The sequence below is a fragment of the Erwinia sp. INIA01 genome, assembly GCF_025947915.1.
Lineage (GTDB): Bacteria > Pseudomonadota > Gammaproteobacteria > Enterobacterales > Enterobacteriaceae > Erwinia > Erwinia coffeiphila.
The window spans coordinates 173,015-230,685 of the sequence record NZ_JAPDNC010000006.1; the positions used below are offsets into that span (position 1 = coordinate 173,015).

Sequence of the window (57,671 nt, forward strand, 5' to 3'; positions counted from 1 at the left end):
CAGGTGCTGGCATTTATCGATCGCCATCGTGAACAGCTCCCGGGGATTCGTTTTGCAGTGAACCTGTTTGCCGCAACGCTGTGTCGGCCTCAGCTGGCGGCAGAAATCGCGGCCCGCCTGAAGGCCAGCAATATTGAACCCTGGCAGCTGATCATTGAAGTTGCCGAGTCGCCGATGCTGAGTGATTACAGCTGGGGAAATCGTACGATCTCTCAACTCCGCCAGCTGGGATGCCGGGTGGCAATCGATGATTTTGGTACGGGCTATGCCAGCTACTCACGTCTGAAGCAGGTGCAGGTGGATATGCTGAAAATCGACGGCAGCTTTGTACGCAATATGCTGCAAAGCAGCCTGGATTATCAGATTATTGAGTCAATCTGCGTGGTAGCACGCCTGAAGCGTATGCAGATTGTCGCCGAATATGTTGAGACACAAGAAGTCGCCATGGCGCTGCGCAAGCTGGGTGTGGATTATTTGCAGGGGTTTGTTATCGGCATACCGGAGCCGCTGGCCAATCTGGTCGCGGCTCCAGAATGAAGTGCGGTAATCAGTCTTTTACGCTCGCTTTCTGCGCCAGGATGGTGGCAAAACGCAGCGAAATACGATGGCCGTTTTCGTCGGTTTTATGCAGCTGACCCACGTTTTCGTTGTACTTGATGATGCGCCATTTACGGTAGTAATTGCTCAGCTCACCCGATTTAAAGGCGAATGGAAAACCGAGGGTGCAGGGATAATCAGGCGTGTCCATAGCGGCGACAATCAGGTTAAACCCGTTTCTTGCCGTGCTTGCCTGCATATCGGCAATCAGCTGCGGAATGGTTTCCGGCTGTAGAAACATCATCACCACCGTCGACAGTACCATGTCATAGGAACCGTTAAAGCGCAGGGCATTGAGGTCGTGCTCTGCGGTGTGAATACCGGTCAGATTTTCAGCGGCGATAATCTCATTCAGCCGCGCCAGGCTGGCAGGGTTTTTATCCCACGCCGTGACATCAAAGCCATGATTGTTCAGATAAAGGCTGTTACGGCCGTTGCCGCAGCCAACGTCCAGCGCGGTTCCGCCTGCAAGATAGGGTAGCGCGGCGACGATTTCTGAATGGGGGGCGGTGAGCTGGTACTTTTCCGTAAAGAAATTATCGGGTCTTATCATCTTATTGCTTCTTATATCTGTAAAAAAGGGTTCAGGCCAGCCTGAACCCCACATGAGCATTAACCAACTACGTTATTGCTCTTCCTGTATCGTCAGCTGCCAGCCGGTTACGTCGTTCCAGTAACTTTGCTCGCGCTCCAGATCCAGCTGAACCAGGTTGTTCTGGCTGAAATAATCGCGCGGAAACGTCAGTGTCCAGTGACCGTCGTCGGTCTGCAATTGCAAGTCGCTCGGACGGGTGGTGGCCTGGCGCTGATTGTTCAGCAGCGTTCCCAGGCGCAGCAGGAATACCAGCGGCAGGAACTGCTTGCGTTTGAACAGCGTCAGTCGTGGCATTTCGTCCACTTTAACCGCTTTGCGGTGGAAGCGTACCAGCGTTGCCAGCAGCGATTGTTGATCCTGGTTAAACCCGGGCATATTGGTATTTTGCAATATGTACGCCGAGTGGCGATGCATACCGCTGTGGTTAATGGTCAGCCCCACTTCATGCAGCATCGCGGCCCACTTCAGTAGTGCAGCCAGCTGTGGATTTTCCAGCTTGGGATTCTGCTCGCGCCACTGCTCGAACAGCTGTTCCGTGGTTTCCAGCACCCGGCGGGCCTGATCGCTGTCGATAGCATAGTGATTCGCCAGACTCTGCGCTGTGCGGCTGCGAATATCCTGATGACGGAAGCGGCCTTCCATCTCATACAGTACGCCTTCACGCAGCGCGCCGTCGGAAAGACGCAATTCACGGATCGCCAGCGCATCAAACACGCCGCAGAGGATCGCCAGCCCGGGAACAAAGACTCCTTTACGCTCTTCAGACAGCCCCGGCAGGCTCAGGGCATCGAAAGATTTGTGCTTGATGACCTCGTCATACAGCTTTTCCAGCCGCTCAGGAGTGATCAGCTTGTCTTTCTCGCCCATCGCGACCAGTACTTCGCAGGCGGCTTTGATGGTGCCTGAAGCGCCCAGTGCATACTGCCAGCCCATCAGGCGATACTGCCAGGCCAGGGTTTCCAGCTTCTGCGCCGCCGCCAGCCGTGCGCGACGGAAGGCCTCTTTACTGATATTTCCACCCGGAAAGTAGAGATTAGCGAAGCTGACGCAGCCCATGCGGCGGCTCTCAACCAGTTTTGGCTCAAAGTCTTCGCCGATCACCATTTCGGTCGATCCGCCGCCGATGTCGATCACCAGCTTGCGGCCTTTTTCCGGCTGGGTGTGCTCCACGCCCATAAAGATCAGGCGCGCTTCTTCATGGCCCGAAATCACTTCAATCGGGTAGGGGATCACTTCCGCAGCGCGCTGCAGGAAATCTTCGGCATTCACCGCCTGACGGAGAGTATGCGTTCCAACAATGGTTACGTTGCTTGGGCTGAACCCCTGCAAACGTTCTGCAAACAGCGCCAGGCAGCTCAGGCCACGCTGGATCGCCTCTTCACTCAGTACATTATTACTGTCCAGGCCATCGGCCAAATGGACCCGCTGTTTCAGGCGACCCAGAACCTGCATGGCACCGTCCACTACGCGGGCAATCACCATGTGAAAACTGTTAGAACCGAGGTCTATAGCGGCAAGTTCCTGCGGTTTAGGCGTACTTTTATGGGATATTGGCATAGTTGTGTGTCAGTCAGGTTGCTCAAGAGATTTAATATAATCGTAAATAGCCAGCTGCGCGCGAACCTTGCGGCGGTTGCCGCGTGGAACATAGCGATTGCTCAGTTCTTTATCGACATAACGGGCCTTCAACGTATCACTTAACAGAATGGCAATAATATCCAGCACACGCTGTTTCAGAATAGGATCAAGAATGGAGACGGCCACTTCAATTCGGTAGTCAATATTTCGCGTCATCCAGTCAGCGGAGGAGAGGAAGACCTTTTTATCGCCGCCGTTATCAAAAATATAGACGCGATCGTGTTCCAGGTAGCGGTCAACAATACTGATCACGCGAATATTTTCGCTGATGCCCTCCAGATCGGGGATCAGGGAGCACATTCCGCGCACCAGCAGGTTCACCTTCACCCCAACGCTGGACGCCGTATACAGGCGATCGACCAGGCCTTTATCCACCAGGTTGTTAATCTTAAGGGTGATACCCGCCTGAATGCCGTTCTGCGCGTTGGCGATTTCCGCATCAATCAGCTGATAGAGCATTTTGCGCGAGTTCTGCGGTGACACCATCAGATGTTCAAAACTGACCGGGCGATACGGGTTTTCAATAAAGTTAAAGACACGGCGCACCTCATTGGTGATACGTGCATCAGCGGTCAGCAGCGAGTAGTCGGTATAAATACGGGCGGTTTTTTCGTTAAAGTTACCGGTGCCGATATGAGCGTAGCGAACGATTTCATCGTTTTCGCGGCGTGAAATCAGGAACAGCTTGGCGTGGATCTTCAGACCCGGCGCAGAGAAGATAACGTGTACGCCAGCTTCGGTCAGGCGCTTGGCCCAGTGGATGTTGGCCTCTTCGTCGAAGCGGGCCTGCAGTTCCACCACTACCGTGACTTTCTTACCGTTGTAAGCCGCATGGATCATCGCATCCATAATGCGTGAGTGCTTGGCTACGCGGTAGATGTTGATCTTGATGGCTAACACCGATGGGTCAAACGAGGCCTGGCGCAGCAGCTCCAGTACGTGCTCGAAAGTATGGTACGGGTAGTAGAGCAGCACATCGCGGTTGCGAATGGCATCAAAGCCGTTGCGGAAGCGGTCAAACCAGATGTGGCGCAGCTGCGGCAGCGGTTTATTGACCAGGTTTGCTTTGCCGACATTAGGGAAGCCGATAAAGTCCTTGAAGTTATGATAGCGGCCGCCGGGAACGATCGAATCATAGTTGGAGATGTTCAGCTTTTTACGCAGCAGTTCGACCATCGCATCGGGCATGTCGCGCTGGTAAACAAAGCGCACCGGTTCTGCGGTCAGGCGCTGCTTCAGGCTGGAAGACATCAGCTCCAGCAGGCTGGACTCCATCTCGTTGACCAGGTCATATTCCGCATCGCGGGTCATCTTCATCGAGTAAGCGTTCAGCGCATCGTAATCGAAGAAGCCACGGAAGATATCACCCAGGCAATAGCGCAGGATGTTATCAAGTAAAATCATTGGCTTACGGCGGCGAGGCGTTTCCGGCGGCAGATTGACGAAGCGCGGTACTTTATCGGACGGAATTTCCAGCAGGGCGTAGCGGATCTCTTCGCCGCGAATGATTTCCACCGCCAGGTAGGTGTAGTCATCCTTGAGGAACTCAATCAGATCGGTGTCTTCATTGATCAGGATGGGGGTGATGTGCTGGCGCAGATGGTGTTTGAAGTAGTGTCGCAGCCAGGTTTGCTGATTAGGGGAAAGCTGGCGTTCGTTAATCAGGAAGATCTGATTACGCGCCATTTCCAGCAGCAGGTCGTTATAGAGGCTGTCGAATTCCTGGTCGGCCTTCAGAACGCGTGCCTGAATTTTTTTCAGCAAATGCCTTGGCGTGCTGGGAGACCCCTGTTCCTCACCGATTAGAATGCGACGTTTTAAATCGGCAAAGCGAACTTTATAGAATTCTTCCAGGTTATTGGAATAGATACCCAGAAAACGCATGCGCTCAATCAGCGGGTTAGTTTTATCAGCAGCTTCCTGTAGCACTCGTTCATTAAAGGACAGCCAGCTTAATTCTTTTTCTATGTAAAGCTTTTCCTGACCCATTTTTACTCCGTTCGGCTGATTCAGGATGAAGATATCCATTGTTCTGCAACATTATGGCGAGAGTATGGCAACAATGTCCAACGGCAGATGTATGACGGTTTTGTGACAAAGACAGTGAGGAACCCTTACTGCGGCGGGCATATGTCATTGTATCGCACTGTCTAATTGTCTTATTAACCGCATACGGGCAACATAGCGGCTTTACAGCAAAATGGAAAACAGACCAGGCATGATCGATAACCCGATTCCCGTACACGATAACGCCCGCAGCCGACGATTTGCCGATCGTTTGACCCGGCGCGTGGTGACCGCGTGCGGGGTAGCCATCCTGTTAGTGATGTTATTGCTATTTTTCTGGCTTATTTGGGTGGTTATACCGTTATTTTCCGCTCCGGGATTTCAGAATTTCGGCGAGATAAAACTGGATTCTCACAGCCAGTCGGTAGCGCTGGGGACGGATAAGGTTCAGCGCTGGGGCTGGCGTATTGATCAAGACGGTCGCGGCCAGTTTATTTCTCTGGAAGCGCAAAACGCGACGCTGCCGCAGCCAACGTCGGATCAGCGCTCTCAGCCCCAGTCTGAGCCGACGCTGCAACTTCAGCCCCAGACGCTGCTGGCGGGGCCGGTTCGCGCCACTTCCAGCGCAGATAACCTGACGACGCTGCTGCTGGATAACAACGGCAATATGCTGCTTGTGCGCCCCGACTTCAGCCTGCCGCAGAAACCACAGTGGAGCTTCCCGCTGGGTGATATTCCTGTTGCCTCTGGTGATGCCGGAGCGGGGCAAATCAGCGTGGCCCAAAGTGCCGAGAATCGCTGGGTTGTTGCGCTGGCCGGGACCGATCGTATTACCCTGTGGCAACTCCAGCCGCAGCAGCCCGCACAAAACACAAATTTAACCGTCAGCAATGTGAATCAGCTGCTGCTCTCACCCGACGGTGGACTGCTGTTTACCCTTTCCGGCTCGCAGCTGCGCGTCTGGACGCTGGGGGAGGGGGCTCCCACGCTGCGTGATGCGGTGACGCTGCCGAGACCGGCAAAATCGCTGGCTTTGCTCAGCGGCGGGAGTTCTCTGCTGGTCGCGGATGATCGGGGGATTTCGCAGTGGTTTGACATCGCCAGTGCTGATGGCCCACATCTGCGGCGGATTCGTGACTTCGACGGTGCCCGCTGGCAGCCGCTGCTGTTCGGCGAAGCTCATCGACGTGTCTTTGCCACCCTCAGCCCACAGGGTGAGCTGAAGCTGTACGCCAGTAAACAGCAGGGCGCTATCCTGACCCGGCAGCTGTCGGCAGGTATCCAGCGCGCACAGTTTTCACCGGAAGGGGACGGACTGCTGGTGGAGCGAGAAGGCAACTGGCAGCACTATCGAATGCAGAACCCGTGGCCGGATATCAGCTGGCGCAGCCTGTGGCAAAAGGTCTGGTATGAAAACTATCCTGAACCGGACTATGTCTGGCAGTCGACTTCGGCAAATGACTATTACCAGGGAAAATATAGCCTGGTGCCAATGGTGGTGGGAACGCTGAAAGCGGCGGCGCTGGCGATGCTGTTTGCCACCCCGCTGGCGCTGGCGGCGGCGATGTACACGGCGTGGTTTATGTCACCCCGGCTGCGTCGTTGGGTGAAACCAGCCATCGAAATGATGGGTGCGCTGCCCAGCGTGGTGATTGGACTGATCGCCGGACTGTGGCTGGCCCCAAGGCTGGGTGACAAACTGTCAGGAGTGATGCTACTGCCGCTGATGCTGGCTGCTGTGCTGCTGCTGTGCAGCTGGGGGAGGCAGAAGCTGCCGCCGCGCTGGCGCAGGCGCTGGCTGACCGAAGGGCGCGAAGTGGTGGTTCTTCTGCCGCTGTTACTGCTGACCGGCCTTTTTTGCCTGTGGATTGTACCCATGGTGGAGCAGGCTATCTGGGGACAGGTGTGGGCCGATCGCCTCAGTTCGGGCTATCAGCAACGTAATCTGCTGGTGGCCGGCGTGGCGATGGGCTTTGCGCTGGTGCCGCTGATCTTTACGCTGGCGGAAGATGCAATCTTTAGCGTTCCTGCCTCGCAGGGGCAGGGATCGCTGGCGCTGGGCGCGACGCAGTGGCAAACCCTGACCCGGGTAGTGCTACCCGGGGCATCATCGGGTATTTTTGCCGCGCTGATGATCGGCTTTGGCCGGGCGCTGGGTGAAACGATGATTGTACTCATGGCTACCGGCAATACGCCGGTGACCGACGGCGGCCTGCTACAGGGGCTGCGTTCGCTGGCGGCAAATGTGGCCGTTGAAATGCCCGAAGCGGCGGCGGGCAGTGCGCATTACCGGATACTGTTCCTTTCTGCGCTGGTGCTGCTGGTGTTTACGCTGGTCGTGAATACGATTGCAGAAATAGTCAGACAAAGGCTGCGGCAGCGTTACAGTCAGCAGGAGGTACAGGGATGATGAATGCTGAACGTAACAACCATCGCTGGCGCTGGCTGACCGGCGGTGCCGTCGCCGTCAGCCTGCTGGTCTTTATGCTGCTGATAGCCCTGCTGGGCTGGCAGGGACTGCGCTATTTCTGGCCGCAGCCGGTGGAGCTGTTTACCATCAACACGCCTTCAGGACAGCAGCAGCTGCTGGGTGAAGTCGCCGGACAGCAGCAGGTCTCGCGGCAGCAGCTTGAAGCCAGTGGCCAGCCGCTGCCACCGGATCTTCCGGAGAGTGTCACCCGCTATCTGATTAAAACCGGCAATCGCGATTTCGCCGCACCGGATTTCCGTACCATTCTGTCAGCGGAGATCGTCAACCGCACCACTCCAGGCCCGGTAATTGTGTTACAGCGCCTCAGCGGTGGAAATGCCTACGGCTGGTTTGATGGACTGCAGGAGGGTGGACAGACGCTGATGGCACGCGATCTCAACCAGACGCTGCAACAGCGCCTGGTTCAGGCCCGCCAGCATATTGCCGAAGCGGAAAAACTCCGCCGGGTATCGATGGCACGAGTGAATACCCAGCTGGAAGCGTTGGAAAAGCAGCGCAGTAAGCAGGTCGCCCGCAGGAATTTTGATGCTCAGGCACAGTCGGTGTATGAGGCTGACCGAGCGGAGCTACAGCGGCAGTTTGCGCGCTTCGCATCTCGCCTTTCTGCCCTGCATGTTGAAAGCAACAACACGGTATTGCTACTGCGCGATGCTGCCGGTGTTACCCAGCGTATCCCGCTTGGGCAGATTATTTCCGCCTGGCAGCCGAATACAATGAGTACCTGGCAGAAATGGCAGCACTTCGGCGACCAGCTGTGGCATTTTGTCAGCGACAGCAGCGGTGACGGGCAGCGAGACGGCGGGGTATTTCCGGCGATCTTTGGCACCATACTGATGGTGCTGCTGATGTCCGTGGTGGTCATGCCGCTGGGGGTGATCGCGGCAATCTGGCTGCATGAGTATGCCGGTCGCAATATGCTCACCCGCCTGGTACGTATCGCGGTGGTTAATCTGGCTGGCGTGCCGTCAATCGTTTACGGCGTGTTTGGTCTGGGCTTCTTTGTCTGGCTGATGGGGGGCAGCATCGATCGATTATTCTTCGCCGGTACGCTGCCGAACCCGACCTTTGGTACGCCCGGCTTATTATGGGCCTCACTGACTCTGGCACTGCTGACGCTGCCGGTAGTGATCGTCGCCACCGAGGAAGGGCTGTCGCGTATTCCGCCCGCGCTGCGGCAGGGTTCGCTGGCGCTGGGGGCTACACAGGCCGAAACGCTGTGGCATGTCACGCTGCCGTTGGCGGTTCCGGCGATGCTGACCGGGCTGATCCTCGCCGTGGCGCGTGCCGCAGGCGAAACCGCGCCGTTAATGCTGGTCGGAGTGGTCAAAATGGTGCCTGAACTGCCGATTGATTCGCTGTTCCCCTATCTGCACCTTGACCGTAAGTTTATGCACCTTGGTTTTCAAATTTACGATCTGGCATTCCAGAGCCCCAACGCCGAGGCCGATCGCCCACTGGTGTTCGCCACGGCGCTGTTACTGGTATTGCTGATCCTGGGATTAAATCTGGTGGCGATGATCCTTCGCCATCGTCTGCGCGAGCGCTACCGTGCGCTGATGCACTAATACGGGATGGTTATGGCTGTCATATTTGAAGATGCGGAAACCGCGCTTGAGCTGGATAATCTGAGTTTGTGGTATGGGGCGAAACCGGCACTGAATAACATCAGTCTGCGGATACCGAAAAATCGCATTACCGCGCTGATCGGTCCGTCAGGCTGCGGTAAATCGACCCTGCTGCGCTGCTTTAACCGCATGAACGATCTGATCGACAACTGCCGGGTGGAAGGCGATATTCGTCTGCATCAGCAGTCGATCCTCGGCCCCGATCGCGATCTTTCCCAGCTGCGCCGCCGCGTTGGGATGGTGTTCCAGCGCCCCAACCCTTTCCCCAAGACCATCTATGACAATGTGGTTTACGGCCTGCGCCTGCAGGGCATTCGCGATCGACGGGTGCTGGATGAAACGGTAGAGCGTGCGCTACGCGCTGCGGCGCTGTGGAGCGAGGTGAAGGATAATCTGTGGCAAAATGCGCTGACGCTTTCCAGCGGGCAGCAGCAGCGGCTGGTGATTGCCCGCGCGATTGCTATTGAACCGGAGATCCTGCTGCTGGATGAGCCAACGTCTGCGCTGGACCCGATTTCAACGCTGGTAATTGAAGAGCTGATGAGCACCCTGAAGCAGCACTTTACGCTGGTGCTGGTGACGCACAATATGCAGCAGGCCGCCCGCGTTTCAGACTATACCGCGTTTATGCATCAGGGGAGCGTGGTGGAATTTGGACTGACCGACGATCTGTTCACAGCACCACGGCAGCGTAAGACTGAGGACTACATTACCGGTCGGTTTGGCTAAAAATAAGGGCGGAATATTTTCCGCCCTGTAGCAACTATTCGAACGCGTGCCCTTCGGCAGGCAGCAGCTGGCCATCCAGCCAGGCGCGATCCTCGCGCATTGCCAGCCGGCCTTCAATGAACCAGCTAACCACCAGCGGATAAATCGCGTGTTCCTGATGCTGAACGCGCGCGGTCACTTCCGCTTCGGTGTCTTCACTGAATACCGGAACCTTCGCCTGCAAAATCACCGGACCGCCGTCCAGCTCTTCCGTCACGAAATGAACCGAGGTACCGTGCTCATCATCGCCGTTCTCGATAGCCTGGCGATGGGTGTGCAGCCCCGGGTATTTCGGCAGCAGGGAAGGGTGGATATTCAGCATGCGTCCGGCATATCGCTGCACGAACGCCGGGCTGAGAATGCGCATATAGCCGGCCAGTACCACCAGGTCAGGGGCATAAGCATCGATTTCCAGCATCAGCTGGCGGTCGAACGCTTCGCGGTCAGCAAACTGTGAGGCGGCCAGCGCATGAGCCGGAACGCCTGCTTCACGCGCGCGCTCCAGGCCATAGGCATCGGCCTTGTTGCTGAATACGGCAGCCACGCTGCCGTTAATCCGCCCCTGCTGACAGGCGTCCAGAATTGCCTGTAAGTTGCTTCCATTCCCGGAAACCAGCACGACTATACGTTTCATGGATTGATGACCACACGCTCTTCAGAATCAGAAGCTTTAATGGTACCAATTTTCCAGGCTTTTTCACCCGCGTCATTCATCAGCTGTACCGCTTTATCCGCTTCTGCCGCGCTCAGGGCAATGACCATGCCCACGCCACAGTTAAAGGTGCGGTACATTTCATGACGGCTGACGTTCCCGGCCTGCTGCATCCAGCCGAACACCGCTGGCCATTCCCAGCTTGACTCTTCAAGCACGGCCTGGGTGTTATCCGGCAGTACGCGCGGGATATTTTCCCAGAAGCCGCCGCCGGTCAGGTGGGCAATGGCGTGCACGTCAACCTGTTCGATCAGGCTGAGGATATTTTTCACGTAGATGCGGGTTGGCGCCAGCAGGTGGTCGGAAAGGGATTTGCCTTCCAGCTGGGTGGTTTCCGGGTCGGTTTTGCTGACTTCCAGAATTTTACGCACCAGCGAGTAGCCGTTAGAATGCGGGCCGCTGGAACCCAGCGCGATCAGCACGTCACCGTCGGTCACTTTGCTGCCGTCGATAATCTCAGATTTCTCGACCACGCCGACGCAGAAGCCTGCCACGTCGTAATCTTCACCGTGATACATACCTGGCATTTCAGCGGTTTCACCGCCGACCAGCGCACAGCCAGACTGTGAACAGCCTTCTGCGATGCCGGTGATCACGCTGGCTGCGGTATCCACATCCAGTTTACCGGTTGCGTAGTAGTCGAGGAAAAACAGCGGCTCTGCGCCCTGTACCACCAGATCGTTAACGCACATGGCGACCAGATCGATACCGATCGTATCGTGGCGCTTCAGGTCCATCGCCAGACGCAGCTTGGTGCCAACGCCGTCAGTGCCGGAAACCAGAACAGGTTCACGGTATTTTTGCGGCAGCGCACAAAGGGCACCGAAACCGCCCAGTCCACCCATCACTTCAGGGCGGCGGGTTTTTTTCACTACGCCTTTGATACGGTCGACTAAAGCATTACCAGCATCGATATCTACGCCGGCGTCTTTATAGCTGAGAGAGGTTTTGTCGGTCACTGCGAAATCCCCACGCGTTTGCGGTTGGTGGTGTGGTGGTAAAAATAAAGCGCCGTAATTCTAACAGTGCAGGCAAACGTTTGCGAGTGCCATCTTATCCCGCATGACGGATAGGTGAATTTTAGCTAATCATGACATCTATCGCGGTGATTAACTAAACTATTGCACTAAGTCATATGGCGCTGCGGATAAATGGCGCTATAATCTCGCGATTTTTTTTTGCTGCTTAACACTCCGGGAGTACAACAATGAAGATCGTGGAAGTCAAACACCCGCTGGTCAAACATAAACTGGGTCTGATGCGTGAGAACGACGTAAGCACCAAGCGTTTTCGTGAACTCGCGTCAGAAGTGGGAAGCCTGCTGACCTATGAAGCGACTGCCGATCTGGAAACCGAGACGGTGACCATCGAGGGCTGGAATGGTCCTGTGCAGATCGAACAGATCAAAGGTAAGAAGATTACCGTTGTGCCAATCCTGCGTGCCGGTCTGGGCATGATGGAAGGCGTGCTGGAGCATGTACCCAGCGCGCGTATCAGTGTCGTCGGCGTGTATCGTGATGAAGAGACGCTGGAGCCGGTACCGTATTTCCAGAAGCTGGTTTCTAACATTGAAGAACGTATGGCGCTGGTCGTTGACCCGATGCTGGCCACCGGTGGCTCAATGATCGCCACTATCGATCTGCTGAAAAAAGCCGGCTGTACCAGCATTAAGGTTCTGGTACTGGTTGCAGCACCGGAAGGCATCGCCGCGCTGGAGAAAGCGCACCCGGATGTTGAACTCTATACCGCATCGGTGGACCAGGGGCTGAACGACAAGGGGTATATCATCCCTGGCCTCGGCGACGCTGGCGATAAGATCTTCGGTACTAAATAAATTATCAAGCCGACCGCAGAGTCGGCTTTTTTATGGCAAACATATCAAGGGGTAGTGAAACATGACGCGTCGCGCAATAGGCGTACACGAGCGGCCACCGCTGCTGCAAACCATTCCACTCAGCTTCCAGCACCTGTTCGCGATGTTCGGTGCCACGGTGCTGGTGCCGATTCTGTTCCACATCAACCCGGCCACGGTGCTGCTGTTTAACGGAATCGGTACGCTGCTGTACCTGTTTATCTGTAAAGGCAAAATTCCGGCCTACCTCGGTTCAAGCTTTGCCTTTATATCTCCGGTACTGCTGTTGCTGCCACTGGGATATGAAGTGGCGCTGGGCGGCTTTATTATGTGCGGCGTGCTGTTCTGCCTGGTGGCGCTAATCGTTAAGAAAGCCGGTACCGGCTGGCTGGATGTGATGTTCCCGCCAGCGGCGATGGGCGCGATTGTGGCGGTTATCGGTCTGGAGCTGGCGGGCGTGGCGGCAAATATGGCCGGCCTGCTGCCTGCCGACGGCACCTCTCCCGACAGCAAAACCATCATTATTTCGATGGTGACGCTGGGCGTGACGGTGTTCGGCTCCGTGCTGTTCCGCGGTTTTCTGGCCATTATCCCGATTCTGGTCGGGGTGCTGGTGGGCTACGCGTTATCCTTCTTTATGGGTATCGTTGACTGGACGCCGGTCCGTGAAGCGCACTGGTTTGCGCTGCCAACCTTCTACACTCCGCGTTTCGAGTGGTACGCCATCTTCACCATCCTGCCAGCGGCGCTGGTGGTCATTGCCGAGCACGTTGGGCATCTGGTGGTCACGGCGAATATCGTAAAGAAAGACCTGCTGAAAGATCCTGGCCTGCATCGTTCGATGTTTGCTAACGGCATCTCGACCGTCTTCTCCGGCTTCTTCGGCTCAACGCCGAACACCACCTACGGTGAGAATATCGGCGTGATGGCCATCACCCGCGTCTACAGTACCTGGGTGATCGGCGGCGCGGCAATCCTGGCGATCCTGCTCTCCTGCGTGGGTAAACTGGCGGCGGCAATTCAGGCCGTGCCGGTGCCGGTGATGGGCGGCGTGTCACTGCTGCTGTACGGGGTGATCGGTGCATCAGGTATCCGTGTGCTGATTGAATCGAAAGTCGACTACAACAAAGCGCAGAACCTGATCCTGACTTCGGTGATCCTGATCATCGGCGTCAGCGGCGCAAAAGTGCACATCGGTGCCGCCGAGCTGAAAGGCATGGCGCTGGCGACTATCGTTGGCGTGGGCCTGAGCCTGATCTTCAAAGTCATCAGCCTGATGCGTAAAGAAGAAGAGATTATTGACGTGGCGGATGAGCGTTCCGACGTTAAGTAACGCTGCCGCACAGACTCCGCAGCCCCTTTAACGGATGCCAGCTATCCGCTGCCGTTAAAGGGGCGCTTTTCGTATGACAATTGACAGCCGTTCACTCTGCTCCACAACGATCCCGTTCATCCCGGCATTTGGCGTAACGCCAGCCGCTTTCCGATCGCTGATGCTATTTTTCAACCGTGCCTGAAGGTAGATGTCGGTTTTATTACTGCGGTTGATCCCATCAATGGCTTTACGTTTCATGATCGCGAAGGAGTTGTGTTAGACTTTTCGTGATTTCTGCATGCGTAAACCCTGAGGTGATTCTGAACACGCCGGCACAGCTTTCACTGCCACTTTATCTGCCCGATGACGAGACCTTTGCCAGCTTTTGGCCAGGTGAAAATCCGTCCCTGCTGGCCGCGCTGCAGAGTGCACTTCATCAGGAACACGGTAGTTATTTCTATTTCTGGTCACGCGAGGGGGGAGGGCGAAGCCACCTCCTGCATGCAGCCTGCGCCGAGCTTTCGGCGGCCGGAGAAGCCGTCGGTTACGTTCCGCTGGATAAACGCACCTGGTTTGTCCCTGAAGTCCTCGACGGTATGGAGCAGCTGGCGCTGATCTGCATTGATAACATCGAATGCATTGCCGGAGATGAGCCGTGGGAAATGGCGATTTTTGACCTCTATAACCGTATTCTTGAAACCGGTAAAACCCGCCTGCTGATTACCGGAGATCGTCCCCCTCGCCAGCTCAACCTCAAATTGCCCGATCTGGCGTCACGCCTTGACTGGGGGCAAATTTACAAGCTTCAGCCTTTGTCCGACGAAGATAAGCTCCAGGCGCTACAGCTGCGTGCGCGGCTGCGGGGATTTGAACTGCCGGAAGACGTTTGTCGCTTCCTGCTGAAGCGGCTGGATCGCGAGATGCGAACGCTGTTTCTGACCCTCGATCAGCTCGATCGTGCTTCGATCAGCGCGCAGCGCAAGCTGACCATTCCGTTTGTCAAAGAAGCACTGGATCTCTGATTTTTTTGGCCGAAGCCTGGCTCGCTCGCCTCATTAATGTTCGTAATGAGGCGAGCGATTAAAGGATCTCCAGCCCCTGAATGCACGTAATGGGGCTGGCGATTACAGAATCTCCAGCACCTGCTCAGGCGGCCTGCCAATCCGGGCCTTGCCGTTAGCTACTACGATCGGACGCTCAATCAGCTTCGGCTGAGCGATCATTGCGGCAATCAGCTGATCCTCACCTAGCGCCGGGTTATCCAGCCCTGCGGATTTATACTCATCTTCTTTATGGCGCATCAGCTGACGTGCGCTGCTAAAACCCAGCTGCTTAACCAGCGCTTTCAGCGTTGCCGCATCCGGCGGGGTGTCCAGGTAGCGGATCACCTGCGGCTGGATGCCCCGACCCTCTAACAGTGCCAGCGTTTCGCGGCTCTTGGAACAGCGCGGGTTATGGTAAATCTGTACATCACTCATCTCATTTTCTCCGGCCTCTTCATTTCGGGCCCGTTTTATTATCTCTTTTGATACTGACGGAAGCGTTCCTGCAACTGTCTCAGCTGGTCGATGCGTGCATCGTACCGCGCCTGCTTCAGGCTACCGAGTGGCACTTGAGAACTGGCGCTGCTCAGGCTGCGGATCGCCTGGTCGAGCTGCCCGGCCAGCGCCAGACCTTCGGCCCGTGCGGCCTGTTCTTCATCCGACAGGCCCTGCGCTGCGGAAGCCTGGGCCAGCAAATCCCAACCGTTGGGATCGTCCTTATTGGCCCAGGTATAGCGATACAGCACTTTGCTGGCGTTAGCGGGCTGTTTCGCTTCCACATAGGCATTCGCCAGGTTGAGCTGAAGTACCGGATTGCTGCTGCTGGCTTTAATTGCCACCAGACGATTAATGGCCTGCTGCGGCTGGTTCAGACCGATATCGATATCGGTAATAATATCCAGATACCAGACGTTATCCGGCTGTTTCGCCAGCAGCGGGGCAATGATGTTTTTCGCCCTGGCATAGTTTTTGGCCTCCAGCATTTGTACCGCTTTACCGTACTGCGCGGCGGCCTGTTCGCGGCTGTTCCCCTTCGACAGGGAATCCAGCAAATCTTCGGTTAGCTGGTTCTGCCCGGTGGAGAACATCCCCAGCGCCCTGACTTTAGCCATATAGAAATCCTGAGACGACTGCACCACCACCGGTTTCATCTGATTAGCACGGTTGCGGGCATCGGACAGTCGGCTGTCGGGAAGGGGGTGAGTTAACAGGATTTCCGGCGGCTTGGAGGAAAAACGAGACTCGTCGGCCAGCTTTTGCAGGAATGCAGGCATCGCTTCCGGATCGAATCCCGCCCGCTGCAATACCTGAATACCAATACGGTCGGCTTCCTGCTCATTTTGCTGAGTAAAGCTGATAATCCCCTGCTGGGTGCCTGCAAGCGTTCCGCTCAGCGCCGCCATCCCCGCCTGTGGGCTGGCCATGGCCAGCAGAATCGAACCCAGCGCGCCCACCCAGGTCAGCGGCGCGTTTTTCTGCTGTTCTTCCATCGCTCGGGCGAGGTGGCGCTGGGTAACGTGCGAGATTTCGTGCGCCATCACCGAAGCCAGCTGGCTTTCGTTATCGCTGTAGCGGAACAGGGCGGAATGCAGCACAACGTTGCCGCCAAAGAAGGCAAAGGCGTTAATTTCATCGTTGCGGATCAGGTAGAAATGGAACGGTGTTTTCACCGACCAGGCGTGGGCAACCAGCCGCTGTCCGAGCTGATTGATGTACTGATTCATTAGCGGGTCGTTGATGATTGGCGCGCTGGCACGCAGCTGGCGAACATAAAAATCCCCCATCGCCAGTTCCTGATTGACCGACAGCGTACCACCCGCCGTCGTACCAATATCCGGGAGATTGTCAGACACATCGGCCTGGACTGGCGTAGCACCACCCGCCAACAGGGAGATAACCAGCGAAGTTAGCAGGCTTTTCTTCAATCGGTTGAACATAGGTAAACCCTAACAAGGACGTCCAATTTTTGACCGGCAGGATGCCGAAATGTTCTGCAAAGGGTGAAAACTCCGCACCCATCGACATCTTAACCAGTGGTTGGGGGGAATGAAATGGTAAAACCGAGTGAAGTAGGGGGCAAAGCTCGGAATGACTGGCGGGTCGGCATTTGAGAGGCGCCATCAATAATTAATTCGGACTGTGGACGTTAGAATATTCCCAAAACAGTTGGGAGGTGTACAATCGTAGAGTGCTTTACCAGGGCATATCTCGCACTTTTTAACAAACGCGCATAAAAACTACAAGGCGCTAAAAAAATGAAATTATTCACTATGGTGAATCCATGTTAAGGCAATTACGCCCTAAGACGGATTTGCGCACGCTGATCACGCTGCTGGCCGTGGCAAGTATTGTCATCACGCTGGCGAATTCTCTGTACGCCAGCTGGCGCGTGCAGCGTGATGTGCTGATCGGGAATACGCTGGAGTCTAACCGGGTTTATGCCACCAAGCTGGCGGCAACCTCGGAAGTTTTCTTCCAGCTGGCCCAGTCGCAGCTTTCCTATAGCGCGAAAATGCTGGAAGGAGGGCTGGATAATGAAACGCTGCTGCAAAAAGAAGTCGATCGTCTGCGTGAACAAACCAGCAGCTTTAACTCGGTGGTGATTGTTGATGCCAACGGCTGGGTGAAAGCCATCTCACCGGAGTCGCTGATGTTAAAAGGCATGAAGCTGACCTCTTCCGCTGCCAAACAGGCTCTGACCCAGCGCAAGCCGATGATTAGCGATCCGACGATCTCTGCCGCCAATAACCTGCTGGTGTTTATCTCCTGGCCGGTGTGGTCGAAAACCGGCGGTTATCTTGGCTACGTCGGCGGATCGATTTATCTGAAAAAGAAAAGCATTCTTAATGCCCTGCTGGGGGAACAGTTCTACCGTGATGGCTCCTCGCTTTATGTGGTGGATGCCGGGAATCAGGTGCTCTATCACCAGGATCGTAATCTGATTGGTAAAACTATCCCGCCGATTATTGATGACGAGCAGCGGAAAAAAGAGAGCAATGGTTCGCTTCAACTGGAAGGTGACGGCGGGCAGTCGATGCTGGCGGGCTACGCGATTGTTCCGGCTTCGGGCTGGATGATTGTGGCGATGAAACCGAAAGAAGCGACGCTGGCACCGCTGAACAGCCTGCTACTGCAGGTGCTGAAACACTCCGTGCCTTTTGCGCTGCTGACGCTGATTCTTGCTCTGATACTCGCACAGCGTATTGCACTACCGCTCTGGCAGCTGGCGCGTAAAGCCAGTCAGATGGACACCTCTGAGGCCTCGCGTGAAATTAGCGGCATCCGCTCCTGGTACTATGAAGCTTCGCAGATCAAACGGGCGATGCTGGCCGGTATCGGGCTGATGCAGGACAAGATTGGCAGGCTGAAAAGTGAAGTGCAGACCGATCCGCTGACCGGGCTGCTCAACCGACGCGGTCTGAATGCTGTGCTGGAGTATTTCCTGGCTACCCAGCAGCCTTTTGCCGTGCTGGCGCTGGATATCGACTACTTTAAACGGGTGAACGATACCTTCGGCCATGATGTGGGCGACGATGTGATTGAAAACGTCGCGCGTCAGCTGGAATTCGGCGCGCGGCAGACCGATGTTATCTGTCGCAACGGCGGTGAAGAGTTTCTGATGATCCTGCCTGCGACCGACAGCGAAACGGCACTGGCCATTGCTGAACGTGTGCGCCGGCGTATTGAAATTCAGGTACTGGACAGAGTTGGCAGTATTACTATTTCAATCGGCGTAGCTTTCTGGACGCCAGAGATGAAAACCATGGAACACACGTTTAAACAGGCCGATGAAGCGCTGTATCAGGCCAAAAACGCCGGTCGTAACCGGGTAATGACTCTGCAAAAAGCTGCCGTGCAGCCGGAAGCCGTTCATTCAGCTACGTTCTGATCTTGACTCCCGCCCCGCTCCGCAGCGAGGGCGGTGAGTTTCAGTTACACTCACCTCATCTTTCCAAGGCAAGGACTCCTTCATGCTGGAACTTTTACTGCAGTGGTATCGCCGTCGTTTTAGCGACCCGCAGGCCATTGCTCTGCTGGCGATCCTGCTGGCAACGTTCTGCATTCTGTTTTTCTTTAATGGCCTTCTGGCCCCGCTGCTGGTGGCAATTGTGCTGGCTTATTTACTGGAATGGCCAACGGTACGGCTTGAAAGACTGGGCTGTTCCCGCAGCTGGGCGACCACCCTGGTGCTGATTGTCTTTGCCGCGCTGTTGCTGATTTTACTGCTGGTAGTGGTGCCGGTCGCCTGGCAGCAGGGGATCAATTTGACCCACGAACTGCCCAGCATGCTGACCCGCCTCTACCAGTTTGCTACCCGCCTGCCGGAGCGGTTTCCTACGCTGATGGATGTCGGCATCGTGGATATCGTCGTGGAAAACCTGCGTACCCGGCTGAGCGGTCTGGGCGATCAGGTAGTGAAATATTCGCTGGCCTCGCTGGTCGGGCTGATGACGCTGGCTATCTATCTGGTGCTGGTACCGCTGATGGTCTTCTTCCTGTTGAAAGATAAAGAGCAGTTGCTGAATGCAGTTCGCCGGGTGCTTCCGCGCAATCGCGGTCTGGCCGGGCAGGTGTGGATTGAGATGAACCAGCAGGTTTCCAACTATATACGCGGAAAAGTGTTGGAAATGGTTGTTGTCGGCATTGCCAGCTGGATAGGATTTTTGGCGATCGGCATGAACTATGCGCTGCTGCTGGCGGTGCTGGTTGGCGTTTCGGTACTGATTCCGTATATCGGTGCCATGGTGGTAACTATTCCGGTCATTGGTGTCGGTCTGGGGCAGTGGGGACTGACCGGCGATTTCTGGACTATGATGATTATCTATCTGATTATCCAGGGATTGGACGGCAATATTCTGGTGCCGGTGCTATTTTCGGAAGCGGTCAATCTTCATCCGCTGGTGATTATTTTGTCAGTGGTGATTTTCGGCGGGCTGTGGGGTTTTTGGGGCGTGTTCTTCGCCATTCCGCTGGCGACGCTGATCAAAGCGGTGGTCCATGCCTGGCCGGACGAGCTGTATAAAGAGTAATGATAGAGCGGGCCGCGTTATGCTGGCCCGCCCGTTTAATCAGGTACAATCTGCCGCTGCGAATCAGGCCGCTTTCAGATAATCCATCACGATGTCGTGGTGATTGCTGGTTTTAAAGTCGTCAAACACCTTCTCAACCTTGCCGTCAACGCCAATCAGGAAGCTGATGCGATGAATGCCGTCATAGGTTTTACCCATAAAGGTTTTCTCGCCCCAGATACCAAACTGTTCGCATACCGCGTGGTCTTCATCTGACAGCAGGGTGAAATTAAGCATCTCTTTTTCAACAAAGCGGGAGAGCTTCTCCGGTTTATCCGTGCTAATACCCAAAACTTCAACACCGGCTTTTTTCAGCTCATCCATGCTGTCACGCAGCCCGCACGCCTGTACGGTACAGCCCGGCGTCATCGCTTTCGGGTAGAAATAAACCAGAACGCGCTGCCCCTGGAAGTCGGCCAAATTTACTTGCTCGCCATCCTGATCGGGCAAGCTAAATTTCGGTGCAATATCACCGGCTTTCAGTGGATTCATCACTACACTCCGTTTTTTATCATTTATGCTGTGGGCTAATTAGAACAGTTTCTTTCCGCAGTGGTGGACGGACCATTCAGGAACCGTGGTGCGAAACCGCCTTAATAGTGCCCTGAGCATGAAGTTCTGTACATAGGCGGTTAAACGCCTGCTCGATATGTGACGCATCCTGGCTGGCAGGACTGTGTGCCGTCATTTGAATATAAAGCAAAGGCGGCTGATTATCCTGGGCTGGCTGGGTTCTTGAGGCCAGCTCCGCAATATTCATCTGATGCGAATCAAACAGATCGGTAAAGCGCTCAATAATGTGCGGTGAATCGGCAACCTCTACCTGCACCCAAACTGTGGCTGGCATCGGCGGCCGCACGCTGGCGCCGGTGCGTTTCATCACAATCAACAGCTCCAACTCTGCGCCTTTCAGCGGCAGCGTGGATTCAATCAGCGTAATCGCATTCCAGCTACCGGAGAGCAGCATAATAAAGGTGAACTCTTCGCCGAGCATCGCCAGCCGACTGTCTTCAATGTTGCACCCGCAGCTGCTGACGTGGCGCGTAATGGTATTGACGATTCCGGGGCGGTCAACGCCAAGTGCGGTGATAACCAGGTGGTGCTCGGGTGACTGCGGCAAAATCATGCTTCCTGTCTAAATGCTAATAACCATAAGGTAAACATAAAAAAAACTGCTGACAAGGGCCTGAGCCGCCTTGTCCGCTTGCTTTTAATGCTCGGTCAAACGTACCATGAAGCACTTGTTTGTCGAGGGGATCGCCAATGTTTACGGGAAGTCTTGTAGCACTCGTTACGCCAATGGATGACAAAGGTAATGTCTGCCGTGCGAGTCTGAAAAAACTGATTGATTATCATGTTGCCAGCGGTACATCGGCAATTGTTTCTGTAGGGACCACCGGTGAGTCTGCCACCCTTAGCCATGATGAGCATGGTGATGTGGTGCTGTTGACGCTGGAGCTGGCCGATGGCCGTATCCCAATCATCGCCGGGACCGGCGCAAACGCCACTTCGGAAGGCGTCTCTCTGACTAAACGTTTTGAAAAATCCGGTGTTGTCGGCTGCCTGACCGTGACGCCGTATTACAACCGTCCTACGCAGGAAGGGCTGTATCAGCACTTCAAAACCATCGCGGAAAGTACCGAGCTGCCGCAGATGCTGTACAACGTGCCGTCGCGCACGGGAAGCGATCTGCTGCCGGAAACTGTTGGTCGCCTGGCGAAAATTAAAAATATTATCGGAATCAAAGAGGCTACCGGGAACTTATCACGGGTAAGTCAGATCCAAGAGCTGGTTGATGAAGATTTCGTGCTGGTTAGCGGCGATGACGCGACGGCACTGGACTTCATGCATCTGGGTGGACACGGGATTATTTCCGTAACGGCGAATATCGCCGCGCGCGAAATGGCAGAGCTTTGTGCTCTGGCGCAGCAGGGTAACTTTGCTGAAGCGCGCCGCCTTAACCAGCGCCTGATGCAGCTGCATCAGAAGCTGTTTGTTGAACCCAATCCTATTCCGGTCAAATGGGCCGCGAAAAAGTTAGGATTAATAGCAACCGACACGCTGCGTCTGCCAATGACGCCGCTGACCGATGCCGGTCGTCCGGTTGTAGAGCAGGCTCTTAAAAACGCCGGCCTGCTGTAAATCTAGGGAGAATTGATGGCTTACTCAGTACAAAAGTCCACGGTAGCGAAAGTGGTGGGACTGTCGTTAGTGATGCTGCTGGCAGCATGTTCTAACGATCAGCGTTACAAGCGTCAGGTTAGCGGTGACGAATCCTACCTGCAGGCAGCCGATCTCAGCGATCTGCACGCTCCTGCTGGCATGATCCTGCCGCTGCAAAACGGTGAATTTGATATCCCGAACGTCAGCGATAAAGGGCAGGTGGGTAAGCAACTTGATATTCGTCCACCGGCGCAAACGCTGGCGCTGATGAACGGTACCCGCACTCAGTTTGCCGGTAATACCGGTACGCTGCTGGTGGATTCACGCACCGGTTCAATCTGGCCGCAGGTCGTCAGTGCCGTTCAGTCCTACAACTATCCGATTGTTGACCGTCAGGACGGCAATCAGACGTTGACCACCGACTGGGTACAGTGGAACCGTGCTGATGAAGACAATCAGTATCGTGGCCGTTACCAGCTGAGCGTGCAGCAGCAGGGCTATCAGCAGGTGCTGAACGTGAAGCTGCTGGAGCTTGAGCAGGAAGGCAAAAGCGTTACCGCGCCAATCCAGCTTCAGCGCTACACCGCGCAGATGCTGAACGACATCAGCACCAAACTGGATAAGATTGAAACCACCCGTGAAGACGCCGCGGCAAACCGCAGCGTGACGCAGATCGATGTGCAGAGCGGTGCCGATGATACCGGCCTGCCGAATCTGATCGTACGTGCGCCGTTCAACGCCGTATGGCAGCGCCTGCCGGCAACGCTGAAGCGTGTGGGCATGGAAGTGACCGACAGCAACCGTTCGCAGGGTAGCCTGAACGTCACCTACAAAGCGCCGGGCAGCAGCACATGGGATGCGCTGGGAGCGAAAGATCCTGAGCTGACCAACGGTAACTACAAACTCCAGATCGGTGATTTGGATAACCGTAGTAGCCTGCAGTTCCTCGATCCGAAAGGACATCCGCTAACGCAGTCGCAAAACGACGCGCTGGTCGCCGTTTTCCAGGCGGCATTTAAGTAAATCCGAAGGCCGGGAATCTCTCCCGGCCTTTTTATTTACCGCTGCGTAAACGATTGCTTCGGTTTTTTACGCGCAGAACATATAATTCGCCCGGCAGAAAATTTTTAGCGGGTCGCCGAAGGCGGCCCGGACAGTAACCGTTCTCTACCCCGTCGATTTTTCAGGGGATACACGTTGGAGTTAAACAAGATGCAAAAGAAAGCTGAGTTGTATCGCGGCAAAGCGAAAACCGTTTACAGCACCGAAAACCCGGATCTGTTGGTACTCGAATTCCGTAACGATACGTCAGCGCTGGACGGTGAGCGTATCGAACAGTTTGATCGTAAAGGAATGATTAACAACAAGTTCAATTATTTCATTATGACCAAGCTGCAGGAAGCCGGAATCCCAACCCAGATGGAAGCCCTGCTGTCGGATAACGAAGCGCTGGTGAAAAAGCTGGATATGGTGCCGGTTGAATGCGTGGTGCGTAACCGTGCTGCCGGTTCACTGGTGAAGCGTCTGGGCGTTGAAGAGGGTCTGATCCTCAATCCGCCATTGTTTGACCTGTTCCTGAAGAACGATGCCAAACACGATCCGATGATCAACGAATCCTACTGCGAAACCTTCGGCTGGGTCAGCAAAGAAAACCTGGCGAAAATGCGCGACCTGACCTACAAAGCTAACGACGTGCTGAGCAAGCTGTTTGCCGACGCGGGCCTGATCCTCGTTGACTTCAAGCTGGAGTTTGGTCTGTTTAACGGTGAAGTGGTGCTGGGTGATGAATTCTCCCCGGACGGCGCGCGCCTGTGGGATAAAGACACCCTGAACAAGATGGACAAAGACCGCTATCGTCAGAGCCTGGGTGGCCTGATTGAAGCGTACGAAGAAGTGGCGACTCGTCTGGGCGTGAAGCTCGACTGATTCCTGCCAGGGGGCGCTTCAGCCCCTGAAAAAGCACGCTTTCTTTAAAGGCCAGGTTATCCTGGCCTTTTGTATGGTCCCTGCCTGAAGTTCACTTTTCTGGTTTTCCGCCTGCCGCACGACTAAAATCGACATATTCAATGTGTTGACCCTTTACAGATAAGAGGCCGCCTATGCGCTGGCAGGGACGTCGCGAGAGCGACAATGTGGAAGATCGCCGTAACCAGTCGGGTTCGGCAGGCGGCGGGGGCATTCGGCTGCCGCGCGGCAAGGCGGGCATTATCCTGCTGGTGGTGGTTGTCGGAGCGGGCTTCTTTGGCTACGACCTGACGCCGCTGATAACCGGTGACGGCAGCTCATTAACGCAGTCATCCAGCCAGCAGCGAGTGGGCGCTAACGATGATGAAGCCGCAAAGTTCAGCCGCACGATTTTTGCGCTGACCGAAGATACCTGGCAGCAGCTGTTTAAGCAGATGGGTGAAACCTGGCGCCCGCCTACGCTGGTGATGTATCGCGGACAGACGTCGACCTCCTGCGGGCGTGGGCAGTCGGCGATGGGGCCGTTTTACTGTCCTGCCGACAGCAAAGTGTATATCGACCTCTCCTTCTACGACGAGATGAAAACCAAACTGCACGCCGGTGGTGAATTCGCTCAGGGCTATGTCATTGCTCATGAAGTGGGTCATCACGTGCAGCATTTACTCGGCATCGACAGCAAAGTACGCCAGATGCAGCAGGGGGCCATTCAGAAAACCGTCAATCAACTGTCGGTAAAAATGGAACTGCAGGCGGACTGTTTCGCCGGCGTCTGGGGCCACTATATGCAGCAGCAAAATATACTGGAAACCGGTGACCTCGAATCGGCCCTGAATGCTGCTGAAGCGATTGGCGACGATCGTTTACAGCAGCAAAGTCAGGGGCGCGTAGTGCCGGACAGTTTCACTCACGGAACCTCTAAGCAGCGCTACAGCTGGTTTAAAAAGGGCTTCGACAGCGGCGATCCCGGCCAGTGCAACACCTTTGCAGGCTGATCGAAGATGACGGAAATGGAAGCCACCGCACAGCTGCTGCGGCAGGGCTGGCGTCGCTTACTGGTCATTAGCGGTGAAGGGCAGTGGGCGGAACAGCAGGCGACTCGCTGGATAAATCAACTCCCCGGCGACTGGCTGTGGGTGGGCGAAACGCCGCGTAGTGAACTGAACTGCCTGCCGGGCGCGATGCGCACACTGCTGGGGCGGGAATTTCAGCACGCGGTATTTGATGCTCGCTCAGGTTTTCATGCTGAAGCGCTGGCGGCGCTGGCCGGAACCCTGAAAGCGGGAAGCTGGCTGCTGCTGCTGGTTCCCGAGTGGCAGCGCTGGCCGCAGCAGGCGGATACTGACGCACAGCGCTGGAGTGAGAGTGATGCTCCCCTTGCCAGCACGCGCTTTGTACAGCGGCTACAGCAGCTCCTGCTGGCCGACGATCGCGTTGCCGTCTGGCGTCAGTATCAGCCATTGAACCTTCCGCCGCTGGTCAATACTCCCGCATGGCACAGCGACAGCCAGCAACAGCAGCAGATCATCAGCGCCTTATTGCAAAGCGAACCGGGCGTCTCGGTGCTGACGGCACCGCGCGGACGAGGCAAATCCGCGCTGGCGGGGATGCTGGCCGCTCGCTGGCCGGGGCGCTGTCTGGTCACTGCGCCTGCGAAGGTTTCGACGGCGGTGCTGGCCGGTTTTGCCGGAGATAATTATGCTTTTATCGCCCCGGATCGCCTGCTGGCCGAGGCAGGGCTGCATCATGCCGACTGGTTGCTGATCGATGAAGCCGCTGCGATCCCTGCACCGCTGCTACGGCAGTTGGTTTCGCTATACCCCCGCGTGCTGCTCTCCACCACCGTTCAGGGTTACGAAGGAACCGGGCGCGGTTTCCTGCTGAAGTTCTGCGCCTCGCTGCCGCAGGTGAAGCACTATCAGCTGGATATGCCGCTGCGCTGGGCGAAAAACGATCCACTGGAAGAACTCATTGGCGAAGCGCTGCTGTTTGACGACGCCGAGTCACCGGTGAGGCAGGAGGGTATCGTTTATCAGGCGCTGGAGCAGGACGACTGGACGCGTCAGCCCGATCGTATGGCCGCCGTCTATCAGCTGCTGACCAGCGCCCACTATCGTACCTCGCCGTTGGATTTGCGACGGATGATGGACGCGCCGGGCATGCATTTTACCGCCGCGCTTCAGGGCGAAACCGTGCAGGGTGCGCTTTGGGCTGTTGATGAAGGCGGGCTATCTGCCGAACTGGCCTGGGCGGTGTGGGCCGGATACCGCCGCCCGCGCGGCAATCTGGTGGCGCAGTCGCTGGCGGCGCATGCCGGACTGCCCGAAGCGGCACAGTTGCGATCGCGGCGCATCAGCCGTATTGCGGTAAGCGCGCCGCGGCGTGGACAGGGCTGTGGCCAGCGGCTGATTGCGATCTGCCGTGAGCAAACCGAGGGACTGGATTTCCTTTCGGTCAGCTTTGGTTTCACCACCGATCTGTGGCGATTCTGGCAGCGCTGCGGCTTCCAACTGGTGCGCTTTGGCACTCAGCGGGAAGCCAGCAGTGGCTGCTATGCGGCGATGGCGATCCTGCCGCTCAGCGATGCCGGCCGGGCATTATTGGCGCGTGCCGTACTCCGGCTTGAGCGCGAGGGTTACTGGTTAAGCCATCTGCTGGAAGATAACACGCTGCCGCTAAACCCGCAGCCGGGTGATGGTCAGCTGAATAAGGACGACTGGTGTGAGCTGGCGGGTTTCGCCTGGGCTCATCGGCCGTTTGAAGCCAGCCTTGCCGCGCTGGGGCGGCTGGCGCAGCTGATGCCGGAAAGCGCACCGCTGCTCTGTGCCGCGCTGCTACAGCGCCAATCTGCGACGGAAATATGCCGCCAGTATCGTCTTGCCGGGCGTAAGGCGCTGCTACTGGCGTGGCGTACTGAAGCTCAGCGGGCGCTGGCGATCATTGATGCTGAACGGGCGCTGATCTGGCAGCAGCGGGTTATCTTGTTGCAATAAATCCAACATCTCTGTCAAAAATCTGCCGTTTTCTCCGTCGGTAAGAGGCGTATGATCGCTTTACCGAATAAGGAGAGCACCATGAAATATGACCACGTTGTTGTACATAGCCCGTCGCTTCCGGCCACTCAGCTGTTTTTACTGTTTCACGCAGCCGGGGATACACCGGTGGCGATGGCACAGATCGGTACTGAGTTTGCCAAAGCCTTCCCGCGGGCGCAGGTGGTCAGTATTGGCGCGCCCGAGCCGGATAACCACTGGTATCCCGCGTCAGGCAGCGAAGATGAGCAGGCCCGCGTAGCCGCCGTGCTGCCCGGCTTTATCGACGCCGTGCGTCAACAGCAGCAGCAGAACGGCGTGCGTGCCGAGGCCACCGCACTGATTGGTTTCGCCCAGGGCAGCACGATGATCCTCGAGGCCGTTGCTCAGCGGCCGGATCTGGCCGGTCGGGTTGTGGCCTTCAGCGGTCGCTATGCGGCTTTACCGCAGAAAGCGAGTACGCGAACCACGATCCATCTGATCCACGGTGATAATGACGTTACCGTTCCGCTGACGCATGCGGTTGATGCGCAGGAGCGATTAACGGCAATTGGCGGTGACGTCACGCTGGATATCGTTGACGATTTAACGCATGCCGTAGACGACCGCGCGATGCAGATGGCGCTTGAGCGGCTGCAGTTTACCGTGCCGCGCCGCTACTTTGATGAAGCGCTTGGCGGCGGGCGGCCGGGTGATGATGATGTGATCGCGCTGATGTAATATTTTCAGTCAGGCCTGATGGCCTGGCTGGATTTATTTAGTTTCGCTTATCATGGCTTCACGAAGAATTTTGTTAATACGTGTCTGGTAACCGGGACCCTGGCTTTCAAGCCAGTGAATCACATCGGCATCAATGCGTACTGTTTTCTGCACTTTACGAGGGCGGTAAAATCTACCGCGTTCCGCTGTAGCCCACTCATTATCCGAGAGAACGGGAGCATCCTGGCAGTTAATATCCTCATCCTTGACCTGCAGTAATCGATCAATTTGATGCTGTTTGGTTACCATTGCTCGTACCTCTTAATCTCTTTTGACACAGCTTTGCGGGCGGAGATGATTCGAATGCGATTATCACGGTCGGTGCTGACAACCAACAGCAGCGTACAGCCTCTGACCCTTCCAAGATGCTGCCACCTTTCTTCTTCGTAGTTCTCCGTGTAATCCCTGACTGAAAGGATATCGCGGTCGTCAAAAACTTCGCAGGCCATTTCAAAACTGACGCTATGTTTATGCAAATTCTGTCTGGCTTTCTCGAGATCCCACTCATAGGGGTACCCATTGTGCATGTGTAAAATGGACATCCTTGCTCCATGTAACAACATTCCTGTAACTACATAATAGGTCGAATTATGAGCGCGTCAATAGCGGCTCTGGAAGCAATTCCAGAGCCGTTTCGTGAGTGATGCAGATAAATTAGTGAGTGAAAGGCAGGTTACTTCTTCTTCGGCCAGTCGTCTTCATCATCCCATTTGTGATTGAAGTCGCGATGTGGTGGCAGTTCTGGCTTATTTTCCAGGAACTTTTTATGGTCGATACGCTTCAAGTCCTTATAGACGTTCATCAGAATGCCAACCATCAGCAGGATCACCAGGATCCACCAGTACTCTTTAAAAAATTCCATATCCTCACCTCAGAACGCTTACGCGATCAGCTGCTCCATAATGCGCTGGTACATACGGCTCAACAGCTGGAGATCGGCGGCCTTCACGCACTCGTTGATTTTGTGAATGCTGGCGTTCACCGGTCCCAGCTCCACCACCTGAGCACCCATGCGGGCAATAAAGCGCCCGTCGGACGTACCGCCGGTTGTTTCAAGCTGTGGCCTGATTTCATTATAGTGCTCAACCGCGTTAACTACCGCATCAACCAGCTTGCCGCGTGAAGTGAGGAACGGCTGACCGGAAAGTTTCCACTCGATGCTGTAGCGCAGCTGGTGGCGATCGAGCAGTTCCTGTACTCGCTGTTTGATTAGCTCATCGGTCAGTTCGGTGCTGAAGCGGAAGTTGAACTGCACGAAAAAGTCACCTGGGATGACGTTGTTGCTGCCGGTTCCCGCCTGCACGTTGGCAATCTGCATACTGGTAGGAGGGAAGAACTCGTTGCCGCGATCCCACTCAGTGGCGACCAGCTCGTTCAACGCAGGCATCGCACGGTGCACCGGGTTATCGGCGAGGTGCGGATAGGCAACGTGGCCCTGCACGCCGTGGATGGTCAGGTTAGCGGTAATCGAGCCGCGACGGCCGTTTTTCACCACGTCACCCACGACTTCGGTGCTGGAAGGTTCGCCGACCAGGCAGTAGTCCAGGCGCTCGTTGCGCGCCATCAGCGCCTCAACCACCTTAACGGTGCCGTTGGCGGCGCTGGCTTCTTCGTCGGAGGTGATCAGGAAGGCCAGGCGACCTTTATGCTGTGGATGTGCGGCAACAAATCGCTCGGCGGCAACCACCATCGCCGCCAGCGAACCTTTCATATCCGCGGCACCACGGCCAAACAGCATGCCGTCGCGAATAGTGGGTTCGAACGGAGGATTGATCCAGCGGTTGGCATCGCCGGTTGGGACCACATCGGTGTGTCCGGCAAAGGCCAGCGTTTCGCCCTGACCGCGCCACGCCCAGAAATTCAGGGTATCGCCAAAGTTCATTGGCTCAACGGTAAAGCCCAGTGCCTCAAGGCGAGCAATGAGAATAGCCTGGCAACCGGCATCATCCGGGCTGAGGGAAGGGCGACGAATAAGCTGCTGCGTCAACTCAATGACCGGACAATACATAATTAACACTTCTCCTGAATAAACTGCTGATACGTGGCTTCACTGAAGCCCAGCAGCATAGAGCCGTCTGCGGCGCAGAGCAACGGGCGTTTAATGATTGCGGGCATTGCCAGCATCAGTTCCTGTGCGGCTGCTGCATTATTCACCGCTTCGCGCGTGGCTTCATCCAGTTTGCGCCAGGTAGTACCGCGCGTGTTCAGCAACGGCTCCCAGCCGAGAACCGCAATAAACTGGCCCAGCAGCGCCGCGTCCAGCCCGTCGGCACGGTAATCATGGAACCGATAGTCGGTATTGTTGGCTTCCAGATACTTGCGCGCTTTTTTAATGGTGTCGCAGTTTTTAATGCCGTACATGGTCAGCGTATTTTCAGAGGTCATAAAACTCTACCTGTCATCGGGAAACGTTCAAAAAGGTATTATTCCACAGAATCACGCTGTTGGGATGGCGGAATCGCTATATGTATCAAGGGTTGCCGTCCGAAAAATCCATCGGGCGGCCGTTGAGGCGCACTTACCCAATAAGATAAATACAGAGCGAAAGCGTAATCAGCGAACCGAGGGTGGACAGCAGAATCACGCGAGATACAACGGACGCTTCACGCCGGTAGTATTCCGCCAGCATAAATGGACCGGTGCCGGTCGGCAGAGCACTGAGCAGCAGGGCCGTTTTAGCCCACAGCGGCGGCAAGTGAAACACATAAAAGGCGAGGACCCAGGTCATGAGCGGGTGAACAATCAGCTTTATCCCGACCAGCTGCATGGAACCTCTGCCGGACCCTGTCTGCCTGTGGGCTAAAAACGCGCCGAGCGAAACCAGCGCGCATGGCGTGGTTGCCGCACCCAGCATGGTCAGAAACTGCAATAAAGCGGCAGGAAGTTCAGCCCCGGAAACGCCCCAGCACGCCCCCAGAATAGGCGAGACCACCAGCGGGTTTTTACACAGTGAAATCAGCACTTTTCGCGCCGCCTGATGCCAGCTGCTTTCCGTTTGCAGCGCAACTTCAATGCAGATAACCGACAGGGAAAATAGCAGGCAAACCACAATCAGCGTGGCAATCAGCGCGGGTTCAAGGCCCGCAGGTCCGGCGACCAGCAGGCAGAGCGGGATGCCGATATATCCGGTGTTGGCGTAGGAGGCACTCAGACCATCGAGACTGGCTTCGGCGAGGTTTTTCTTAGCCCGAAAGCGTATTAAGAGCGTAACGATAAATACCGACAGAGTGCTCAGACAGAAAACGGCAATAAACTGCGGATGCCAGATCTGGCTCAGGGTTGCCGTCGCCGTTGATTTAAACAGCAGGGCAGGCAGGCAAAGCCAGACCACAAAACGGTTAAGCTCGGAGGCCGCCGTGGCTCCCAGACGCAGGGTTTTACGGCAGACATAGCCAATCAGGATCAGGGCAAAAATAGGCAGCAGGACGTTGATGACAATCATTAACTCAGGTATCCCTGAAAATCAAAATACTCAAATCAAAAACTGCACCTTACTCCGTCGAATAACCAACGTTTGGGGTGCAGTCCATGTAGCGTGCTTTCCTAAGAATTAATTGCTCAGGTCGGAACCGTTAGAGGCAATGACCTTTTTATACCAGTAAAAGCTCTTCTTACGCGAGCGCGCCAGCGATCCATTTCCCATATCGTCCTGATCGACATAGATAAAGCCATAGCGCTTTGACATCTGTGAGGTGCTGGCGCTGACCATATCGATAGGCCCCCACCAGGTATAGCCAAACAGCTCAACGCCGTCAGCGATGGCTTCCTGCATCTGCTCAATATGCAGGCGCAGATAATCAATGCGGTAGTCATCATGGATTTCGCCATTCGGCTCGACCTTATCCACAGCTCCCAGGCCGTTTTCAGCCACAAACACCGGCTTTTTGTAGCGGTCATAAAGCTGATTCAGCGCCAGCCGCAGGCCTTTCGGATCGATCTGCCAGCCCCAGTCGCTTTCCGGCAAATGTGGATTGCGGATGCCACCGGTGATCAGATTGCCTTTGACCCCTTCCAGTCTTTCCGGGTGCGCGCTGATGGTACTGGACATGTAATAGCTGAACGAGACGAAATCGACGGGATACAGCTTGAGAATTTCCTCATCGCCGCGTTCAATCTGTAACGTTACGCCTTTAGCGGCCAGCATTCTTTCCGTCCACGCCGGATAAGCACCGCGCGCCTGCACGTCGCTAAAGAACAATGACACGCGCTGGGCTTCCTCGCAGGCCTGCAGATCGTCCGGATGGCAGGTATGCGGATAGAGGATCTGGTAGCTGATCATGCAGCCGACCTGTGAACCAGGGATGATTTCGTGGCAGGCTTTGGTGGCGAGCGCGCTGGCCACAAACTGGTGGTGTGCACCCTGATATTTGGCCTGCTCAAGGTCAGGGTGGTTCTCTTCAATCACGCCGACGCTGACGTACGGATGGTGTTTAACGCAGTTGATTTCGTTAAACGTCATCCAGTATTTCACTTTTTCCCGGTAGCGGGTGAAAACGGTGGTGGCAAACTTCAGGTAAAAATCAATCACCTGGCGGTTTGGCCAGCCGCCGTACTCCGTTACCAGCGTCAGCGGCATTTCATAATGAGAAAGCGAAACCACCGGCTCGATCCCGTGGGAGCGCAGCGTATCGAATACCCTATCGTAAAAGGCCAGACCTGCCTCTACCGGTTCGGCTTCATCCCCACGTGGGAAAAGGCGTGTCCAGGCAATCGACATGCGGAAACACTTGAATCCCATCTCGGCAAACAGCGCAATATCGTTCTCATAGTGGTGATAAAAGTCATTACCGCGACGCTTGGGATAATATTTTTTGCTGTCAGGATTTTGCGCTTCGGCAACCTGAGCATGGGTCATTCCGGCCCACTGATCGAGCCAGCGCTCTTTCGGTGAATTAATATCAAAAATGAAAACATCAGAGGCCGACAGGCCCTTACCGTCAACATCAAACGCGCCTTCAAGCTGATTGGCCGCGGTGGCGCCGCCCCATAGAAAGTTATCGGGGAAATTTTTAGAGAAAGTCATTATTTACTCCTTAAGCCGCAACGGAAAGTTTTAAGAATTCTTCCTGTGATTTAATATCGCCCTTCGCCATCAAGCTAATATCGCCATAGCGTTCGGTATTGGTGACAATAATAATCACGCTAGGATCGATGTCGTTTTTAATTAATGCATCTAAATCGAAACGAATAAGCGGATCGCCGACTTTAACGTCCTGACCGTCTTCAATCAGTCGGGTAAAGTGCAGGCCTTTAAGCTTGACGGTATCAATGCCGATATGAATCAGGATCTCTGCACCGGAATCACTTTCCAGCGTAATCGCGTGGTTGGTGGCGAAAACCGAACCGACTTTGCCGTTTACCGGGGAAATCAACACGCCTTCTGAGGGATAAATAGCGATGCCTTTACCGAAAACCTCATCCGCAAAGACCGGATCGCTGACCTCATTTAACGGCATCAGCCTGCCGTCTATCGGGGCGAAAAGACGCTCATCCTGGCTGATGATGACATTGCTTACTCCGGCCTTTAGCGTTTCTGCGTTGCCAGAAGGTGGCGATTTTTCCGGTGTTGTCTTAGCAGTGTCGCCGTCAGCTTTTTCTTCAAAACCAAGCAGTAGCGTGGCGGTAGTGGCAACGCTGAAGGCAACGGCAAGGCTCAGCAGCGCCCAGCCAAACGTTGGCCCGACCAGCGCCGGCAGGCCGGGTAAGCCGCTCAGTGCATAGGCATAGGCTTTCACGCCGAAGAACAACGCTACGCCACCGCCGCAGGCTCCGCCGATTAACGCAGCTGCAAAAGGACGTTTGAAACGAATATTAATGCCGTACATCGCCGGTTCCGTCACTCCCATCAGCGCACTGAATGAGGTCGAAATGGCCAGGCTTTTGGTTTTTTTATTGCGGCTGCGCAGGAACACGCCAAAGGCTGCACCCGCCTGGCCAAAGTTCGCCACGTACATAATAATCTTGAACGGATCGTAACCCAGCTTGCTGATGTTATTGATAATGATCGGTACCAGAACATAGTGCATACCGGTAATAATCATCAGCGAGAGCGTGCCGCCAACGATGATACCTGCCAGTGGCCCCATATTTTCGACCAGCCAGATAATGCCGCCGGATAAAGCGTTACCTACGGTAATACCGGCCGGGCCAATGAAAATCAGCATCACCGGTGCGACGATCAGCAAGCTGATGAGCGGCACGAACATGGTTTTTACCGCAGAAGGGATAATCTTATTAAAGAACCCTTCCACGTAGCTGAGCAGCCATATTGACAGAATAATCGGGATGACCGAGCCCGCGTAGGAGACGGCAGAAACCGGGATATCGAAGAAGGTTACGGGATCGCCCGACTTCAGCAGCGTGACCAGCGTGGGGTGAAACAGCGTTGCCGCCAGCGCTACCGAAAGGTAAGGGTTTGCGCCAAATTTTAACCCGGAACTGTAGGCGATAACGATCGGCATAAAGTAAAAAACGCCGTCGCTGATGGCCGAGAGGATCAGGTAGGTTTGGTTAGTATTCGCCACCCAGCCGAACGAAATAAACAGCGACAGCAGGCCTTTCATTATCCCGGCCCCGGCAATTGCCGGAATGATCGGGGAAAAAATTCCGGAGATAATTTCCAGCGCTGAAGAGACAGGATTACGGCGCTTTTTCTCTTTACCTTCGCCTTCCTTCGCGTCGTCGCTCTTTTTAAGATGCGGCAGTTCCGCCTGGATGGCGCTGCAGATCTGCGTGACTTTGTTACCAATGATTATCTGAAACTGATCGCCAGATAAATTGACACCCATGACGCAGTCTAAATTTTCCAACGCATTGCGGTCTACCTTACTGTTATCCTTAAGATAAAATCGCAGTCGGGTAATGCAGTGAAACAGTGAAACGATATTATTCTCGCCACCCAAATGTTCAATAATCTGTTTAGCGCTTTTTTGATAATCCACGGAAGGTTATCTCCAGATAAAGACCGTAGCGGTCAGTAAGACAATTGCCGGTTAAACCGGACACCTTTCTCCTTCTGGGGTTTGCCTGATTGAACAGTAACAAGCCTAAATGGAAGTTGTATGACGTTTTACAATATTATAAATATGTACCGTTAAATAGAGTTTTTCAGAATTGGTCATGACATGACCGTAATTCTTTTTGGTGAATTCGCCGATCGCGTTGACGCAGCTATAGGCTTTCTCATGTTTATTATTCGAAAACTCAAACAGGTCATCGTCGTCATTTTCAATAATAATGCCGCCGATAACACGTTGAGCAAAAAATTTCACGTGTGTAATAAAACGCTGCCAGGCGATCCCCTGCTCGTCGAAGGTAATGCCGAACCAGTATTTTACAATGCTCTGAATTTGATGGATAAGTTTGGTTATTTCAATAATCTGTCCATCGGGTGCCTGCATCCCTGAGTTAACAATATGCAATGCAATACTGCATGCCTCGGAGTCCGGCAGTAGCAGCCCGGTATAGGAAGCAATTATCGCTAATGCCTGATGGCCAACAAGATACTCCTTGCGGTAGAAGTGTTTAACTTCCCACTGTAAGGGAGAAACCAAATCCATGCCGTTTTTATTACGCTGGATAGCAAAGTTTAAATGATCGGCCAGCGAAACATAAATTATTTCGCTAAGCGGGTAGTTCAGTGAAGAACGGGCCAGATTAACGATATCATCCGTCAGCTGAATGATTTCAACGGGCACTTCATTCAGCAGCACTTTGAAGCGGTCATTCACCTTGTCATCATGTAGATGAAATGTTTTTTCGACATGGGCAACATTCACTTCATCACCCACGCTGGCGTTAAAACCCAGAGCTTTCCCCGTTAGGATAACTTCGACACCATTAGAATCCAGAGAGCTGACGACATTATTATTAAGTATTTGCTTTATACGCATCAGAAACTCCAAAAACAAAAACGGGCAAAAAAATATTTGAATCCAGAATAAATCTGGTTCCGCAATATTGTTTTGCCCGCCGAACGGTAACAAGCTTCATGCATTTAGCGAGACACTATAGCGCAACGCTGCGTCAGTCAATATAAGTAAAGTCTTAGTACAATCTTTGTCTTCAAAGTGTGATTTGGCGCAAGTTTCGTGCTCAGCACAAACCCCTGCCTGTACTTTTTATGAACAAGGATGCCGTCTGGAATGCATAAATTATCCACTAACAGCCAATATCTACCTGTAAAAGTGATAAAGGTCACACCTGAAGAATAATTTAATTGAAAAAGTAAAATGCTATGTTTAGGGTTCCGACTCGTTGGGCGTAACTGATATTAATCAGGCGCTACTTTCTCAGATTTAAAGTTTATTAATTAGTATCACAGGGCGTCACTTTCAAAAGGCGAAACCTGGCGGAGCGTAACGATTCGTTACCAGCTCCGTCAGGTTTTTTTTTGCTAAAAATTCCGTTCGGGGCGTTTGAGTTAAATTCCGATGCGGAAGTTTAAGACGAGTTTTCACCATAAGTTCTGGGGTTTTAAAATGAAAAAATACAAAATCAAACCGATTTGTATGCTGGTCGGTGTTGCGCTGTTTTCTGCTCACGCAACTTCATCTGAATTATCCATTGAGCAGCGATTAAAGATTCTGGAAAAAGAACTGTCTGATAATAAAAAAGAGCTACAGGCAACGCGGGAAGAATTTAATCAGTACAAAGCCAATGAAAATAACGCGAGAAAACAGGCGGTTCTGGTCGATATGCCGATGGCTAAATCCGCAACCACCGGCGTTAATCATCAATCTGCGAGTCACAGTACGCTCGCCACTACACCGGCGAAAGATAATGGCGAATTGAAGCTTGCCAGTGAGCAATATACGCTGAAAGATCTGAGCGACTATGTGAAAGATGATATTGGTTTTACCTACGCAGGGTATTTCCGTACCGGGTGGGGGACGTCATCGAATGGTTCACCAAAATCCTGGGCAATTGGTTCACTGGGGCGACTGGGTAATGAGTACACCGGATGGTTCGATCTGTTGCTGAAGCAGCGCGTGTATCGCGAGGGCAATAAAAGCGCCACGGCTATCGTGAAGTTTGACGGCAACGTCGGGCAGCAGTATGCCACCGAGTGGTTTGGCGACGACGCCAGCAATGAAAACCGGATGCAAATCCTGGATATGTATCTGACCACCAAAGGGTTCCTCTCCTTTGATGAGAGCGCTGATTTTTGGGTCGGTAAGCATTCACTGGCACCTTATGAAATTAAAATGCTGGACTGGAAAAGCCATCGTTCGGGTGCCGGTGCGGGGCTGGGGGTAGAAAACCTCAATGCCGGATGGGGAAAACTTGACCTGGCATTAACCCGCGAAGACTTTAATCTCTACACGCGCGACTATTCTGCCTCTCATCAGGTGAATACCAATCAGGTTGAGGGCAGATACAAGAACATTCCGCTGAGCGAAGGCGGCGATCTGAGCCTGACCGCGAAGTATATGATGGGCAATAAGGATGAGACGCAGAAATCGGGAGAAAGTGACGGCAGCTACTTCAAACTCAAAGATGCCTTCCTTGCCAGTGCTATTTATAACCAAAAATTTGGTAATGGCAGCTTCAATGAGTTTACTGCCCAGCTGGCCAGCAACTCGATTGCCAGTAACTTTTCACGGTACGCTTCATCCAACCCGTTTGGTGGTTTGAACAACTACTACTATGGCGATCATACTGATGGGCTCGCCTGGCGATTGATCTCTCAGGGTGAAATGTACCTTGGAGAAAAGATCATCCTGGCCAATGCGCTGGTCTACTCTTCCGGCAATGATATTTTCAGCTATGAGACGGGTGCCCATTCCGATTTCAACAGCATGCGTGCGGTCGTGCGGCCTTCCTGGATCTGGGATAAATACAATCAAACCGGCGTGGAGCTGGGCTATTTCACCCAGACGAATAAGAATGCCAGCGGCACCTCATTTGACGAATCAGGTTTAAAAACAACGCTGTATCATATGTTTAAAGTTGATACCAGTCTGCTGAACTCCCGGCCGGAGATCCGCTTCTACGGAACCTGGCTGCGCGTGCTGGATAATGAACTGGACCAGTTTACCTTCCCGGACCAGAAGAAAGATCAGTTCACCATCGGCGTTCAAACCGAGGTTGGCTGGTAACGATTAACAGAAGGGACGGCGAATGCTGAGCAAACCACCGGTACGGTTATCGGTGGTTTTCTTCCTCTGTTAATCAATTCCTTATCGCAGATCGGGGGCACGCAGAACTTTTGGTGCCCAGAAGGTAAACTCAGACATTCGTACCCTTCTGTTTTTTGTGGGATTCATCTATATTCGGAAGAATGCAAAGCAGGATAATAGCTGCGAGCAAAACATCTTCAGGGTGAAGGCCCATTTTCAGGAGGAGGGGAACCATGAACTATTTGAAAGAGTCCGCAGTGCATGCGGTAGAAGAAACCCAGTCCACGATTATTCTCACGCGGAAGAAAAAGACCCGCTGTGAGGAGTTTGCGCACGTCGTTGAAGCCGTGATGCGGGACTATCCTGATGCCAAAACGCATATCGACAGCGAAAGCGGTGGTTACGATAAGATCATCATTCTGAAGTAACCGAGCTGGTGGCCCCCAGAAGGGGCCAACGTTAGCCGTTGATCAAATTGTGCACTCCAACACAATTCCCGCAGAATTCTGCTATCAATGGTTTCCTCGATAGCAGTAAATGAGATCTCCGTCTATTCTTCTCGCCAAATTGCTTCTAAAATAGCCCCACAAAAAAGAGAGGCTATGATGATCGACTTGGAATTAGGGAACTGGAAAGACTTTATCGAAGCAATGTTACGCAAGTAATTCGCTCTGCTAGAGAGAAGCATGGTGGCAAACCAATCCGCTTTATCTTCAGTAACCCGTATTAAAAAAGGCAGCCATTCGGCTGCCTTTTGCTTATTTTAGCTTTTCTTTCAGCGGGAAGCGTCGCCGCACCAGCATGAAGAATAGCGGCACAAAGAAGATGGCCAGCACCGTGGCTGATATCATTCCGCCCATCACGCCCGTCCCTACCGCGTGCTGGCTGCTGGAGCCCGCACCGCTGCTCGTCGCCATAGGCAGCACGCCGAAGATAAACGCCAGCGAGGTCATCAGGATCGGGCGCAGGCGTTGGCGGGAAGCCTCAAGCGTGGCTTCGATCAGATCGCTGCCGCGCGTGTTGAGCTCGTTGGCAAATTCAACAATCAGAATGGCGTTCTTCGCCGACAGCCCGATCACCGTTAGCAGCCCGACCTGGAAGTAAACGTCATTTTCCAGCCCGCGCAGCCAGGTCGCCACCAGCGCGCCAATCACTCCCAGCGGAACGACCAGCATGACCGAGAACGGGATAGACCAGCTTTCATACAGCGCGGCCAGGCAGAGGAACACCACTAGCAGCGAGAGAGCGTACAGTGCCGGTGCCTGTGCCCCGGTCATTCGCTCCTGCAGCGAGGCACCCGTCCACTGAAGGCCGATACCGGTTGGCAGCTGACTGACCAGGTTTTCCATGATATCCATCGCCGTACCGTTACTCACGCCAGCGGCGGATTCACCGACAATTTCTACCGCCGAGTAGCCGTTATAGCGTTCCAGACGCGGCGATCCGGTTTCCCAGCGCGAGCTGGCAAAGGCGCTGAACGGCACCATCTGCCCGCTGCTGTTTCTGACGTACCATTTATTAATGTCGTCCGGCAGCATGCGGTACTTCGCTGCGGCCTGAACGTAAACCTTTTTCACCCTGCCGCGATCGAGGAAGTCGTTAACGTAGGTGGAGCCCCAGCCGGTTTGCAGCGTGCTGTTAATATCGTCGAGCGATACGCCCAGCGCCTGTGCCTTGCGCTGGTCGATATCAATGCGCAACTGCGGGCTGTCATCCAGTCCGTTGTGGCGCACGCGAGTCAGCGACGGGTTATTTTTCGCTTTCTCCAGCAGTGTGTCGCGCGCGTTCATCAGCGCCTGATGCCCCAGTCCGGCATGATCCTGTAGCTCCATATCGAAACCGGCCGAGTTGCCCAACCCGGTAATCGCAGACGGGCTGCTGGCGATCACGCGTGCTTCGGTGATGTTTTCAAAGGCTTTGGTTGCGCGCTCGATGATCGCAAAAGAGGAGTTCTCACTGCCTGCACGCTCCTTCCAGTCCTTCAGGCGGACGAAAAGACGCGCGACGTTTTGCCCGTTGCCGCCGGGGCCGGCACCAACGGTGGCGAACACGGAAACTACGTTATTTTTCTCAGAGGTCAGATAGTAGTGTTCAACTTTCTGCACCACCTTCATGGTTTGCTGCAATGTGGAACCGGAAGGCAGCTGTACCTGGGTGGTGAAAATACCGCGATCCTCCAGCGGCAGGAATGAGGTGGGCAGGCGCAGGAACAGGAACGCCATAATCGCCATCAGCGCCAGATACAGCACCAGCCAGCGTCCACCTTTAGCCAGAATGCGGCCAACTCCGCGCTCGTAGCGTTCGGCATTGCGATTAAACATGCGGTTAAACCAGCCGAAGAAGCCACGACGGCCGTGATGATGGCCCTGCGCCAGTGGTTTAAGCAGTGTTGCGCACAGGGCAGGGGTGAGGATCATCGCCACCAGCACCGACAGCACCATCGCCGACACGATGGTGACAGAAAACTGGCGGTAGATCGCCCCGGTGGTGCCGCCAAAGAAAGCCATCGGAATAAACACCGCCGACAGCACCAGCGCAATGCCCACCAGCGCGCCCTGAATCTGGCCCATCGACTTACGCGTGGCTTCACGCGGCGACAGGCCTTCCTCACTCATTATTCGTTCAACGTTTTCCACCACCACAATCGCATCGTCCACCAGCAGGCCGATCGCCAGCACCATCGCAAACATGGTCAGGGTGTTGATGCTGTAGCCGAAGGCGTAGAGCACGCCAAAGGTGCCAAACAGCACCACCGGCACGGCAATGGTTGGGATCAGCGTGGCGCGGAAATTCTGCAGGAACAGGTACATCACCAGGAATACCAGCAGCACCGCTTCAAACAGGGTTTTCACCACGTCTTCAATAGATGCTTTAACAAACGGCGTGGTTTCAAACGCGATTTTGGCTTCCAGTCCATGCGGGAAGTAGCGCGACAGTTCGTCAAGGCGGGCGCGGACCAGCGTATCCGTTTGTAGTTCATTAGCGCCGGAAGCCAGCTTCACGCCCAGCCCGGATGCGGCCATGCCGTTATAGCGGCTGAGGTAGTCATACTTCTCGGCACCCAGCTCCACCTGGGCCACATCGCCCAGTGTCACCACCGAACCGTCGGTGTTAACGCGCAGGGTGATATCGCGGAACTGCTGCGGGGTTTGCAGCAGCGACTGGGAATTGACGGTGGCATTCAGCGCCTGTCGATCAACGGACGGCAGCCCGCCGAGCTGACCCACGGCAACCTGGCTGTTTTGTGATTCAATTGCGCTGACCACATCGCCGGTGGTCAGCGAATAGTTAATCAGTTTATTGGGGTCCAGCCAGATGCGCATCGCGTACTGGGAACCGTAGGCATCTACCTGGCCAACGCCGTCAATACGGCTCAAAGGGTCCTGAATATTACTGGCCACGTAGTCAGAGATATCCTGCTTGTCCATGCTGCCGTCGGTGGAGACAAAGGCCACCATCAGAATATTGGTATCCCCGGTTTTATTCACCGTTACGCCCTGGGACTGCACGTCCTGAGGCAGTTTTCGCAGCGCGGTTTGCAGCTGGTTTTGCACCTGCTGGCGCGCTTCATCAGGATTGGTGCCCGCTTCAAAGGTGAGGGTGATGGTGGCCTGGCCGGTATTGCTGCTCTGCGACGACATATACATCAGGTTGTCGATGCCGGTCATATTCTGCTCAATGACCTGAGTCACGGTATTTTCAAGCGTTTCAGCAGAGGCGCCGGGGTAGTTTGCGGTAATACGAACGTTAGGCGGGGCCAGGTCGGGGTACTGTTCTACCGGTAGCGACATAATCGCCAGGCCGCCGGTAAGGCAGAGAATAATCGCCAACACCCAGGCAAAAATGGGGCGGTCGATAAAAAAGTTCGCCATTGCAAGCTCCGCAGCTGATTATCGGAATAGAAAGAAAAAGAATTCACCAGCCAGATCCGTTTGGCGCTGAAATGAGGCGTCCGGTGCGGAGCGGATTTATCAACCGATTCAACAGGCTCCATCGATTCACCACTTTACCTGCCTGGCCGATCGAAATCGTGGAGAAATTGAGGAGAAAGTGTAAATTAGCGTGGAAAATTACAGGGGATTATTTACTTCCTGACGCATTGTGTCACTGATGAGACTCCAGCCAGAGCACGGTGGCGGCAACCCGCGAGCGTACGTTAAGTTTACGCAGCACGCTGCGGATATGTACTTTGACCGTTTGCTCGGAAATCGACAGGTTCTCAGAGACTTCTTTATTCGACAGGCCGCGCGCCACCTCTTTCAGCACGTCCAGCTCACGAACGGTGAGGATCGCGAAAGGATCGCCCTGCCAGGCACGGTTTTCCCGCCAAAGCTGCATGGTGTCGCTGAATGCCTGCCCGCCTTCGGCAACATTAATAATCTGCGCCAGCATCTGCTCCGGTTCGCCGTCTTTCAACAGGTAACCGTCAACGCCCGCATCGAGCAGGGTAAAGAAGTCGCTGCGGCTGTCGGAAACGGTCAGGATCACCACCCGGCAGGGGATCGATTCACTCCGCAGTATCTGCAATGTCTCCAGACCGGAAAGCCCCTTCATATTGAGGTCCAGCAGCACGAGATCCGGCTGTATCTGCCGCGCCAGCGTCAGCGCTTCCGTGCCGTTACTGGCTTCCGCAACCACCTGAAAACGGCTGTCCAGCTGCAAGAGCTGATGCAGACCGCGACGCATCAGCGGATGATCGTCAACGATTAATACGCGAATAACTGTGTCGTTCATACTTCACTCCCTGAATGTGCGGATGAGGGTATCGGGTCTGCTGCGGCAGGCAATACACTCTCTGTGGCCGGCATAAATTGCAGTGCAACGCAGGTGCCACCGGTTTCGCCGCGCATGATACTGAGCGTGCCGTTCAGCCTTGCTGCCCGCTCATGCATGATGGTCAGCCCGTAGTGATCCGGAGGTTCCTGCTGGCTGGCAATACCAACACCATCGTCCATAACGGTAATGTTCAGCTCGCCCTGGTCATCGCGACGGGTAACGACGGTTATATGTTGTGCGTGAGCGTGACGAATGGCGTTGAGCAGCGCTTCGCGAACGATTTGCAGCACGTGGATCTGCTGCTGGGCCTGTAGCTGCCCGTCAATATCGCACTGTAATACAATCGGCGCGTCGCTTTGCGGGCGCAAAGGCAGAATCACCTGCTCAAGCGCCCGGGAAAGGCTGGCGGGTTCAATCGTCAGGCGGAAGGTGGTCAGCAACTCACGCAGCTGTCGGTTGGCGGCGGTCAGTGCCTGTTCAAACTCGGCCACCACCGTTTGTGCCTGCGTGGCGTGCGGTTCAAGCGTTCGTTTCAGGCGCGCAATCTGAATACGTAAAAACGTCAGTGACTGGGCCAGTGAATCATGCAGTTCGCGAGCAATTGTCGCACGTTCCTCAAGCAGCAGCAGCGTTTGCACCTGCTGCTGCGCCTGCCACAGTTCCAGTGCGTGAACCAGCAGGGAAGCGACTCCCTGCATCAGTCGCGGTTCGCTGCTGTGTGCCTGCCAGCGTAGCAGGCCACACGGCTGCGGCTGGTGGCTGAGGTAGAGAGGAATGGAATGCCACGGCAGTTGCGAATCGCTGTGTCCGGCGTGCAGTACGCCAAAGTCAGGCACGGAAAACTCTATACAGTTGAGTCGCTCATGGCGCAGTACCAGCGCCAGCGTGAGTTGAAATGCTTCGCGGCCTTCCACACTGCGGCTGAGCCGCTGCGAGCAGGCATACAGCAGAGTGAGGCGTCGATTGGCCTGGGTCAGGCTTACCGTTTTTGCCCGCACCGTCTGTGACATCGCCGTCCATGACTTTTCCAGTTCACCGGACATGCGCGTGAAGGCGCGCGCCAGGACGCCAAGCTCATTGTCGAGCTCGGTACTCAGCGGCGGCAGGGTAAAATGGGTCTGTTCAACGGCTTCGCTGGCGCTGAGTAGCTGCCTGAGCGGCCCGACGATTTTTAGCCGAATATGGCGCAAGGTTACAATCACCAGCAGAGCAATGGCGGTGAATCCCAGCAGGCAGGTCAACGCCACGATGCGCATTTTCAGCTCAGCCCAGTGCTGCAACGCCAGTACAAAATGGTCAATCTGCACCACGGAATGAATAATTCGCGCAACATGTTCAGCGTTAACCTCCGCGCGGTTGGAATTCAACGAGGGCTGTAGCTGCTGCCAGGAGGAGAGCAGATCGTGGTAGCGCTGGCGAACGGCATCCGGCACATAAAACCGGTCAAGTGACTGTAATGCCGGGGCCAGCAGCGTTTGCTGATACTGATTGATATGTTCAGACTGCTGGGCGGAATGTGAGGTGATGTCCCACGCCAGCCTATAGCTTTGCATCCGCAGCGAACCGGCCAGATTAATGGCTTCCGCATCGCGCAGGCTGCCCGACAGCGTCAGCAGCGCCAGTCCACTGGAACAAATCGACAGCAATACAATAGCGAAAAGCGTACGCGCGATGCTGTGGGTGACGGAGCGTTTGACTGATGGCATGCATTTATCCTTAATTTACGTAGGGATATTGTAACCAAAGAACCGTTTTATCTGAAGCCACCCTGCACCGTGATTCATTTTCTGTTACATCCGGCTTGTTCATGCACATTCCCTGACACTAGCTGGCGTAACGCTACGCTGTGCTGACAATGCTTTAAAGCTTTTACCCACGGCTCACTCTGCTTTTCATTGTATTGGTAATAATTAGCTCCGTAACTAACCCGTACCGTTTGAGGAGCACCAAAATGAACAAAACTATACCCGCACTGATCGCGGCGACCTTATTAGCTGCGACCTCTTTCTCTACGCTGGCTGCAACGCCGGTTGACGGTAGCCAGGCCATGAATATGCAAAGTATCGGTAGCGTCTCCGTTTCCGGTGTCCGAGGTTCGCTGGATGATGCAACCCATCAGCTGGCGAAAAAAGCGGAAGAACAGGGTGCCAGCCACTATCGTATCGTTAGTGCTGACACCCCGGGCGACTCCAGCCTGTGGAGCGGTACCGCGGAGATTTATCGCTAACGTTTTTACCCTGTAATACCCCTATCCCTGTGTAGTCCCTGTGTAGTCCTTAGTGCCATCACTAGCCGGTCGCAAATTGTGACCGGTTTTTTTATGCGCCACTCGACAAAAATTACAAAACCTCACGATTTCGTCCGCGGATTTTTTGCGTCGACCTGACAGAACGGTTAGGATGCATCGCCGCAATTTCCCGCGTGTCTTTAAATATAACTACAGTGCATCGGGTAAGTACTCAAAGTTGCAGCAACCGACGCAATCGTTTGGTCGGAGCATAAAAATAACAGGATACCAGGACGGGTAACCGCATCACTTGTGGACAGGACAATAGGATAGAAAATGAAAGCTGATAAAGTATCTGGCGCAGAAAAACGCGCTGCCAAAAGACGTTGGTTAAATTCGCAGGATTCTGGCTATAACAAAGCGATGGACAATCGCCACGTGCAGATGATTGCTATCGGTGGCGCAATCGGTACGGGCCTGTTTCTCGGTGCCGGTGCGCGTTTGCAGGTTGCCGGTCCGGCGCTGGCCATCGTCTATTTAGTCTGTGGTATCTTCTCCTTCTTCATTTTACGCGCCCTGGGTGAGCTGGTATTACACCGCCCGTCAAGCGGCAGCTTCGTTTCTTACTCTCGTGAATTCCTCGGCGAAAAAGCCTCTTACGTTGCTGGCTGGATGTACTTCGTCAACTGGGCGATGACCGGTATCGTCGATATCACGGCTGTTGCACTCTATATGCACTACTGGGGCGCATTCGGTGATGTACCGCAGTGGGTCTTTGCCCTCGGCGCGCTGGCTATCGTCGGCACCATGAACATGATCGGCGTACGCTGGTTCGCGGAGATGGAGTTCTGGTTCGCGCTGATTAAAGTGCTGGCGATCGCCATCTTCCTGGTGGTGGGCGTGGTGTTCCTCGGCAGCGGCAAGCCTCTGGACGGCAACGCGACCGGCTTCCACCTGATCACCGACAACGGCGGGATGTTCCCTAACGGCCTGATGCCTGCGCTGGTACTGGTACAGGGCGTGGTCTTCGCCTTTGCCTCTATTGAGCTGGTGGGTACCGCCGCCGGAGAGTGCAAAGATCCGAAAACCATGCTGCCGAAAGCGATCAACAGCGTGATCTGGCGTATCGGCCTGTTCTACGTCGGTTCCGTCGTACTGCTGGTACTGCTGCTGCCGTGGAATGCCTATCAGGCAGGCCAGAGCCCGTTCGTGACCTTCTTCAGCAAACTGGGCGTGCCTTACGTTGGCAGTATCATGAATATCGTGGTTCTGACCGCCGCGCTGTCGAGCCTGAACTCGGGCCTCTATGCAACCGGTCGTATTCTGCGCTCCATGTCGATGGGCGGTTCTGCACCGCAGTTCCTGTCTAAAATGAGCCGTTCGCAGGTGCCGTATGCCGGTATCCTGGTGACCGTCTGCGTTTACATCGTTGGCGTGTATCTGAACTACATCGTTCCTGCCAGCGTGTTTGAGATCGTACTGAACGTAGCGGCACTGGGCATTATCTCTTCCTGGGCCTTTATCGTGGTGTGCCAGATGCGTCTGCGTAAAGCGATCAAAGAAGGGAAAGCGGATGACGTCAGCTTCAAACTGCCGGGCGCGCCGTTCACCTCCTGGCTGACGCTGCTGTTCCTGTTCAGCGTGCTGGTGCTGATGGCGTTTGACTACCCGAACGGTACCTACACCATCGCATCGATTCCGCTGATTGCTATCTGGCTGACCGCCGGTTGGTTCTTCGTGCGTAAGCGTGCTCAGTCTCTGTCTGAAGAGCAGCATGCCGCAGCGGAAAAACTGATGAAGTAAACCCGCTGTTTCCCGGTCGGCGCTGTTTTCAGCCCGGCCGGTGTTTCAGATAGTTTTCCCTCTATACCCGTTCTATGATGACAGGCTCCTGATACCTTCACGGAGCCTGTATGTCCGCCAAGATCGACATCATCAAAAATAAAATCCTGTCAGAAAACTGGTTTGTCCTGCGTAACTTCACCTACGATTTGACCGCGAAAGACGGTGCGGTGATCCGCCACAAGCGCGAAGTTTACGATCGCGGCAACGGTGCGACGATCCTGCTCTACAATCGTGAGAAAAACAGCGTGGTGCTGACTCGTCAGTTTCGCATTGCCACCTGGGTGAACGGCAATCCCGATGGCATGCTGATCGAAACCTGCGCCGGGCTGTTGGATAACGACTCCCCCGAGGACTGCATTCGCAAAGAAGCCATTGAAGAGACCGGCTACGCGGTTGGCGAAGTTGAAAAACTGTTCGAGCTGTTTATGTCGCCCGGCGGCGTGACCGAGGTGGTACATTTCTTTGCCGCGGAGTACAGCGAATCTCAGCGCGACAACGCCGGCGGCGGCGTTGAGGATGAAGACATCGACGTGATGGAAATCCCTTTCCCGGACGCCTGGGCAATGATCAAAGATGGCCGGATCAGAGACGGAAAAACCGTCACGCTGCTACAGCACGCGCTGATCGCGGGCTGGCTCCATCTTTAATGCTCACGCGCATCGCCTTTAACAGGCTGGCTCCACTTTTAAAGAACGCGCATTGCCTTCAATAGGTCACCGTTACGGTGACCACATCGCTGTAGGTTCCTGCCGGTGGGCTGGTCTGGGTCGGGTTAATCGTCGCCGTATAGTTGATGGTTTGCGAGGTACCGCTGCCGGTCTGGCTGAGATTATTGGTGCTGGTCCAGGCCGCTCCCCCGGCCTGATAAAGCTGGTACTGCAAATAGTTATTGCCCGTGGTGCTGACCATCTGCCGCCAGTCGCCGCTGGTGGGAGTGGCGCTGGTAAGATTGACGCTGTAGCTGGCATTCAGCGTGCAGCGGACGCTCAGCGCGCTGCTGACGGTTTTAAACTCGGAGGGCAGGGCGGCGGAAGCGAATTCCACATCCGGAGCGCTGTCGATATAGCAGTCATTGATTACCGTCACCGTCACGGTGATGGTTGAGGTAGCATCACCGGTGGTATAGGCGCACAGCCCCAGTACGCCAAGAAAACAGATGCTGTAATGCCAGTTAATCGTCAGCGTATCGGTATAGACGCCAGCGGGAATGTTGATCCCGGCGCTCGATCGCAGATACAGCGGCAGCGTGCTGTCTGGCGCATTAAACAACCCGAGCAGCCCCAGCAGCGAGCGCTCGGTCCACGTAATCGTGCTACCCATGTTGTAAGTCGTGCCGCAGGCGGCATCTTTACACAGCGAATAGGGGATCGAGGCACCGGTCGCGCTGTACAACTGCGGCGATGTGCCGACGGGATGCTGTGAACTGCTGATGGTGGCGGTCACCGTGTTCTCCGCCAGCAGGGACACCAGGCTGCCGCTGGTACAGGCGAAACCGCTGCCGGTCGTAATAGTTTGCGCGCTGCTGGCAAAAGTAAAGGCGCTGATGCCGCCAAAGGTCGAAGTACTCGATGAGGCGCTACAGGCCGCATAACTCAGGCCGCTGGTCAGCAATAGCAGGCCGGCTAACAGAAGTCGCAGGGTCGCGTGCATTTTCATGGCTGTTTTTCCGCTGAAGAATTGTCCGGGCAGACAAAAGTGGCGAACAGGGGCGATGTTTTACCCGATGCATTTATCTTAAAGTCGTGACGGCAGCTTCCCTGCGGCAGCTTCACGACAATTTCATTGCTGGCTGCCAGTCCGCTAAGCCAGACTTTTCCGCCGTAGCCGACCAGGGTGGTTTGCCCGCTGTGGGTTTCCATCACCGGTGTTCCTACCGGCAGCGGCTGCTGCTGCGCGTCGAGCAGCGTCAGGCTGGCTGAACGCACCGTGGTCACCGGGAATTTCACCAGCGTGCCGCTGCCTTCTCTTACCGCCACGCGGGATTCAATCTGCGGAAGCGAGGCATCCAGCGGCAGATCGAGCGGATCGATAGCCACTTTCGACGGATACCAGGCGCTGACCCAGGGGATAAGCAAGTGGCCGCGATCGTCGGTTTTACCGGTCAGCTGATTCTCAAAGGTGACCGGCACGTCGGGATAGCCGTCGGTACTGACCAGGATAAAAGCATCGTTAACTTTGTTGGTGGCAAACAGCGCGTTGTCCATCCAGATGACGGAACCACTGAGATCTGCCCACTGGCTGTTATTGTTCGATTCGCCGTAAACGCCGCCGCTTAGCGTGGCCTGGCTGAACTTCCAGCTGGCGTCGGCCTGATAGTAGTCGCTGTTGCCGTTGGCATAGGCGAGGTTCCAACCCAGTCCGCCGCTGACCGGCGCGCTGCGGTTAAAGTTAATGCGCTCACTGTAGTCGCCGCTGGTGCTGCGCTGTACGCCGGTGCTCAGGCTGGCACCCGATTCCAGCGGTACGATCACCTGCACCTGCGCATTATAACCCTGCTCGCCGAGGGTTTTGTTCAGTGCCAGGTAGAGGCTGCTGGAGCCCCACAGGCTGCGGCTCCATGACAGGTTTGCCAGCCGCGTACGACTGTTATCGCTGGCGCGAATATCGAAATAGCCCAGCCCGACGGTGCCGCCGCCCGCGCCCAGCGGCGCGAAGCTCAGCGTGGCCTGATCAGCCTGTCGGCTGAGCTGGGTGGCGGTTTTCCATGTACTGATATCCGTGTAGTTTTCACTGCGCTGCAGGTGCTGCATCGCAAGACCGAAATAAGAAGTGTAATAGGAGTAGCCAACCACGTACTGGTTGCCGCTGTCATCCGCCCGGCTCTGGCTGACCGCGCTACTCAACGTACCCCAGCGGCCCACCGCTACATCGCCGCCGATACCGCCAAGCTGAAGCCCCGGGCGGCCTTCCGCGTGCAGAGACAGAGTAAAACTGTTATTCAGGCCATAGCGCCAGATGCCGCTGGCTGCCGCATCGCCGTAGTCTGCGCTGCGGATGCCGTAGTTTTGCCGCAGTGCGCCCGCGGTTAAATCGAAATCGCTCAGCCCTTCGCGCAGCAGCTGGTTGGAGACATAAAACGGCACGCTGGTGGAAACCTGGCGGCCCAGCGCATCGGTGGTCACCACCGTGGCTTCCCCGGCACCGTTGATATAGGGCACGTTGGTGAGGGTAAATGGCCCGGCGTTGATACTGCTGCTGCTGGCCTTGTAGCCGTTAATAAACAGATCGACGCTGCCGGGCAGGGCGGCGTTGCCCGACCAGTTGATCAGCGGGTAGGTCACCAGATCGGGGCGCACGCTGAAGTTACGTGCTACACGAAGCCCGCCAAGCCGGGTTGAGTTGCTCCAGGTCAGCGAGTTATTGATCACATCACCCGCCTGCCAGGCAATCATATTGGCTTCATCGTTGTACTTCCACAGCGTGTCGTAGCGCAGATAGCCATCGGCGGCATCGTCGCTTTTCCCCGACCACCAGCTGCGCCAGGTACCCGTATTGGATAACGCCCCTGCGGTGCCGAACAGGCGCTGTTCCAGCCAGGTTGCGGTATAGCTCTGGCCATTTTCACTGTGCAGGCTGTAGCTGTCGTAGTTCAGCAGCAGGCCGGTAGAGCTTTGTGCAGGGGTAAAACCGAGCAGGTTATTACCCGATATATTCTGCAGCGGCAGCCAGTTATCCGGCACCGTCAGCACCAGCTGCTGCTGCGTACTGTTATAGCTGGTTTTCACCTCGGGCAGCTGAGTGACATCAATCAGCCCGGTCTGGCCGCCAATGCGAACGTGGTTCCGCGTCAGCGCTCCTGCCTCAACCAGATAGTGTTCGCCGCGCGCCTGTACCGGGACGATCTGGTCGTCCGGCTGGCCGTTCACCACCAGCGTCAGATAGAGCGTATAGCTGTCGGTATTGCTCATCGCCCTGGGTGCGGCGGGGATGGCATCATATTCAGCGGCATACAGGCCGCGGGCATCCGGCATCAGGATGATTGCTATCGCCACCGTCAGCCGGGTCAATTTCAGGGCGGCAGGGGTGCGTTTTCTCATACTTAGTTCGCGGCCTGAATGGCCACCGGAGTCGTATTATCCGCCAGCTGAGCGTAGAGGGTCTGCCCACCGGAAGGCTGGCGCTTAGCAGGCAGCGGGAACGACATCTTTTGCCCCGGCAGCACATAACCCAGGAAGCCCTCGGACAGCCGCAGTGAGGCCTGCTCCGGTTTATTGCTGCTGCCCCAGAATACGTTACTCAGTCGGGCATGAACCACGCCCTGATTACGCACGGTGAGCCAGGTTTTGCCCTCGCGCTGGCTGAACGTCCAGCTCAGCTGCGGGCGGGTGGCCGTGCTGGCATCGCGTTTGCGATCGGTGCGTTCCTGGGTCCACAGACCTTCACCGTCCAGGAACAGCGGCAGCAGATAGCGCATTTGCAGCTGAAGCCCGGCATGTTCCTGCATCTCTTTCGGCAGCGAGCCGGGCAGTTCATCAATCACGATACGGTAGGATTGTTCACGACCGGCCGGAACGGTCACGGTGCGCATCAGGCGAATAAGCTGGCGCTTTCCCGGCTCGACGGTAGCAAAAGGCGGACTGGCAATGACATCCTGCTGATCGGCGTAGCGATCGCGCTGATCCTGCTGCTGCCAGCCCAGTACACGAACCTGTAGGTTGACCGGGTAGCTGCCGCGATTCTCCAGCCACAGCGCAGACCCTTGCTGATCGGCTTCAATTACCTGGTAAACCGGCCATACCAGAACTGAGCTGGCGGCCAGAGCAAATTGTGGACACAGCGCGGTCAGCCAGAGCGCGCAAAATAACAACCCTGTTTTGAGTTTCATGTTTTTTTACCACGTTAGAGTCACGGTAACCGTATCGTTATAGGTGCCGGCGGCCGGAACGGTGCCGGAAGTCAAAAGTCGCGCATAAACCGGAAAGGTCTGGGTTGTTGCCGGGAACGAGGCAATGCTGTAAGCCAGTGCCCCGGTTCCCCATACGGTGCTGCGGCTGGCATCCCGATAGAGCTGGTATGCCAGCTTGTTGCTGCTTGTGCTGTTACTCAGATAGCGAGCGCTACTGGTGCCGCCGTTCAGGCCGTAGTCTAGGGCTATCGACATGGCGGTGCCCGGTGTACAGGTCACCACCACCGAACCGGCCCCGCTGCTGCTTACCACATCCACGTTGCTGCTGAGGTCGCCCACGGTGCCAAAATCGATAGTCCCTAACTGAGTCGTGCTGGCCGTGGTACTCCCCAGAATGCAGCCGTTGGTAATGGTGGCTGAAACGGTAAAGGTATCGGTAACGGTGCTGGCAGTGCTACAGGTTGTCACCAGTAGCAGGACGCTACAGAGGCGCACGTTGATTACCAGGCCAGAGTGGCGATCACGGTATCAACATAGGTTCCGGCCGCCGGAGAAGTATTGCTACCCTGGTCGGAAGGCAGAATACGACCGTAGATTGGGATGTTCTGCGCGGTGCCGTCAGCCGTCAGGCTAATGGTATCGCCAGCTTCAATCTCGGTAGTACGGGCGCTGTCGGAGTAGAGACGATAAGGAACCCGCGTGGTGCCGCTGTCGGATGACACGCTGCGCACGGTGCCGTTGCCGTACAAACCACCGTCCAGCGTCAGCGTTGGGCTCAGGCCAGCGCTGCAGGTGACCGTCACGGCGCCGCTGCCGTCAGCACCGGTCACGCTGCCGTCAATGGTATATTTCAAATCGGCATAGGTACCGAAATCCAGCGTACCCCATTTATTGGTGCCGGTAGAACCATCACCATTACCGACGGTACACGCCGAACCGATAATAACCTGAACGCCAATTTCACCGGTTAATGAACCGGTGGCCGCTGCGGATACCGGTTGCATAGCCGCGCTGCTTAATAAAGCCGCAGTTAACGCTGATAATAACAGTTTGTTCTTTTTCATAACTATCCTCATTATCGTAGTGATGCCCATTGGCTTGCTGTGTATAACAATTAAAAGGAGTGATGCTGAACAGATAAATACTTCATCAGCTGCGGCATATCAGCGATGTTAAGCTTTTTCATTAAATTCGTTTTATGCGTATGAATCGTTTTATAACTGACATTCATCTGCTTCGAGATAGTAATGACCGTATTATTTCGCGCCAGTAGCCAGGCGACATTCAATTCAGCCATAGTTAATGGCGTGCGATAAGCGTTCTCGCTATTAGTTTGCATGTCCAGTCTCGGGCTGACCACGCTTTGAATATGGTCCTGTTGATTTAATCCCGATATAATGGCTGTTATATTATCTCTCTTCGAGAAATAGCACTGAGCACCCATACCCGTCAGGTATTTAACTAAACCCGGTTCTTCCACGCTGGTAAAAATAATAAGCTTCACTTTTCTCCAGTGGTGGCGATTCTCACGGATAAACTCTATCCCGGTAATAATATCCATGCCGCTGTCATAAAGCTCAGTGAAAACAATATCTACGTCACCTATCTCCAATAACAGTTGTAAAGCTGAAAATGATTTCAGATTTGCCAACAATAAATAGTTTGAAGACTGACTAACAATTTCACGTAACCCCGCGGTGACGAATGCGTCGGGGTCCAGTATTGCTACTTTTTTATCATCATACCGCCGACAACTGGTTAAGCACTGGCGTGCTGACTTTGCATTTATTTATAAGAACAATTTAGTTATAAAAATTTTTCTTTAACAGTCTTCATTAGTAAAAATTACAAAACGGATGTTTATGAAGGCTTGATGGGTATTTTATGTGAGAAAATCCTGGGGAAAGATCATTATGCGGATTAAAAAACCAGGTCGTGGCTTGTGAAGGGTTTGCTAGCAACATAGTTAACGTTAATTTAGAGAAAACTTTACATTTGAGAACATAGGAATGTTCCTAGATATAGCGTTGTCGGCTTATGAAGAGCAAAAAAACAGCGTAATCCCGTTATCAATAGCGTTTGGCTAGTGGTAATTATTAAGCATATTCTGAATTAGATCCAGTTATTCATATAACTAAATAATTAGTTTCCGTTGCTAACTATTTTTATGAGTTCCAATTATTGATGTATTGGCGAGTGATTCTTAAGGAAGATTGCATGATGTCCAGCCTAGATGCCGTACTGGTAGTATAAAAAATAGACGAATGAGGGCGGCAGGAACGCGATCCCGCTCCAGATATTGGCGGATTTATATCGTTAGCAGGAAATAAGGGTGAGGCTGTTCACAAATTAATTCATTATTTAGCCACCCGGGTGGCGGTTTGCCATTTTTCTGCTCTCGCCTGCGTGATAGCGGAGTTTTCTGGCATGGTTGCAGGGCGTTAACGGGTTAATCGCCACGCTGCTACAGTCCGATAAATCTGATTGAGGTACGACTAAAGTCCTACCATCATATTCCTACACGCTGATTGTGCGAGGTTACGCGATCGTTGATATCCCACCTTACCAGGGACTCCATCAATGTTTTACTGTATGAAGTGGTTGTCGCTGGCTCCCCTGTTCTTCACAAGCCTGCTGTGCGCACAGCCTTTGCAGAAGACATTCGATAGCTGGCAAATTAGCTGTAACAACCTGAACAGCTGCGAAGCGCGCAGCCTGCCCGGTAATAACGGTCTGGCGATGACTATTGCGCGGCACGCCGGACAGGATGATAGCCCCTTACTGAAAATTGATTACGGCAATCGCTATAGCGGTGAGCTTCCCGGCGGCGCATTGCAGGATAATCTGCTGCTGGACGGTCAACGAATGAGGTTAGATCTCAAGCACTGGCAGACTACTCCCCACCATCTCATCACCAATCACAGCATCTCAATTAATGAATTCATTGCCCAGATTATGGATGCTGATTCAATCCAACTGGTCTACCGCGCCGATGCGTCTATTCGTCTGAAGGGATTAAAAGCTGCGCTGCTGCTGATGGATGAGGTTCAGGGGCGGGTGAACAGCGACAGTGCCTGGATTCGGCGCGGCGATCGTCCGGTATGGGATGTACCCGCAGCCCCCGCAATACCGCAGATTTATCAACCTGAGCGCCCGCCGCAGCCGTTAACGCCGGATGAAACCCGAGGGCTGATTGATTTTGGCAGCCTGCATATCAACAGCGATAACTGTTCACTGGACGTGCAGCGACGCGAAGTGTCGGTGTCCCCACTGACGGATGACAAGGCGCTGCTGCTGGTGGGCTGTGAGATGGGGGCTTATAACATTATCGATTTGGCTTTTGAGGTGACGCGCCAGCCTCCTTATATTCCACAACACATTGCGCTGACGCTGCCGTTTGTTCCTCCCGATAGCAACGAGCGGCAGCTGGAGCCAATTAATGCAGAATATGATGCGGTAAGCGGTGAGCTGCTGACGTTCAGTAAAACGCGTGGCCTGGGGGACTGTGGTGTAGCTACGCGCTGGCAGTTCAACGGGCGGGAGTTCGTTCTTGCAGAGTATGCGCAGGAAAGTACCTGCGATGCCTGGAACAGCAGCGATCGTTGGCCGACGCTGTGGGTGAGTCGGGTGGAGAATCAGCCCAGCGGTAGCGTTGAGCTTGAGCCATAAAATTTGCTGTGGGCGGTAGTGCTTCGGGTTCAGCTTCTGTGATTTATGCTGTAGTTGCTGTAGTTGCGGTGCCTCGGGTTCAGCCTCTGCGGCGGGCGGGCGGTCCTCGCGCCACGCTTTGCGTGGTGCCTTCGGTTTCGGCAGCGGGCCTGTCGGATCGGCGTGGAGCGGGCGTCCTGCCCGCGCCCCGCCTGAGCCCAGCATCCCTGCTGGTCTCTCCGGCCCCGTAGCCTGCACCTCAGCGCTGCGGATTGCCCGCCAGCCGCAGAGGCTGAACCCGTTCCAGTATCTGAGTCGCTTTAATAATCCATCATCGGTAAGTTAGTTGGGTACTTCATATATTTATCGTCGATTTTGATAAGCGCTGATGAGGGAATGTATTAGTGACCCACCCGCTTGTAAGTCTGTCTATCTGTACTCCGGCCATGATGCGTTCCGGGAATGTTGCCAATGAATCTACCTGGCCCTCTCCGGCCCCGCAGCCAGCACCTCAGCGCTGCGGATTGCCCGCCCGCCGAAGAGGCTGAACCCGTTCTAATATCGACGTTGCTTTTAATAGTTATCGTCCGGTAATTGAATTGACCGATTCAACTACATCACCAGGCGATCGCTATGTAGAAAGTAACCGATAAAAAATGGCTTATTGCCGCGATCGGGCAGACTATGCGGAAAAGGTGGAAAGCAAAGGGAGTGTGGCCGACGGTCCATCCGTAGCGCCGATCGCAGCGAGTAAGCCAAGGTTGTCTTTTCATTCAGACAAAACTGAAGTCAGAAAGCGGGCGGGCTGTGCCCCCGTTCGAGCAATCCACAGCGCTGAACGCAGATAGGAAGCCAGGATTCGCTCACAGGGACGTGAGCGAAAGGCCCAGCCGCGCAGGACGCGCGTCTGGGCCGGTCCGATAAGGCTGACGATCGGAGTGAGGGTACCGCGCAAGCGGCGCGAGGACCCGCTCGAACAGGGGCACAACCCGCCTGCGCTAACCCCAGACTTTGCAAACGACCAGACATATATGCCGCTCTGGGCCGGTCTGATAAGGTTGATGATCGGAGTGAGGGTACCGCGCAAGCGGCGCGAGGACCCGCTCGAACGGAGGCACAACCCGCCTGCGCTAACCCCAGACTTTGCAAACGACCAGGCATATATGCCACTCTAAGCCGGTCCGATAAGGCTGACGATCGGAGTGAAGGTACCGCGCAAGCGGCGCGAAGACCCGCTCGAACGGGGGCACAACCCGCCTGCGCTTACTCCATACTATGCAAACGACCAGGCACGCAATGCCACTCCTCGCAACCTCACATCAATGCGGTTTCAACAGCGCCTCAGCATGGCTGACAATATTCTCCACCGTGAAACCGAACTCGGCAAACAGCTTCTCAGCCGGGGCGGACTCGCCAAAACTGGTCATCCCAACAATCGCCCCGTTCAGGCCGACATACTTAAACCAGTAATCGGCAATCCCGGCTTCAACCGCCACGCGAGCGGTCACATTGGACGGCAGCACCGACTCGCGATAGGCCGCATCCTGCGCATCGAACAAATCGGTGGAGGGCAGAGAAACCACCCGCACCTTATGCCCGCTGGCGGTCAGCTTCTCAGCCGCGCCCAGCGTGATTTCCACCTCGGAACCCGTAGCAATCAGAATCACTTCCGGCGTACCGTCACTGTCTTTCAGGATGTAACCGCCACGTGAAATATTCTCCAGCTGAGCCTTGCTGCGCGCAGGCTGGGCCAGATTCTGCCTGGACAGGATCAGCGCGGTCGGGCCATTATGGCGCTCAACGGCGTGTTTCCATGCCACCGCAGTTTCAACCTGATCGCAGGGGCGCCAGACGCTCATGTTTGGCGTTACGCGCAGGCTGGCCAGCTGTTCAACCGGCTGGTGGGTTGGGCCATCTTCACCCAGCCCGATGGAATCATGGGTATATACCAGAACCTGCCGTGCCTTCATTAAGGCCGCCATACGCACCGCATTACGGGCGTATTCAACAAACATCAGGAAGGTGGCGGTGTAGGGAATAAAACCGCCGTGATGAGCGATACCGTTGGCAATCGCCGTCATGCCGAATTCACGTACGCCGTAGTGAATATAGTTACCTGCGCTGTCATCCTTAATCGATTTCGAACCCGACCAGATCGTCAGATTACTCGGCGCAAGGTCGGCAGAGCCGCCTAAGAATTCTTTCAACAGCGGACCATAGGCTTCCAGTGCATTTTGTGAGGCCTTACGGCTGGCAATTTTCTGCGGATTATCCTGCAGTTGCTGAATATATTTCTGCGTTTCGGCTTCCCAGTTTTCCGGCATACCGCCGCTCATACGGCGACTGTATTCCGCGGCCAGTTCCGGATACGCGGCTTTATAGGCATTGAACCGGGTATTCCAGGCTTTTTCACGCTCGGCACCGGCCTGTTTCGCATCCCACTGCGCATAAATATCTTTCGGGATCTCGAAAGGGGGATAATTCCAGCCCAGCTCTTTCCGCGTTAAAGCCACTTCTTCTTCACCCAGGGCCGCGCCGTGGGATTCTTCCTTACCGGCTTTATTTGGCGAGCCGAAGCCG

At 54.9% G+C, this 57,671-nt stretch carries 50 protein-coding genes (2 of these 50 running past the window's edge); 22 read left to right on the plus strand and 28 right to left on the minus strand.

Annotated elements, in window-relative coordinates; translation table 11 throughout:
* Positions 1 to 537, plus strand: partial view of an EAL domain-containing protein gene (locus OMR58_RS12750; protein WP_264546130.1) — the 3' end only. 1,686 nt of this gene lie to the left of the window's left edge; the window shows 537 of its 2,223 coding nt (coding positions 1,687-2,223); the start codon falls outside the window, past its left edge; its stop codon occupies positions 535 to 537.
* Between the two features lie 10 nt (positions 538 to 547).
* Here OMR58_RS12750 and tehB read toward each other — a convergent pair whose 3' ends face one another.
* The 3 genes from tehB to ppk1 all read right to left on the minus strand — a co-directional run bounded on the left by tehB (position 548) and on the right by ppk1 (position 4,819).
* Positions 548 to 1,150: a tellurite resistance methyltransferase TehB gene (gene tehB, locus OMR58_RS12755; RefSeq protein WP_264546131.1), complete on the minus strand. Its 603-nt coding sequence runs from the start codon at positions 1,148 to 1,150 to the stop codon at positions 548 to 550.
* A gap of 72 nt (positions 1,151 to 1,222) precedes the next feature.
* The gene (gene ppx / locus OMR58_RS12760) at positions 1,223 to 2,749 is read right to left on the minus strand and encodes an exopolyphosphatase (RefSeq protein WP_264546132.1); all 1,527 of its coding nucleotides are present in this window, start codon (positions 2,747 to 2,749) and stop codon (positions 1,223 to 1,225) included.
* Positions 2,750 to 2,758: 9 nt separating this feature from the next.
* A complete protein-coding gene (ppk1, locus tag OMR58_RS12765; protein WP_105593355.1) occupies positions 2,759 to 4,819 on the minus strand; it encodes a polyphosphate kinase 1 in 2,061 nt (686 codons plus the stop codon).
* A 211-nt stretch (positions 4,820 to 5,030) separates the two neighbouring features.
* Here ppk1 and OMR58_RS12770 point away from each other — a divergent pair, with 211 nt between their 5' ends.
* Genes OMR58_RS12770 through pstB form a run of 3 tightly spaced genes read left to right on the plus strand, consistent with a single transcriptional unit; the run spans position 5,031 to position 9,682 of the window.
* Complete coding sequence (locus tag OMR58_RS12770; protein ID WP_264546133.1) at positions 5,031 to 7,247, plus strand: ABC transporter permease subunit; 2,217 nt, start codon at positions 5,031 to 5,033, stop codon at positions 7,245 to 7,247.
* Positions 7,247 to 8,893 (plus strand): phosphate ABC transporter permease PstA, encoded by a 1,647-nt coding sequence (gene pstA, locus OMR58_RS12775; protein WP_200545680.1) that lies wholly within the window; start codon positions 7,247 to 7,249, stop codon positions 8,891 to 8,893. Before OMR58_RS12770 ends, pstA begins: the two co-directional genes overlap by 1 nt.
* Positions 8,894 to 8,905: 12 nt before the next feature.
* Positions 8,906 to 9,682, plus strand: coding sequence for a phosphate ABC transporter ATP-binding protein PstB (gene pstB / locus OMR58_RS12780; protein WP_105593248.1), 777 nt, complete (start codon positions 8,906 to 8,908; stop codon positions 9,680 to 9,682).
* Positions 9,683 to 9,716: 34 nt separating this feature from the next.
* Here the strand turns inward: pstB and purN are convergent, their stop codons facing one another.
* Positions 9,717 to 10,355 (minus strand): phosphoribosylglycinamide formyltransferase, encoded by a 639-nt coding sequence (gene purN / locus OMR58_RS12785; RefSeq protein ID WP_264546134.1) that lies wholly within the window; start codon positions 10,353 to 10,355, stop codon positions 9,717 to 9,719.
* The gene (purM, locus tag OMR58_RS12790; protein ID WP_205066417.1) at positions 10,352 to 11,392 is read right to left on the minus strand and encodes a phosphoribosylformylglycinamidine cyclo-ligase; all 1,041 of its coding nucleotides are present in this window, start codon (positions 11,390 to 11,392) and stop codon (positions 10,352 to 10,354) included. The genes purN and purM overlap by 4 nt, the downstream gene beginning before the upstream one ends.
* Positions 11,393 to 11,640: 248 nt before the next feature.
* On the opposite strand from purM, the gene upp reads away from it, so the two are divergent.
* The 3 genes from upp to hda all read left to right on the plus strand — a co-directional run bounded on the left by upp (position 11,641) and on the right by hda (position 14,622).
* Entirely contained in the window at positions 11,641 to 12,267 is a 627-nt protein-coding gene (gene upp / locus OMR58_RS12795) for a uracil phosphoribosyltransferase (RefSeq protein WP_105593251.1), read from the plus strand.
* A gap of 61 nt (positions 12,268 to 12,328) precedes the next feature.
* Positions 12,329 to 13,618 carry a uracil permease gene (gene uraA / locus OMR58_RS12800; RefSeq protein ID WP_200545578.1) on the plus strand — a complete coding sequence of 430 codons (1,290 nt, stop codon included), beginning with the start codon at positions 12,329 to 12,331 and terminating at the stop codon, positions 13,616 to 13,618.
* 296 nt (positions 13,619 to 13,914) lie between these two features.
* Positions 13,915 to 14,622, plus strand: coding sequence for a DnaA inactivator Hda (hda, locus tag OMR58_RS12805; protein ID WP_105593357.1), 708 nt, complete (start codon positions 13,915 to 13,917; stop codon positions 14,620 to 14,622).
* A 102-nt stretch (positions 14,623 to 14,724) separates the two neighbouring features.
* On the opposite strand, the gene arsC is transcribed toward hda, so the two are convergent.
* A complete protein-coding gene (arsC, locus tag OMR58_RS12810) occupies positions 14,725 to 15,078 on the minus strand; it encodes an arsenate reductase (glutaredoxin) (RefSeq protein ID WP_200545577.1) in 354 nt (117 codons plus the stop codon).
* 38 nt (positions 15,079 to 15,116) lie between these two features.
* Positions 15,117 to 16,580: a beta-barrel assembly-enhancing protease gene (locus tag OMR58_RS12815; RefSeq protein ID WP_264546135.1), complete on the minus strand. Its 1,464-nt coding sequence runs from the start codon at positions 16,578 to 16,580 to the stop codon at positions 15,117 to 15,119.
* Positions 16,581 to 16,924: 344 nt separating this feature from the next.
* Between OMR58_RS12815 and OMR58_RS12820 the strand changes: the two genes are divergently transcribed.
* Both OMR58_RS12820 and OMR58_RS12825 read left to right on the plus strand, forming a co-directional pair.
* Positions 16,925 to 18,532 carry a sensor domain-containing diguanylate cyclase gene (locus OMR58_RS12820; protein WP_200545576.1) on the plus strand — a complete coding sequence of 536 codons (1,608 nt, stop codon included), beginning with the start codon at positions 16,925 to 16,927 and terminating at the stop codon, positions 18,530 to 18,532.
* Between the two features lie 82 nt (positions 18,533 to 18,614).
* Positions 18,615 to 19,673: an AI-2E family transporter gene (locus tag OMR58_RS12825; protein ID WP_200563125.1), complete on the plus strand. Its 1,059-nt coding sequence runs from the start codon at positions 18,615 to 18,617 to the stop codon at positions 19,671 to 19,673.
* A gap of 63 nt (positions 19,674 to 19,736) precedes the next feature.
* Here the strand turns inward: OMR58_RS12825 and bcp are convergent, their stop codons facing one another.
* Complete coding sequence (bcp, locus tag OMR58_RS12830) at positions 19,737 to 20,204, minus strand: thioredoxin-dependent thiol peroxidase (protein ID WP_105593258.1); 468 nt, start codon at positions 20,202 to 20,204, stop codon at positions 19,737 to 19,739.
* Positions 20,205 to 20,280: 76 nt separating this feature from the next.
* Positions 20,281 to 20,838: a glycine cleavage system transcriptional repressor gene (locus OMR58_RS12835; protein ID WP_370569938.1), complete on the minus strand. Its 558-nt coding sequence runs from the start codon at positions 20,836 to 20,838 to the stop codon at positions 20,281 to 20,283.
* A gap of 137 nt (positions 20,839 to 20,975) precedes the next feature.
* On the opposite strand from OMR58_RS12835, the gene dapA reads away from it, so the two are divergent.
* From dapA to ypfH, 6 genes are all read left to right on the plus strand, one after another.
* Positions 20,976 to 21,854: a 4-hydroxy-tetrahydrodipicolinate synthase gene (gene dapA / locus OMR58_RS12840; RefSeq protein ID WP_200563127.1), complete on the plus strand. Its 879-nt coding sequence runs from the start codon at positions 20,976 to 20,978 to the stop codon at positions 21,852 to 21,854.
* A gap of 15 nt (positions 21,855 to 21,869) precedes the next feature.
* Positions 21,870 to 22,898, plus strand: coding sequence for an outer membrane protein assembly factor BamC (bamC, locus tag OMR58_RS12845; protein WP_205066412.1), 1,029 nt, complete (start codon positions 21,870 to 21,872; stop codon positions 22,896 to 22,898).
* Between the two features lie 189 nt (positions 22,899 to 23,087).
* Positions 23,088 to 23,801, plus strand: coding sequence for a phosphoribosylaminoimidazolesuccinocarboxamide synthase (purC, locus tag OMR58_RS12850; protein ID WP_200545572.1), 714 nt, complete (start codon positions 23,088 to 23,090; stop codon positions 23,799 to 23,801).
* Between the two features lie 173 nt (positions 23,802 to 23,974).
* Positions 23,975 to 24,832: a KPN_02809 family neutral zinc metallopeptidase gene (gene ypfJ / locus OMR58_RS12855; RefSeq protein WP_264546136.1), complete on the plus strand. Its 858-nt coding sequence runs from the start codon at positions 23,975 to 23,977 to the stop codon at positions 24,830 to 24,832.
* A 6-nt stretch (positions 24,833 to 24,838) separates the two neighbouring features.
* The gene (locus OMR58_RS12860) at positions 24,839 to 26,830 is read left to right on the plus strand and encodes a tRNA(Met) cytidine acetyltransferase TmcA (protein ID WP_264546137.1); all 1,992 of its coding nucleotides are present in this window, start codon (positions 24,839 to 24,841) and stop codon (positions 26,828 to 26,830) included.
* 81 nt (positions 26,831 to 26,911) lie between these two features.
* The gene (ypfH, locus tag OMR58_RS12865) at positions 26,912 to 27,589 is read left to right on the plus strand and encodes an esterase (protein ID WP_264546138.1); all 678 of its coding nucleotides are present in this window, start codon (positions 26,912 to 26,914) and stop codon (positions 27,587 to 27,589) included.
* Between the two features lie 33 nt (positions 27,590 to 27,622).
* On the opposite strand, the gene OMR58_RS12870 is transcribed toward ypfH, so the two are convergent.
* The 9 genes from OMR58_RS12870 to licT all read right to left on the minus strand — a co-directional run bounded on the left by OMR58_RS12870 (position 27,623) and on the right by licT (position 35,520).
* Positions 27,623 to 27,877, minus strand: a complete 255-nt coding sequence (locus OMR58_RS12870) for a BrnA antitoxin family protein (protein WP_200563131.1) — start codon at positions 27,875 to 27,877, stop codon at positions 27,623 to 27,625.
* Positions 27,871 to 28,170 carry a BrnT family toxin gene (locus OMR58_RS12875; protein WP_200563132.1) on the minus strand — a complete coding sequence of 100 codons (300 nt, stop codon included), beginning with the start codon at positions 28,168 to 28,170 and terminating at the stop codon, positions 27,871 to 27,873. Before OMR58_RS12875 ends, OMR58_RS12870 begins: the two co-directional genes overlap by 7 nt.
* A gap of 131 nt (positions 28,171 to 28,301) precedes the next feature.
* Entirely contained in the window at positions 28,302 to 28,490 is a 189-nt protein-coding gene (locus OMR58_RS12880) for a YpfN family protein (protein ID WP_105593265.1), read from the minus strand.
* An 18-nt stretch (positions 28,491 to 28,508) separates the two neighbouring features.
* Positions 28,509 to 29,636: a succinyl-diaminopimelate desuccinylase gene (gene dapE, locus OMR58_RS12885; protein WP_264546139.1), complete on the minus strand. Its 1,128-nt coding sequence runs from the start codon at positions 29,634 to 29,636 to the stop codon at positions 28,509 to 28,511.
* Between the two features lie 2 nt (positions 29,637 to 29,638).
* Positions 29,639 to 30,013 (minus strand): ArsC family reductase, encoded by a 375-nt coding sequence (locus OMR58_RS12890; protein WP_200545566.1) that lies wholly within the window; start codon positions 30,011 to 30,013, stop codon positions 29,639 to 29,641.
* A gap of 133 nt (positions 30,014 to 30,146) precedes the next feature.
* Complete coding sequence (locus OMR58_RS12895) at positions 30,147 to 31,070, minus strand: AEC family transporter (protein WP_200563133.1); 924 nt, start codon at positions 31,068 to 31,070, stop codon at positions 30,147 to 30,149.
* Positions 31,071 to 31,178: 108 nt separating this feature from the next.
* The gene (locus OMR58_RS12900; protein WP_264546140.1) at positions 31,179 to 32,651 is read right to left on the minus strand and encodes a glycoside hydrolase family 1 protein; all 1,473 of its coding nucleotides are present in this window, start codon (positions 32,649 to 32,651) and stop codon (positions 31,179 to 31,181) included.
* Positions 32,652 to 32,661: 10 nt separating this feature from the next.
* Complete coding sequence (locus OMR58_RS12905; RefSeq protein WP_200545563.1) at positions 32,662 to 34,569, minus strand: beta-glucoside-specific PTS transporter subunit IIABC; 1,908 nt, start codon at positions 34,567 to 34,569, stop codon at positions 32,662 to 32,664.
* Between the two features lie 105 nt (positions 34,570 to 34,674).
* Positions 34,675 to 35,520 (minus strand): BglG family transcription antiterminator LicT, encoded by an 846-nt coding sequence (gene licT, locus OMR58_RS12910; RefSeq protein WP_200545562.1) that lies wholly within the window; start codon positions 35,518 to 35,520, stop codon positions 34,675 to 34,677.
* Positions 35,521 to 36,108: 588 nt separating this feature from the next.
* On the opposite strand from licT, the gene OMR58_RS12915 reads away from it, so the two are divergent.
* From OMR58_RS12915 to ypfM, 3 genes are all read left to right on the plus strand, one after another.
* On the plus strand, positions 36,109 to 37,728 hold the full coding sequence (locus OMR58_RS12915; protein ID WP_264546141.1) for a carbohydrate porin: 1,620 nt from the start codon (positions 36,109 to 36,111) through the stop codon (positions 37,726 to 37,728).
* A gap of 254 nt (positions 37,729 to 37,982) precedes the next feature.
* The gene (locus OMR58_RS12920) at positions 37,983 to 38,177 is read left to right on the plus strand and encodes a hypothetical protein (RefSeq protein WP_105593268.1); all 195 of its coding nucleotides are present in this window, start codon (positions 37,983 to 37,985) and stop codon (positions 38,175 to 38,177) included.
* Positions 38,178 to 38,354: 177 nt separating this feature from the next.
* Positions 38,355 to 38,414 (plus strand): protein YpfM, encoded by a 60-nt coding sequence (gene ypfM, locus OMR58_RS12925; protein WP_101505280.1) that lies wholly within the window; start codon positions 38,355 to 38,357, stop codon positions 38,412 to 38,414.
* A 93-nt stretch (positions 38,415 to 38,507) separates the two neighbouring features.
* Here the strand turns inward: ypfM and acrD are convergent, their stop codons facing one another.
* From acrD to narQ, 3 genes are all read right to left on the minus strand, one after another.
* Entirely contained in the window at positions 38,508 to 41,621 is a 3,114-nt protein-coding gene (acrD, locus tag OMR58_RS12930) for a multidrug efflux RND transporter permease AcrD (protein WP_264546142.1), read from the minus strand.
* Between the two features lie 232 nt (positions 41,622 to 41,853).
* Positions 41,854 to 42,483, minus strand: coding sequence for a response regulator (locus tag OMR58_RS12935; RefSeq protein ID WP_264546143.1), 630 nt, complete (start codon positions 42,481 to 42,483; stop codon positions 41,854 to 41,856).
* The gene (gene narQ / locus OMR58_RS12940) at positions 42,480 to 44,231 is read right to left on the minus strand and encodes a nitrate/nitrite two-component system sensor histidine kinase NarQ (protein WP_264546144.1); all 1,752 of its coding nucleotides are present in this window, start codon (positions 44,229 to 44,231) and stop codon (positions 42,480 to 42,482) included. Before narQ ends, OMR58_RS12935 begins: the two co-directional genes overlap by 4 nt.
* Before the next feature lie 245 nt (positions 44,232 to 44,476).
* Between narQ and OMR58_RS12945 the strand changes: the two genes are divergently transcribed.
* The 3 genes from OMR58_RS12945 to nudK all read left to right on the plus strand — a co-directional run bounded on the left by OMR58_RS12945 (position 44,477) and on the right by nudK (position 47,244).
* On the plus strand, positions 44,477 to 44,752 hold the full coding sequence (locus tag OMR58_RS12945) for a DUF1471 domain-containing protein (RefSeq protein ID WP_105593272.1): 276 nt from the start codon (positions 44,477 to 44,479) through the stop codon (positions 44,750 to 44,752).
* A gap of 336 nt (positions 44,753 to 45,088) precedes the next feature.
* The gene (gene ansP, locus OMR58_RS12950; protein ID WP_200545558.1) at positions 45,089 to 46,555 is read left to right on the plus strand and encodes an L-asparagine permease; all 1,467 of its coding nucleotides are present in this window, start codon (positions 45,089 to 45,091) and stop codon (positions 46,553 to 46,555) included.
* 110 nt (positions 46,556 to 46,665) lie between these two features.
* On the plus strand, positions 46,666 to 47,244 hold the full coding sequence (nudK, locus tag OMR58_RS12955) for a GDP-mannose pyrophosphatase NudK (protein WP_200563142.1): 579 nt from the start codon (positions 46,666 to 46,668) through the stop codon (positions 47,242 to 47,244).
* A gap of 58 nt (positions 47,245 to 47,302) precedes the next feature.
* On the opposite strand, the gene OMR58_RS12960 is transcribed toward nudK, so the two are convergent.
* Genes OMR58_RS12960 through OMR58_RS12985 form a run of 6 tightly spaced genes read right to left on the minus strand, consistent with a single transcriptional unit; the run spans position 47,303 to position 53,004 of the window.
* Complete coding sequence (locus tag OMR58_RS12960) at positions 47,303 to 48,253, minus strand: Csu type fimbrial protein (protein ID WP_264546145.1); 951 nt, start codon at positions 48,251 to 48,253, stop codon at positions 47,303 to 47,305.
* Positions 48,250 to 50,634, minus strand: coding sequence for a fimbria/pilus outer membrane usher protein (locus tag OMR58_RS12965; protein WP_200563145.1), 2,385 nt, complete (start codon positions 50,632 to 50,634; stop codon positions 48,250 to 48,252). Before OMR58_RS12965 ends, OMR58_RS12960 begins: the two co-directional genes overlap by 4 nt.
* A 2-nt stretch (positions 50,635 to 50,636) precedes the next feature.
* Entirely contained in the window at positions 50,637 to 51,422 is a 786-nt protein-coding gene (locus OMR58_RS12970; RefSeq protein ID WP_200563146.1) for a fimbrial biogenesis chaperone, read from the minus strand.
* 6 nt (positions 51,423 to 51,428) lie between these two features.
* Positions 51,429 to 51,944 carry a Csu type fimbrial protein gene (locus tag OMR58_RS12975; protein WP_425320523.1) on the minus strand — a complete coding sequence of 172 codons (516 nt, stop codon included), beginning with the start codon at positions 51,942 to 51,944 and terminating at the stop codon, positions 51,429 to 51,431.
* Positions 51,944 to 52,507 (minus strand): Csu type fimbrial protein, encoded by a 564-nt coding sequence (locus OMR58_RS12980; RefSeq protein ID WP_234472056.1) that lies wholly within the window; start codon positions 52,505 to 52,507, stop codon positions 51,944 to 51,946. Before OMR58_RS12980 ends, OMR58_RS12975 begins: the two co-directional genes overlap by 1 nt.
* 50 nt (positions 52,508 to 52,557) lie before the next feature.
* On the minus strand, positions 52,558 to 53,004 hold the full coding sequence (locus tag OMR58_RS12985) for a LuxR C-terminal-related transcriptional regulator (RefSeq protein WP_200563148.1): 447 nt from the start codon (positions 53,002 to 53,004) through the stop codon (positions 52,558 to 52,560).
* A 1,019-nt stretch (positions 53,005 to 54,023) separates the two neighbouring features.
* Here OMR58_RS12985 and OMR58_RS12990 point away from each other — a divergent pair.
* On the plus strand, positions 54,024 to 55,112 hold the full coding sequence (locus OMR58_RS12990) for a DUF1176 domain-containing protein (protein ID WP_264546146.1): 1,089 nt from the start codon (positions 54,024 to 54,026) through the stop codon (positions 55,110 to 55,112).
* A 1,298-nt stretch (positions 55,113 to 56,410) separates the two neighbouring features.
* On the opposite strand, the gene tkt is transcribed toward OMR58_RS12990, so the two are convergent.
* Positions 56,411 to 57,671, minus strand: the 3' portion of a protein-coding gene (tkt, locus tag OMR58_RS12995; protein WP_264546147.1) for a transketolase. 740 nt of this gene lie beyond the right edge of the window; the window shows 1,261 of its 2,001 coding nt (coding positions 741-2,001); its start codon lies off the right edge, out of view; the stop codon is at positions 56,411 to 56,413.

Bases quoted from the DNA above. Each gene is read 5' to 3' on its own strand.
- dapE (WP_264546139.1), bottom strand. From the start codon at position 29,636: ATGTATTGTCCGGTCATTGAGTTGACGCAGCAGCTTATTCGTCGCCCT.
- ppx (WP_264546132.1), bottom strand. From the start codon at position 2,749: ATGCCAATATCCCATAAAAGTACGCCTAAACCGCAGGAACTTGCCGCT.
- OMR58_RS12770 (WP_264546133.1), top strand. From the start codon at position 5,031: ATGGAAAACAGACCAGGCATGATCGATAACCCGATTCCCGTACACGAT.
- OMR58_RS12900 (WP_264546140.1), bottom strand. From the start codon at position 32,651: ATGACTTTCTCTAAAAATTTCCCCGATAACTTTCTATGGGGCGGCGCC.
- OMR58_RS12815 (WP_264546135.1), bottom strand. From the start codon at position 16,580: ATGTTCAACCGATTGAAGAAAAGCCTGCTAACTTCGCTGGTTATCTCC.
- pstA (WP_200545680.1), top strand. From the start codon at position 7,247: ATGAATGCTGAACGTAACAACCATCGCTGGCGCTGGCTGACCGGCGGT.
- OMR58_RS12825 (WP_200563125.1), top strand. From the start codon at position 18,615: ATGCTGGAACTTTTACTGCAGTGGTATCGCCGTCGTTTTAGCGACCCG.
- OMR58_RS12915 (WP_264546141.1), top strand. From the start codon at position 36,109: ATGAAAAAATACAAAATCAAACCGATTTGTATGCTGGTCGGTGTTGCG.
- OMR58_RS12875 (WP_200563132.1), bottom strand. From the start codon at position 28,170: ATGTCCATTTTACACATGCACAATGGGTACCCCTATGAGTGGGATCTC.
- purN (WP_264546134.1), bottom strand. From the start codon at position 10,355: ATGAAACGTATAGTCGTGCTGGTTTCCGGGAATGGAAGCAACTTACAG.
- upp (WP_105593251.1), top strand. From the start codon at position 11,641: ATGAAGATCGTGGAAGTCAAACACCCGCTGGTCAAACATAAACTGGGT.
- OMR58_RS12920 (WP_105593268.1), top strand. From the start codon at position 37,983: ATGAACTATTTGAAAGAGTCCGCAGTGCATGCGGTAGAAGAAACCCAG.
- OMR58_RS12820 (WP_200545576.1), top strand. From the start codon at position 16,925: ATGTTAAGGCAATTACGCCCTAAGACGGATTTGCGCACGCTGATCACG.
- purC (WP_200545572.1), top strand. From the start codon at position 23,088: ATGCAAAAGAAAGCTGAGTTGTATCGCGGCAAAGCGAAAACCGTTTAC.
- tehB (WP_264546131.1), bottom strand. From the start codon at position 1,150: ATGATAAGACCCGATAATTTCTTTACGGAAAAGTACCAGCTCACCGCC.
- OMR58_RS12965 (WP_200563145.1), bottom strand. From the start codon at position 50,634: ATGAGAAAACGCACCCCTGCCGCCCTGAAATTGACCCGGCTGACGGTG.
- nudK (WP_200563142.1), top strand. From the start codon at position 46,666: ATGTCCGCCAAGATCGACATCATCAAAAATAAAATCCTGTCAGAAAAC.
- ppk1 (WP_105593355.1), bottom strand. From the start codon at position 4,819: ATGGGTCAGGAAAAGCTTTACATAGAAAAAGAATTAAGCTGGCTGTCC.
- OMR58_RS12960 (WP_264546145.1), bottom strand. From the start codon at position 48,253: ATGAAAATGCACGCGACCCTGCGACTTCTGTTAGCCGGCCTGCTATTG.
- OMR58_RS12935 (WP_264546143.1), bottom strand. From the start codon at position 42,483: ATGAACGACACAGTTATTCGCGTATTAATCGTTGACGATCATCCGCTG.
- OMR58_RS12860 (WP_264546137.1), top strand. From the start codon at position 24,839: ATGACGGAAATGGAAGCCACCGCACAGCTGCTGCGGCAGGGCTGGCGT.
- pstB (WP_105593248.1), top strand. From the start codon at position 8,906: ATGGCTGTCATATTTGAAGATGCGGAAACCGCGCTTGAGCTGGATAAT.
- acrD (WP_264546142.1), bottom strand. From the start codon at position 41,621: ATGGCGAACTTTTTTATCGACCGCCCCATTTTTGCCTGGGTGTTGGCG.
- dapA (WP_200563127.1), top strand. From the start codon at position 20,976: ATGTTTACGGGAAGTCTTGTAGCACTCGTTACGCCAATGGATGACAAA.
- OMR58_RS12990 (WP_264546146.1), top strand. From the start codon at position 54,024: ATGTTTTACTGTATGAAGTGGTTGTCGCTGGCTCCCCTGTTCTTCACA.
- OMR58_RS12945 (WP_105593272.1), top strand. From the start codon at position 44,477: ATGAACAAAACTATACCCGCACTGATCGCGGCGACCTTATTAGCTGCG.
- arsC (WP_200545577.1), bottom strand. From the start codon at position 15,078: ATGAGTGATGTACAGATTTACCATAACCCGCGCTGTTCCAAGAGCCGC.
- licT (WP_200545562.1), bottom strand. From the start codon at position 35,520: ATGCGTATAAAGCAAATACTTAATAATAATGTCGTCAGCTCTCTGGAT.
- ypfJ (WP_264546136.1), top strand. From the start codon at position 23,975: ATGCGCTGGCAGGGACGTCGCGAGAGCGACAATGTGGAAGATCGCCGT.
- OMR58_RS12880 (WP_105593265.1), bottom strand. From the start codon at position 28,490: ATGGAATTTTTTAAAGAGTACTGGTGGATCCTGGTGATCCTGCTGATG.
- OMR58_RS12980 (WP_234472056.1), bottom strand. From the start codon at position 52,507: ATGAAAAAGAACAAACTGTTATTATCAGCGTTAACTGCGGCTTTATTA.
- bamC (WP_205066412.1), top strand. From the start codon at position 21,870: ATGGCTTACTCAGTACAAAAGTCCACGGTAGCGAAAGTGGTGGGACTG.
- OMR58_RS12870 (WP_200563131.1), bottom strand. From the start codon at position 27,877: ATGGTAACCAAACAGCATCAAATTGATCGATTACTGCAGGTCAAGGAT.
- ypfH (WP_264546138.1), top strand. From the start codon at position 26,912: ATGAAATATGACCACGTTGTTGTACATAGCCCGTCGCTTCCGGCCACT.
- ansP (WP_200545558.1), top strand. From the start codon at position 45,089: ATGAAAGCTGATAAAGTATCTGGCGCAGAAAAACGCGCTGCCAAAAGA.
- bcp (WP_105593258.1), bottom strand. From the start codon at position 20,204: ATGAATCCACTGAAAGCCGGTGATATTGCACCGAAATTTAGCTTGCCC.
- OMR58_RS12890 (WP_200545566.1), bottom strand. From the start codon at position 30,013: ATGACCTCTGAAAATACGCTGACCATGTACGGCATTAAAAACTGCGAC.
- OMR58_RS12970 (WP_200563146.1), bottom strand. From the start codon at position 51,422: ATGAAACTCAAAACAGGGTTGTTATTTTGCGCGCTCTGGCTGACCGCG.
- OMR58_RS12985 (WP_200563148.1), bottom strand. From the start codon at position 53,004: ATGGATATTATTACCGGGATAGAGTTTATCCGTGAGAATCGCCACCAC.
- OMR58_RS12835 (WP_370569938.1), bottom strand. From the start codon at position 20,838: ATGATTTTGCCGCAGTCACCCGAGCACCACCTGGTTATCACCGCACTT.
- narQ (WP_264546144.1), bottom strand. From the start codon at position 44,231: ATGCCATCAGTCAAACGCTCCGTCACCCACAGCATCGCGCGTACGCTT.
- OMR58_RS12895 (WP_200563133.1), bottom strand. From the start codon at position 31,070: ATGATTGTCATCAACGTCCTGCTGCCTATTTTTGCCCTGATCCTGATT.
- uraA (WP_200545578.1), top strand. From the start codon at position 12,329: ATGACGCGTCGCGCAATAGGCGTACACGAGCGGCCACCGCTGCTGCAA.